General features: G+C 71.6%; 56 protein-coding genes and 1 pseudogene (1 of these 57 running past the window's edge). 32 read left to right on the top strand and 25 right to left on the bottom strand.

Annotated elements, in window-relative coordinates:
• A pseudogene (locus CJ226_RS13350) lies at window positions 1–472 on the top strand (1-pyrroline-5-carboxylate dehydrogenase); the annotation flags it as partial.
• An 84-nt stretch (window positions 473–556) separates the two neighbouring features.
• On the opposite strand, the gene CJ226_RS13345 reads toward CJ226_RS13350, so the two are convergent.
• The 5 genes from CJ226_RS13345 to CJ226_RS13325 all read right to left on the bottom strand — a co-directional run bounded on the left by CJ226_RS13345 (window position 557) and on the right by CJ226_RS13325 (window position 5,831).
• Window positions 557–1,684 carry an ABC transporter permease gene (locus tag CJ226_RS13345; protein WP_374754538.1) on the bottom strand — a complete coding sequence of 376 codons (1,128 nt, stop codon included), beginning with the start codon at window positions 1,682–1,684 and terminating at the stop codon, window positions 557–559.
• A complete protein-coding gene (locus CJ226_RS13340) occupies window positions 1,681–2,565 on the bottom strand; it encodes an ABC transporter ATP-binding protein (RefSeq protein WP_102209524.1) in 885 nt (294 codons plus the stop codon). Before CJ226_RS13340 ends, CJ226_RS13345 begins: the two co-directional genes overlap by 4 nt.
• 106 nt (window positions 2,566–2,671) lie before the next feature.
• Window positions 2,672–3,853 (bottom strand): benzoate/H(+) symporter BenE family transporter, encoded by a 1,182-nt coding sequence (locus tag CJ226_RS13335; RefSeq protein ID WP_102209467.1) that lies wholly within the window; start codon window positions 3,851–3,853, stop codon window positions 2,672–2,674.
• Between the two features lie 38 nt (window positions 3,854–3,891).
• Entirely contained in the window at window positions 3,892–4,581 is a 690-nt protein-coding gene (locus CJ226_RS13330; protein ID WP_062637199.1) for a response regulator transcription factor, read from the bottom strand.
• Window positions 4,578–5,831 carry a sensor histidine kinase gene (locus CJ226_RS13325; protein ID WP_102209466.1) on the bottom strand — a complete coding sequence of 418 codons (1,254 nt, stop codon included), beginning with the start codon at window positions 5,829–5,831 and terminating at the stop codon, window positions 4,578–4,580. The genes CJ226_RS13330 and CJ226_RS13325 overlap by 4 nt, the downstream gene beginning before the upstream one ends.
• 191 nt (window positions 5,832–6,022) lie before the next feature.
• Between CJ226_RS13325 and CJ226_RS13320 the strand changes: the two genes are divergently transcribed.
• Together CJ226_RS13320 and CJ226_RS13315 are read left to right on the top strand one after the other, a co-directional pair.
• Complete coding sequence (locus tag CJ226_RS13320; RefSeq protein WP_180964600.1) at window positions 6,023–8,047, top strand: carboxypeptidase-like regulatory domain-containing protein; 2,025 nt, start codon at window positions 6,023–6,025, stop codon at window positions 8,045–8,047.
• A 35-nt stretch (window positions 8,048–8,082) separates the two neighbouring features.
• Window positions 8,083–9,270: an MFS transporter gene (locus CJ226_RS13315; protein WP_257996658.1), complete on the top strand. Its 1,188-nt coding sequence runs from the start codon at window positions 8,083–8,085 to the stop codon at window positions 9,268–9,270.
• A gap of 15 nt (window positions 9,271–9,285) precedes the next feature.
• On the opposite strand, the gene CJ226_RS13310 is transcribed toward CJ226_RS13315, so the two are convergent.
• A complete protein-coding gene (locus tag CJ226_RS13310) occupies window positions 9,286–10,158 on the bottom strand; it encodes an HAD family hydrolase (RefSeq protein ID WP_257996657.1) in 873 nt (290 codons plus the stop codon).
• A 28-nt stretch (window positions 10,159–10,186) separates the two neighbouring features.
• Window positions 10,187–11,032 (bottom strand): exodeoxyribonuclease III, encoded by an 846-nt coding sequence (locus CJ226_RS13305; protein ID WP_102209462.1) that lies wholly within the window; start codon window positions 11,030–11,032, stop codon window positions 10,187–10,189.
• A gap of 37 nt (window positions 11,033–11,069) precedes the next feature.
• Here CJ226_RS13305 and pyrE point away from each other — a divergent pair, with 37 nt between their 5' ends.
• Entirely contained in the window at window positions 11,070–11,630 is a 561-nt protein-coding gene (pyrE, locus tag CJ226_RS13300; RefSeq protein ID WP_102209461.1) for an orotate phosphoribosyltransferase, read from the top strand.
• The gene (locus CJ226_RS13295) at window positions 11,627–12,529 is read left to right on the top strand and encodes an ROK family protein (RefSeq protein ID WP_102209460.1); all 903 of its coding nucleotides are present in this window, start codon (window positions 11,627–11,629) and stop codon (window positions 12,527–12,529) included. The genes pyrE and CJ226_RS13295 overlap by 4 nt, the downstream gene beginning before the upstream one ends.
• An 8-nt stretch (window positions 12,530–12,537) precedes the next feature.
• On the opposite strand, the gene CJ226_RS18150 is transcribed toward CJ226_RS13295, so the two are convergent.
• On the bottom strand, window positions 12,538–13,005 hold the full coding sequence (locus tag CJ226_RS18150) for an apolipoprotein A1/A4/E family protein (RefSeq protein ID WP_180964607.1): 468 nt from the start codon (window positions 13,003–13,005) through the stop codon (window positions 12,538–12,540).
• Window positions 13,006–13,207: 202 nt separating this feature from the next.
• On the opposite strand from CJ226_RS18150, the gene CJ226_RS13285 reads away from it, so the two are divergent.
• Window positions 13,208–14,401, top strand: coding sequence for an anhydro-N-acetylmuramic acid kinase (locus CJ226_RS13285; protein WP_102209459.1), 1,194 nt, complete (start codon window positions 13,208–13,210; stop codon window positions 14,399–14,401).
• 21 nt (window positions 14,402–14,422) lie between these two features.
• Here CJ226_RS13285 and CJ226_RS18145 read toward each other — a convergent pair whose 3' ends face one another.
• The 6 genes from CJ226_RS18145 to CJ226_RS13260 form a co-directional block, all read right to left on the bottom strand.
• Window positions 14,423–14,587, bottom strand: coding sequence for a hypothetical protein (locus CJ226_RS18145; RefSeq protein ID WP_168429049.1), 165 nt, complete (start codon window positions 14,585–14,587; stop codon window positions 14,423–14,425).
• Entirely contained in the window at window positions 14,584–15,153 is a 570-nt protein-coding gene (locus tag CJ226_RS13280; RefSeq protein ID WP_102209458.1) for a YdeI family protein, read from the bottom strand. The genes CJ226_RS18145 and CJ226_RS13280 overlap by 4 nt, the downstream gene beginning before the upstream one ends.
• 1 nt (window position 15,154) lies before the next feature.
• Window positions 15,155–15,964, bottom strand: a complete 810-nt coding sequence (locus CJ226_RS13275; protein ID WP_025104898.1) for an HAD-IIA family hydrolase — start codon at window positions 15,962–15,964, stop codon at window positions 15,155–15,157.
• A gap of 96 nt (window positions 15,965–16,060) precedes the next feature.
• Window positions 16,061–16,693 (bottom strand): metal-dependent transcriptional regulator, encoded by a 633-nt coding sequence (locus CJ226_RS13270; RefSeq protein WP_062637184.1) that lies wholly within the window; start codon window positions 16,691–16,693, stop codon window positions 16,061–16,063.
• 43 nt (window positions 16,694–16,736) lie between these two features.
• Window positions 16,737–17,036, bottom strand: a complete 300-nt coding sequence (locus CJ226_RS13265; protein ID WP_025104896.1) for a hypothetical protein — start codon at window positions 17,034–17,036, stop codon at window positions 16,737–16,739.
• Window positions 17,037–17,056: 20 nt separating this feature from the next.
• Entirely contained in the window at window positions 17,057–18,358 is a 1,302-nt protein-coding gene (locus CJ226_RS13260) for an Nramp family divalent metal transporter (RefSeq protein WP_374754537.1), read from the bottom strand.
• A gap of 84 nt (window positions 18,359–18,442) precedes the next feature.
• On the opposite strand from CJ226_RS13260, the gene CJ226_RS13255 reads away from it, so the two are divergent.
• Window positions 18,443–19,108: a TrmH family RNA methyltransferase gene (locus CJ226_RS13255; protein WP_219719925.1), complete on the top strand. Its 666-nt coding sequence runs from the start codon at window positions 18,443–18,445 to the stop codon at window positions 19,106–19,108.
• A 72-nt stretch (window positions 19,109–19,180) separates the two neighbouring features.
• On the opposite strand, the gene CJ226_RS13250 is transcribed toward CJ226_RS13255, so the two are convergent.
• On the bottom strand, window positions 19,181–20,503 hold the full coding sequence (locus tag CJ226_RS13250) for an MATE family efflux transporter (protein WP_102209457.1): 1,323 nt from the start codon (window positions 20,501–20,503) through the stop codon (window positions 19,181–19,183).
• A 93-nt stretch (window positions 20,504–20,596) separates the two neighbouring features.
• Between CJ226_RS13250 and CJ226_RS13245 the strand changes: the two genes are divergently transcribed.
• Complete coding sequence (locus CJ226_RS13245; protein ID WP_102209456.1) at window positions 20,597–21,145, top strand: DUF1992 domain-containing protein; 549 nt, start codon at window positions 20,597–20,599, stop codon at window positions 21,143–21,145.
• A gap of 1 nt (window position 21,146) precedes the next feature.
• Here CJ226_RS13245 and CJ226_RS13240 read toward each other — a convergent pair whose 3' ends face one another.
• Both CJ226_RS13240 and CJ226_RS13235 read right to left on the bottom strand, forming a co-directional pair.
• Window positions 21,147–21,626 carry a DoxX family membrane protein gene (locus CJ226_RS13240; RefSeq protein ID WP_062637176.1) on the bottom strand — a complete coding sequence of 160 codons (480 nt, stop codon included), beginning with the start codon at window positions 21,624–21,626 and terminating at the stop codon, window positions 21,147–21,149.
• A complete protein-coding gene (locus CJ226_RS13235; RefSeq protein WP_062637174.1) occupies window positions 21,623–22,075 on the bottom strand; it encodes a DM13 domain-containing protein in 453 nt (150 codons plus the stop codon). Before CJ226_RS13235 ends, CJ226_RS13240 begins: the two co-directional genes overlap by 4 nt.
• Before the next feature lie 158 nt (window positions 22,076–22,233).
• On the opposite strand from CJ226_RS13235, the gene CJ226_RS13230 reads away from it, so the two are divergent.
• The 5 genes from CJ226_RS13230 to CJ226_RS13210 all read left to right on the top strand — a co-directional run bounded on the left by CJ226_RS13230 (window position 22,234) and on the right by CJ226_RS13210 (window position 27,966).
• Window positions 22,234–22,932 (top strand): response regulator transcription factor, encoded by a 699-nt coding sequence (locus tag CJ226_RS13230; protein ID WP_102209455.1) that lies wholly within the window; start codon window positions 22,234–22,236, stop codon window positions 22,930–22,932.
• Window positions 22,929–24,086 (top strand): sensor histidine kinase KdpD, encoded by a 1,158-nt coding sequence (locus tag CJ226_RS13225; protein ID WP_062637170.1) that lies wholly within the window; start codon window positions 22,929–22,931, stop codon window positions 24,084–24,086. The genes CJ226_RS13230 and CJ226_RS13225 overlap by 4 nt, the downstream gene beginning before the upstream one ends.
• A gap of 45 nt (window positions 24,087–24,131) precedes the next feature.
• Window positions 24,132–26,117: a M13 family metallopeptidase gene (locus tag CJ226_RS13220; RefSeq protein ID WP_102209454.1), complete on the top strand. Its 1,986-nt coding sequence runs from the start codon at window positions 24,132–24,134 to the stop codon at window positions 26,115–26,117.
• 112 nt (window positions 26,118–26,229) lie between these two features.
• The gene (locus tag CJ226_RS13215; RefSeq protein ID WP_102209453.1) at window positions 26,230–27,195 is read left to right on the top strand and encodes a serine hydrolase; all 966 of its coding nucleotides are present in this window, start codon (window positions 26,230–26,232) and stop codon (window positions 27,193–27,195) included.
• Between the two features lie 372 nt (window positions 27,196–27,567).
• Entirely contained in the window at window positions 27,568–27,966 is a 399-nt protein-coding gene (locus CJ226_RS13210; protein WP_102209452.1) for a hypothetical protein, read from the top strand.
• Between the two features lie 90 nt (window positions 27,967–28,056).
• On the opposite strand, the gene CJ226_RS13205 is transcribed toward CJ226_RS13210, so the two are convergent.
• Window positions 28,057–29,496 carry an MFS transporter gene (locus tag CJ226_RS13205; RefSeq protein WP_102209451.1) on the bottom strand — a complete coding sequence of 480 codons (1,440 nt, stop codon included), beginning with the start codon at window positions 29,494–29,496 and terminating at the stop codon, window positions 28,057–28,059.
• Window positions 29,497–29,552: 56 nt separating this feature from the next.
• Here CJ226_RS13205 and CJ226_RS13200 point away from each other — a divergent pair, with 56 nt between their 5' ends.
• Together CJ226_RS13200 and CJ226_RS13195 are read left to right on the top strand one after the other, a co-directional pair.
• Window positions 29,553–30,173 (top strand): hypothetical protein, encoded by a 621-nt coding sequence (locus tag CJ226_RS13200; protein ID WP_102209450.1) that lies wholly within the window; start codon window positions 29,553–29,555, stop codon window positions 30,171–30,173.
• A gap of 48 nt (window positions 30,174–30,221) precedes the next feature.
• Window positions 30,222–30,911, top strand: a complete 690-nt coding sequence (locus CJ226_RS13195) for a GNAT family N-acetyltransferase (protein ID WP_025104885.1) — start codon at window positions 30,222–30,224, stop codon at window positions 30,909–30,911.
• A 12-nt stretch (window positions 30,912–30,923) separates the two neighbouring features.
• Here the strand turns inward: CJ226_RS13195 and CJ226_RS13190 are convergent, their stop codons facing one another.
• Entirely contained in the window at window positions 30,924–32,393 is a 1,470-nt protein-coding gene (locus tag CJ226_RS13190) for a peptide MFS transporter (RefSeq protein ID WP_102209449.1), read from the bottom strand.
• Between the two features lie 116 nt (window positions 32,394–32,509).
• Between CJ226_RS13190 and CJ226_RS13185 the strand changes: the two genes are divergently transcribed.
• The 3 genes from CJ226_RS13185 (at window position 32,510) to CJ226_RS13175 (ending at window position 36,583) form a co-directional block, all read left to right on the top strand.
• A complete protein-coding gene (locus CJ226_RS13185) occupies window positions 32,510–33,895 on the top strand; it encodes a glycine--tRNA ligase (protein ID WP_025104883.1) in 1,386 nt (461 codons plus the stop codon).
• A 46-nt stretch (window positions 33,896–33,941) separates the two neighbouring features.
• On the top strand, window positions 33,942–34,625 hold the full coding sequence (locus tag CJ226_RS13180) for a hypothetical protein (protein WP_102209448.1): 684 nt from the start codon (window positions 33,942–33,944) through the stop codon (window positions 34,623–34,625).
• A gap of 278 nt (window positions 34,626–34,903) precedes the next feature.
• Window positions 34,904–36,583 (top strand): ABC-F family ATP-binding cassette domain-containing protein, encoded by a 1,680-nt coding sequence (locus CJ226_RS13175; protein WP_102209447.1) that lies wholly within the window; start codon window positions 34,904–34,906, stop codon window positions 36,581–36,583.
• Between the two features lie 90 nt (window positions 36,584–36,673).
• On the opposite strand, the gene CJ226_RS13170 is transcribed toward CJ226_RS13175, so the two are convergent.
• Genes CJ226_RS13170 through CJ226_RS13160 form a run of 3 tightly spaced genes read right to left on the bottom strand, consistent with a single transcriptional unit; the run spans window position 36,674 to window position 39,049 of the window.
• Complete coding sequence (locus CJ226_RS13170) at window positions 36,674–37,099, bottom strand: DUF1801 domain-containing protein (protein WP_102209446.1); 426 nt, start codon at window positions 37,097–37,099, stop codon at window positions 36,674–36,676.
• Window positions 37,099–37,707 carry an HhH-GPD-type base excision DNA repair protein gene (locus CJ226_RS13165; protein ID WP_102209445.1) on the bottom strand — a complete coding sequence of 203 codons (609 nt, stop codon included), beginning with the start codon at window positions 37,705–37,707 and terminating at the stop codon, window positions 37,099–37,101. Before CJ226_RS13165 ends, CJ226_RS13170 begins: the two co-directional genes overlap by 1 nt.
• Before the next feature lie 25 nt (window positions 37,708–37,732).
• On the bottom strand, window positions 37,733–39,049 hold the full coding sequence (locus CJ226_RS13160; RefSeq protein ID WP_102209521.1) for a glutamyl-tRNA reductase: 1,317 nt from the start codon (window positions 39,047–39,049) through the stop codon (window positions 37,733–37,735).
• 72 nt (window positions 39,050–39,121) lie between these two features.
• Here CJ226_RS13160 and hemE point away from each other — a divergent pair, with 72 nt between their 5' ends.
• The 11 genes from hemE (at window position 39,122) to CJ226_RS13105 (ending at window position 48,821) form a co-directional block, all read left to right on the top strand.
• The gene (gene hemE, locus CJ226_RS13155) at window positions 39,122–40,144 is read left to right on the top strand and encodes a uroporphyrinogen decarboxylase (protein ID WP_062637146.1); all 1,023 of its coding nucleotides are present in this window, start codon (window positions 39,122–39,124) and stop codon (window positions 40,142–40,144) included.
• 206 nt (window positions 40,145–40,350) lie between these two features.
• Window positions 40,351–41,859: an NAD(P)/FAD-dependent oxidoreductase gene (locus CJ226_RS13150; RefSeq protein ID WP_102209444.1), complete on the top strand. Its 1,509-nt coding sequence runs from the start codon at window positions 40,351–40,353 to the stop codon at window positions 41,857–41,859.
• Between the two features lie 169 nt (window positions 41,860–42,028).
• Window positions 42,029–42,457, top strand: a complete 429-nt coding sequence (locus tag CJ226_RS13145) for a hypothetical protein (RefSeq protein WP_062637142.1) — start codon at window positions 42,029–42,031, stop codon at window positions 42,455–42,457.
• Between the two features lies 1 nt (window position 42,458).
• Window positions 42,459–42,866 (top strand): phage holin family protein, encoded by a 408-nt coding sequence (locus CJ226_RS13140; protein WP_025104873.1) that lies wholly within the window; start codon window positions 42,459–42,461, stop codon window positions 42,864–42,866.
• Entirely contained in the window at window positions 42,853–43,125 is a 273-nt protein-coding gene (locus tag CJ226_RS13135; protein ID WP_062637140.1) for a hypothetical protein, read from the top strand. The genes CJ226_RS13140 and CJ226_RS13135 overlap by 14 nt, the downstream gene beginning before the upstream one ends.
• 79 nt (window positions 43,126–43,204) lie before the next feature.
• The gene (gene hemQ, locus CJ226_RS13130; protein WP_174235391.1) at window positions 43,205–43,882 is read left to right on the top strand and encodes a hydrogen peroxide-dependent heme synthase; all 678 of its coding nucleotides are present in this window, start codon (window positions 43,205–43,207) and stop codon (window positions 43,880–43,882) included.
• Window positions 43,883–43,887: 5 nt separating this feature from the next.
• Window positions 43,888–44,889: a hydroxymethylbilane synthase gene (gene hemC / locus CJ226_RS13125; protein ID WP_025104870.1), complete on the top strand. Its 1,002-nt coding sequence runs from the start codon at window positions 43,888–43,890 to the stop codon at window positions 44,887–44,889.
• Window positions 44,886–45,683, top strand: coding sequence for a uroporphyrinogen-III synthase (locus CJ226_RS13120; RefSeq protein ID WP_025104869.1), 798 nt, complete (start codon window positions 44,886–44,888; stop codon window positions 45,681–45,683). Before hemC ends, CJ226_RS13120 begins: the two co-directional genes overlap by 4 nt.
• Window positions 45,680–46,657, top strand: a complete 978-nt coding sequence (hemB, locus tag CJ226_RS13115) for a porphobilinogen synthase (protein ID WP_062637133.1) — start codon at window positions 45,680–45,682, stop codon at window positions 46,655–46,657. The genes CJ226_RS13120 and hemB overlap by 4 nt, the downstream gene beginning before the upstream one ends.
• Before the next feature lie 90 nt (window positions 46,658–46,747).
• Entirely contained in the window at window positions 46,748–48,070 is a 1,323-nt protein-coding gene (locus tag CJ226_RS13110; RefSeq protein WP_102209443.1) for a glutamate-1-semialdehyde 2,1-aminomutase, read from the top strand.
• 301 nt (window positions 48,071–48,371) lie between these two features.
• Window positions 48,372–48,821 carry a hypothetical protein gene (locus CJ226_RS13105; protein WP_025104866.1) on the top strand — a complete coding sequence of 150 codons (450 nt, stop codon included), beginning with the start codon at window positions 48,372–48,374 and terminating at the stop codon, window positions 48,819–48,821.
• A 55-nt stretch (window positions 48,822–48,876) separates the two neighbouring features.
• On the opposite strand, the gene CJ226_RS13100 is transcribed toward CJ226_RS13105, so the two are convergent.
• Complete coding sequence (locus CJ226_RS13100; RefSeq protein WP_102209442.1) at window positions 48,877–50,808, bottom strand: ATP-binding cassette domain-containing protein; 1,932 nt, start codon at window positions 50,806–50,808, stop codon at window positions 48,877–48,879.
• A 110-nt stretch (window positions 50,809–50,918) separates the two neighbouring features.
• On the opposite strand from CJ226_RS13100, the gene CJ226_RS13095 reads away from it, so the two are divergent.
• On the top strand, window positions 50,919–51,980 hold the full coding sequence (locus CJ226_RS13095) for an enoyl-CoA hydratase/isomerase family protein (RefSeq protein WP_102209441.1): 1,062 nt from the start codon (window positions 50,919–50,921) through the stop codon (window positions 51,978–51,980).
• Between the two features lie 8 nt (window positions 51,981–51,988).
• Here CJ226_RS13095 and CJ226_RS13090 read toward each other — a convergent pair whose 3' ends face one another.
• Both CJ226_RS13090 and CJ226_RS13085 read right to left on the bottom strand, forming a co-directional pair.
• On the bottom strand, window positions 51,989–52,384 hold the full coding sequence (locus CJ226_RS13090; protein ID WP_062637122.1) for a GntR family transcriptional regulator: 396 nt from the start codon (window positions 52,382–52,384) through the stop codon (window positions 51,989–51,991).
• A complete protein-coding gene (locus CJ226_RS13085) occupies window positions 52,381–53,400 on the bottom strand; it encodes a hypothetical protein (protein WP_102209440.1) in 1,020 nt (339 codons plus the stop codon). Before CJ226_RS13085 ends, CJ226_RS13090 begins: the two co-directional genes overlap by 4 nt.
• A gap of 203 nt (window positions 53,401–53,603) precedes the next feature.
• Between CJ226_RS13085 and CJ226_RS13080 the strand changes: the two genes are divergently transcribed.
• Both CJ226_RS13080 and CJ226_RS13070 read left to right on the top strand, forming a co-directional pair.
• Window positions 53,604–55,331, top strand: a complete 1,728-nt coding sequence (locus CJ226_RS13080; RefSeq protein ID WP_102209439.1) for an ABC transporter ATP-binding protein — start codon at window positions 53,604–53,606, stop codon at window positions 55,329–55,331.
• Window positions 55,328–55,369, top strand: partial view of an ABC transporter transmembrane domain-containing protein gene (locus CJ226_RS13070; protein ID WP_257996653.1) — the 5' end (the start) only. The gene runs 2,343 nt beyond the window's last position; only the first 42 of its 2,385 coding nucleotides appear in the window; it begins with the start codon at window positions 55,328–55,330; the stop codon falls past the right edge of the window. Before CJ226_RS13080 ends, CJ226_RS13070 begins: the two co-directional genes overlap by 4 nt.

Raw genomic sequence — 55,369 nt, 5'->3', positions numbered from 1 at the left:
CGGCGCTGTGAGCGACAAGTCCGGACTCGGGGTCGAGCGCAACGTGTTCCGGTACCGTCCGGTGGCGGTCGACGTGCGCATCGCCGAGGACGCGCCGCTGGCCGAGGGAGTCCGCGTGCTCGCCGCTGCCCTGCGCAGCGGCAGCCCGTTCACCGTGTCGGCGGCGTCGCTGCCGTCCCGCGTGGAGAAGGCGCTCAAGACCCAGGGCGTGGCCGTGAAGACCGAGTCGGATGCCGCGTGGACCAAGCGCTACGCGAAGGGCGCCCGGTCGTGGCAGCGGGTGCGGCTCGTCGGTGGCGATGCCGCCGCGCTGCACACGGCCCTCGACGGCAGCCCCGACGTCGCGGTGTGGTCGCACGCCGTGACCGGAGCGGGCCGGGTCGAGATGCTCCCGTTCCTGCACGAGCAGGCCGTGTCGATCACCAACCACCGCTTCGGCAACCCCACCACCCTCTCGGACGGCCTCCTCTGACGCCGAGACCCCGGGTACACGTCGAGACCCCCTGCTGCACGCGCGTGCAGCAGGGGGTCTCGACGCGAAAGCGGGGTCTCGGGATCAGCCGCGCAGAGCCTCGGCGAGCTTCACGCGCGAGCCCATCCGCAGCAGGGAGTTCTCGTAGATCTTCGCGCCGACGACGATCGCCGCGACGCAGCTCGCCAGGAGGATCGCGAGGCTCAGGAGGGGCTCCCACCACTGCGCCTCGCCGACGAACAAGCGCATGGGCATGCCGACCGGAGCCGAGAACGGCACGTACGACATGATCGTCAGCACCAGCGGGTTGTCGTTGAACACGATCACCAGCACGTACGGCGCCATGATGAGCATCGTGATGGGGGTCGTCGTCGAGCCGATGTCCTCCTGGCGGGACACCATGGAGGCCGCCGCCGCGAACATCGCCGCGAGCAGGATGAACCCGAACAGGAAGAACACCGCGAACCAGATGATGGGGGCGCCGAGGGTGGTCAGCACCTCCCGCTGACCCGTCACGATGAGGCCGATCGTGGCGACGGCCGCGAGGGCGAGGATCTGTCCCATCGCGAGCACCGTGTTGCCGATCACCTTGCCGGCGAGCAGCGTGCGCGCCGGGATCGCCGACAGCAGCACCTCCACGACCCTGGTCTGCTTCTCCTCGACCACGCTCTGCGCGATGGTGCCGCCGAACGTGGCCGCGGCCATCATGAAGACGAGCCCGAACGCGATCGCGATGAAGTAGCGCAGCAGCGGGTTGGTGGTGACCGGCTCGAGGATCACGACCTCGGGCGAGAGCGACAGCGCGGACACGAGCGATCCGGGCGCATCTTCCAGCGCGATGATCGTGTATCCGGCGGGGTTGTCGCCCGGGAGCACCGCCGCGTCGACGTCGCCGTCGCGGACCAGCTCCTCGGCCTCGGCGCGGGAGGCGACCTCGGTCACCTCGACGTCGGGCAGTGCGGACACGGCGCCCGCCGTCTCCGAGGTCACGGCCACCGGCATGGCGTCGGTGTTCTGACTTACGAAGCCGCCGAACAGCACGCCGGCGAGGGCGATGAGCAGCAGGATGCCGGTCGAGATCAGGAACGCCTTGCTGCGGAGCTTGGAGCCGATCTCCCGCTCGGCGACCAGCCAGATCCCGTTCCGTGCGGGGTTCCCCGATCCTGCGGAGTGCTGGGTCCCTGAGCCTGTCGAAGGGGTCGAGGCGTTCACTGGATGACCTCCTTGAAGATCTGGGCGAGGGAGGGGTGCTTGGGCGCGAAGCTCGCGACGTCGCCGCGCGCGACCGCCGACTGCAGCACGCGCTGCGCGGTGTCGGGGCCGTCCGCGTCGAAGAGCGCGTAGCCGCCCTCGAAGTCGACGACCGTGACCCCGGGTTCGGTGCGCAGCCACCCGGCGTCGCCCGCGGAGATGAGCTCGTACCGGTCGCGGGCGTGCTCGGCGCGAAGCCCGTCCCGGGACCCGGCGGCACGGATGGTGCCCCCGGCGAGGATGACGAGGTCGTCGCAGAGACGCTCGACCACGTCGAGCTGGTGGGAGGAGAAGAGGATCGAGGCGCCGCGGGCCGCGCTGGCCTGCAGGACCCCGGCGACGACGTCCACCGCGAGGGGGTCCAGGCCGGAGAAGGGCTCGTCGAGGATCAGCACCTCGGGGTCGTGCACGAGCGACGCGGCGATCTGCGCCCGCTGCTGGTTGCCCAGCGACAGCGACTCGATCGTGTCGTCGAGGCGCTCGCCGAGTCCGAGCTCCGTGAGCAGCGCGGTCGCCCGCTCCGTCGCGTCCGGCTTGCCGAACCCGTGGAGGCGCGCGAGGTAGACGATCTGCTCCAGGACCTTCATCTTCGGGTACAGGCCTCGCTCCTCGGGCATGTAGCCGAAGCGACGGCGGTCGGCGGTGGTGAGGGGCGCCCCGTCGAGGTCGACTCGTCCGCCGTCCGACGACAGCAGCCCGAGGATGATGCGCATGGTCGTGGTCTTGCCGGCGCCGTTGCCGCCGACGAAGCCGGTGAGGCGGCCCGGCGCGACCGTGAACGACACGTCGTCCAGCACCCGGCGGCTGCCGTAGCTCTTGGTGATGCCGGAGAGTTCCAGCAGTCCGGTGGTCATGTCGTGGTGCTCCGTCCGATGGTGATCCGCATGACCTTCACGCTATTGAGCACGGGCGGGGCGGGGCATCCCCCGCAGGGGGGACTGCCACGGATCAGCCGCGGGGCGGACGGCCGGCGTGCAGCACCGTGCGCACGAGCAGGCCGGCGACCAGCGCCCAGAATGCCGCGCTCACCCCGAGCACGGCGATGCCCGAGGCGGCGACGAGGAACGTGACGACCGCGGGGAGGCGCTCGCCGGGGTCGTCGATCGCCTGCTGGACGGCCGCGCCGAAGGCGCCGAACAGCGCCAGCCCCGCGACCGCAGGGATCACCGCCGTCGGGGCGAGCACGACGAGGGTCGCGAAGGCGGCGGAGAACGCCCCCAGCACGAGATAGGACGCCCCCGTGGAGACCCCGGCGAGCCAGCGCCGGTCGGGGTCGGGGTCGGCGTCGGGGGACGCGGCGAGGGCCGCGCTGATGGCGGCGAGGTTGATCGCGTGCCCGCCGGCCGGAGCGCCGAGGGCCGTGCCGAGACCGGTCACGAGCATCGCCGGACGCCACGGGACCTCGTAGCCGAAGCTGCGCATGATCGCGATACCCGGCACGTTCTGCGACGCCATGGTCACGATGAACAGCGGCAGGGCGATGCCGACCAGGGCCCCGACCGTGAAGGCCGGCATCGTCAGCTCGAACCGTGGCAGGAGGACCGCCGGGTCGACGGCGGTCCCCGCGGAGACCAGGGACACGGCGACGACCGCGGCCGCGGCGACGAACGCCAGCGGCACGGCCCACCGGGGAGCCAGTCGGGCGAAGACCAGCCAGGTCAGCACCACCGGGACCACGCCCCACGGGTTTGCGACGACCCCCGTGATCGGCGCGAGGCAGAGCGGCAGCAGCACTCCCGCCAGCATGGCCTGCGCGATCGACGGAGGGATCCGGGCGATCAAAGCTCCGAGCGCGGGCCAGAGCGCCGTGAGGAGGATGAGGGCCGCGGTCACGAGGAAGGCCCCGACCGCGGCGGGCCAGCCGCCCTCGGCGCTGCCGGTCGCCACGAGCAGGGCGGCACCGGGAGTGGACCACGCGGCCGTGATCGGCATCCGGTAGCGCCAGGCCAGCACGATGCAGGCGAGCCCCATCGCGAGGCTTACGGCGAGGAGTCCGCTGGCCGCCTGCGCCGCCGACGCGCCGAGGGCATCGAGGCCCGTGAGCACCACCGCGAACGAGCTCGTGAACCCCACGAGCGCCGTGACGATCCCGGCGACGATCGGACGGGACACGGGGGCGGCGGCGGGCATGGCTCCGAGAGTATCGCGGGGGAGCGGTCCGCCTCCGGTCAGGCCAGCCCCATCCGATGCGCGAGCACGACGGCCTGCACGCGGTCCCTGGCGCCGAGCTTCTGCAGGATGCGGGAGACGTGGGTCTTCACGGTGGCCTCCCCGATGAACAGGGCGCGGGCGATCTCGGCGTTGCTGCGGGCGTCGGCGAGCAGGGTCAGCACCTCGGCCTCCCGCTCGGTCAGCGGTTCCGCGAGGACGGGGGTCGTGGTCGTCTTCGTCACCGCGCGGGCGGGAGCGGCGCCGGTCTCCGGAGTCGCTCCGGCGAAGCGGCTGAGGACGCGGCGCGTCACCTCGGGTGCCAGCATGCCGTCCCCGGCCGCGAGAGCCCGCACCGCGGAGATGAGATCCTCGGCACCCGCGTTCTTGAGGAGGAACCCGCTCGCGCCGACCTCGAGCGCCTGATAGAGGTAGTCGTCGCGATCGAACGTCGTCACGATCGCGATCGCGGCGCTCACCGAGGGGTCGGCCACGAGGCGGCGCGTCGCCTCGATCCCGTCCATGTCGGGCATCTGCACGTCCATCGTGATCACGTCAGGGCGCAGGTCGGCGGCCTGCGCGATGGCCTCCGCCCCGGTCGAGGCCTCGCCGACGACGGTGATGTCGGGCTGGGTGTCGAGGATCGTGCGGAAGCCGGCGCGGAGGAGAGCGTGGTCGTCGACGAGGAGCACCCGGATCGGCGCGGTCACCGTGCGGCCTCCGTCACGGGTGCGCCGAGCGGCACCCGCGCTCGCACCCGCACCCCGCCGGGCGCGCGCGGAGCGATCTCGAACGTGCCGCCGGAGGCCGCCGCGCGCTCCCGCATCCCGAGCTGGCCGAGGCCGGGACGCAGCTGGGCGATGGCACGGCCGGTGTTCACGACCTCGACCTCCACGCCGTCGGCGTCGTAGCGCACGCGCACGTCCGCAGTCGCCCCTGGCCCGGCGTGCCGACGGGCGTTGGTCAGCGATTCCTGCGCGATCCGGTAGAGGTTCACGGCGACGAGCGAGGGCACCGGCACCGGATCGCCGATCACGGTGTACGCGGTGGGGAGGCCCGCCTCCGTCGATGCCTCCGCGAGGGCGGCGATGTCGTCGAGGGAGACGGTCGACGCCGACTCGGTCGTGTCGCCGCCGGGAGTGCGCAGGGTCTCCAGCAGCTGGCGCAGCTCCTGGATCGCGTCCCGCGCGGAGGACTCGATCCCGGAGAGGATGCGCGCCGACTGCGCCGGATCGCTCTCGAGCACGAGGCGCGCGGCGCCCGCCTGCACGCCCATGACCGATACATGGTGGGCGACGACGTCGTGCAGCTCTCGGGCGATCCGCACCCGGTCGAGGGCCACCGCCTGCGCCGCGGTGACCTCGCGCTCGCGCTCCAGCTCGCGGGTGCGCTCCTCCAGCACGGTGCGCTGCTCCGCCGCCGCCCAGGAGCGCTCGCCGAAGTAGTAGGCGCCGCCGAAGTACAGGACGTTGAGGAGGATCTGGATGAGCATGAAGGCCACATAGGGCGACATGGCACCGGCGACGACGTCCGCCTTGTCCGCCTCGCTGATCGCGTCGCGGTACATGGTGATGAGGAGCCACACGAACATGCCGACGATGATCGCGACACGGACGATGAGGGCCTTGCGGCGGTCGTTCATCCAGGCGCCGACCGTGTAGAGCGCGATGAACATCGCGATGTTGCCGACGTAGATCTCCGGTACCCGGATCGTCACCGCGGTGAAGTAGGCGAGCGACACCACGACGGCCACGGTGCCGGGCCAGCGCCGGCGGAAACCGAGCGGCGCCGCCACCACGACGGCGTAGACGAGGGCGGTCCACAGCGGAGCCTGCTCGTCGCCGTTGACCTGGGCGATGGAGGAGAGCGCCGCGCTGAGGATCGCGCCGACGAAGAGGACGAGCGCGAGGAGGAGGTCGCCGCGCTGGTCGCGCAGGGTCGGCGTCCGGGTGAAGGCCATCCCTCCACCGTAGGGCGGGGGCCGTCGCGCGGCATCCCCCGCGCGACGGAGACGGCCGTCTGTGATCTGCCTATTCCTTTCCGATGCGTCGATCGTCTACCTTCGGAGAAGGCGTTGCCGCGGGATCGGCAGAGCTCGAGGTCGACCGCGACAGCACCGGGCTGCGCCGGCCTCCTCCGGAGGGTGGGGACATGGCGCGACGACGCGCGTTCTTTCGGTCGATCATGGGCGGGGCCGCGGCCCTCGCACTCGCACTGGGCGGCGCGACCGCAGCCGGTGCCGCGTCAGGGGGATCCCTGGCGGGGACGGTGACGGCGGAGGCGGACGGTTCCCCTCTCGCGGGCGTCACCGTCTCGGTGTCGACCGACGACGCGTCGGTCTTCGAACTCACGACGACCGATGCCACGGGTGCGTACCTCGTGCCGGACCTTCCGGCGGGGGAGTATGTCGTGGCGTTCGATGCCTCCGGGACGGACTTCATCTCCGAGTTCTGGGACGATGCGTCGTCGCGTGCGGCCGCGCAGCGTCTCATCGTCGCCGAGGGAGAACCCGTCGACGGTGTCGATGCCGCCCTCACGCTCGGTGGGGCGATCAGCGGCTCCGTGATGCGGCAGGCCGACGGCTCGCCGCTCGAAGGCGTGACCGTGCGCGTGGACTCCGCCGACTTCTCCCGGTCGGGTGTCGCGCAGACGGGCGCCGACGGGACCTATCGGATCGACGGTCTCCCTGCCGGCGATTATCACGTCCGTTTCGATCCCGCGGAGCCGGCGCTGGCCGCCGAGTTCTGGGACGACGCCTACGGAGACCGCAAGGCGACGGCCGTTCGCGTGACCGCGGGAGAGGACCGTGGGGGAGTGGATGCCTTCCTCGCCGAGCTCGGCGTGATCCAGGGGTCGATGACGTTGGCGATCGACGGCTCGCCCGTGGCCGGGTGGGTCACCGCCACCGACGACGCGACGGGTGCCTGGGCGCAGGCCGACGTCGCGTCGGACGGGTCGTACACCCTCTCCGTGCCGCCGGGGGAGTACGCGGTGGCGTTCGTTCCCAACGGCGGACGCGGCATCCCCGAGTACTGGAAGGATGCGCGGCAGGAGAAGGACGCGGCCAGGATCGCCGTGGCCCCGGGGCAGGCCATCGCGGACATCGATGCGACTCTCGACGCGACCGGGATGATCACCGGCGTGGTGCGCACGTCCGGCGCGCTGTCCGGCGACGCGATCGTGGAGGCGTACAGCGGGGACACCCTCGTCAGCATGGCCTACACGCAGCCCGACGGCTCGTACCGCCTGGCCGTCCCCGCCGGGACTTACATCGTGCGAGCCACGGCGAACGTGTACGACATGATCTTCGCCCCGCAGTTCTTCGACGGCGTCGCGACCCGGACCGAGGCGACCCCTGTCGTGCTCGCCGCGGGCGGCGATCGCGCGGGAGTGGACTTCGACCTGGCGCCGGGCGGCGCGATCGACGGGACGGTGTCGACCGCGGGCGGTGCCGCGGTCTCCGGGGCGACGGTCACGGCCCTCCTCTGGACGGCGTCCGGCTGGCGGGACGTGGCGACGCTCGACACGGAGGGGCGATTCACTCTGGGGGGGAGAGCGGATCCCGAGGCTCCCGGTGGGTCGCTGCCCGCGGGGGTCTATACGCTGCGGGTGGAGATGCCCGGTTTCTGCACCGGGTACTTCGGCGGCGCACAGTCGCTCCTCGGGGCCGACACCTTCCGGGTGGAGCCCGGCGCCACCGTGTCGGGACGGGACGTCATGCTGTCCGCGGAGTGCACGGCGCCGTCAGCGTCGCCCACGCTCACCCTCTCGCAGGCCTCGATCCTCGCCGGAGAAGTGCTGACGATCTCGGGATCGGGCTTCGCGCCCGGTGAGGCGGTCACGCTGGAGATCCGGTCGGAGCCGGCCGAACTCGGTCGGGCCGTGGCGGGGATCGACGGGGCGTTCTCGAACGACTTCCGCATTCCCGCGGGGTTCCCGGCCGGAACGCACACCGTGGTCGCGCTGGACGCGCAGCGGAATGTGGTGGCGAGCGTGCGGCTCGACATCGTCCCCGGCGCCTCGGGAGGCACGTCGGGAGAAGCCGTGGCACCGCCGCGGAACGAGGAGAACCTCGCCGCGACCGGCGGCGAGTTCCCGTCCTTCGCGCTGCTGGTGGCGGTCGTGCTCCTCCTCGGCGGAGGAGCACTGCTCCGACGCCGTCGTCGGCACGGCTGAGGGGGATGCCGGGCGGGGACCTGCCAGGATCGAGTGTGACCGACTCGACGCGCCCGCGGCTGGCACCGCTCTATCTCGCCGGGTTCACCACCGCGTTCGGCGCGCACGGCATCGCTGCCGCCCTGGGCGCCGAGACCGAGGACATCGGCTGGACGCTGCTGGCCTTCGGCTTCACGCTCGCGCTGTACGACCTCGCCGAGGTACTGCTCAAACCGCTCTTCGGGGCGCTCAGCGACCGGGTCGGGGTGCGTCCCGTGATCCTCGGCGGTCTGTTGGCCTTCGCCGCGTTCTCGGTGGTCGGAGCGCTGGCCCCCGGCATGATCGGCCTCGTGATCGCGCGCTTCGGCCAGGGGGCGGCGGCCTCGGCGTTCTCCCCGGCCTCCTCCGCCGCGGTGGCGCGGTTGACGGACGAGGCGTCGCGTGGCCGGTACTTCGGCCGCTACGGCTCCTGGAAGAGTCTCGGATATGCACTCGGCCCCCTGCTCGGTGCGGTGCTCGTGGTGGCGGGCGGGATCCCGGCGCTGTTCTGGGCACTCGCCGTGCTCGGGCTGGCCGCGGCCGGATGGGTGCTCGTCGCCGTCCCCGCCGTGCCGGTGCTGCCCCGGAAACGGGTGACCCTCGTCGACCTCGGCCGGGAGCTCCTCGCCCCGGGGTTCCTCGTGCCGACCCTGGTGTTGGCGGCCACGACCGGCGCGCTCGCCGTGGCCGTCGGCTTCCTCCCGCTGCTCGGCCGGGAGGCCGGACTCGGCACCGTGGGCAGCATGGCGATCGTCACGGTGCTGGCGGTCGTGTCGAGCATCGTGCAGCCCCTGGTCGGGGCGGCGCACGATCGCGGCCCGCTCTCGGTCCGCCTCGGCGCGGTCGGCGGGCTGCTTCTCATCGGCGTCGGCGTCGGACTCTCGGCCCTGTGGGTGACCCCGGTCGTCCTGGCCCTCACGGGCGTGCTGGTCGGTGCCGGGGTGGGGCTGGCGACGCCGGTGGCTTTCTCGCACCTCGCGGCGTCGACGCCCGCCGAACGGATGGGGCGCACGATGGGCAGCGCGGAGCTGGGTCGGGAACTGGGCGACGCGGGCGGTCCGCTCGTCGCCGGGGCCGTGGCGACGGCGACGGTGCCGGCGGTCGGGATCGGCGTCATCGCAGCGCTCACGGCGGGGGCGGGCGCCCTGGCCCTCCTCGGGCTGCGACCGCCGCGTGCCGACGCCCGTCCGACCGGGGCCGGCTGACCGCGGCGGCGCTGTTCAGTGACCGAGCAGGCGCTCGATTACGCGGGCCACGCCGTCGTCGTCGTTGGTCGCGGTGGTCTCGTCCGCGGCCTCCTGCACGACGGGTTCCGCGTGCGCCATGGCCACGCCGTGACCGGCCCAGCGGAGCATCTCGACGTCGTTGAGGGCATCTCCGAACGCCACGACGCCGGAGCGCTCGATGCCGAGGTGCGTGCAGAGGCGCGCGAGTCCCGTGGCCTTCGTGACGCCCTGCGCCATGACCTCGACGAACGGGGCGCCGGACAGCGTGGCCTCGAAGCCGGTGAGCCCGAGGGACCGCAGGGTCTCGAAGAGTGCGGCGGGCGCGAGCTCGGGGTGCCGGATCACGAGCTTGAGCGTCGGCGCGGCCAGCACCTCGTCCAGCGGCACGCCGCCCATCGTCGCGGGGTCACGCTTGTGATCGGACAGCTGCGCGATCGCCGCATAGCCGTGCTGTGCGACGAACGTCTCGCCGCCCTCCCGCACGCTCGCGAAGAGCAAGCCGGGGACGCTGGCGCGCAGTGCGTCGGCGAGAGTGCGCAGCGTCGCGGGCGGCAGCTCCTCGGCAAACAGCATGCGGCCCTCGGTGAGATGCGTCGCGTACGCGCCGTTGCCGCACAGGGCCCACCCGTCGAAGCCGGCGTCGGCGGCGATCACGCGCAGGCCGATCGGCTGGCGGGCGGTGACGGGCACCACCGCGACGCCCGCGTCTCGCGCGGCGTCGAGCGCGGCACGGGTGCGCGGCGACACCGCGGACGAGCTGTCGAGCAGCGTGCCGTCGAGGTCGGTCGCGATCAGCCGCACGGGATGGGTCCCTGAGCCTGTCATGCGATGGGTCCCTGAGCCTGTCGAAGGGCCTGAGCTTGCCATGCGATGGGTCCCTGAGCCTGTCGAAGGGTCAGGAGAAGATCATCGGCAGGTCGTCGTCGGCGTCGTCGCCGCCGAAGTCCAGATCGACCACCACGGGCACGTGGTCGCTGGGCTGCTCGCCCTTGCGCTCGTTGCGGTGGATCGACGCGCCGGTGACGGCATCGGCGAACGTCTTCGAGCCGAGGATGAAGTCGATCCGGATGCCCTCGTTGCGCGGGAACTTCAACCGCTGGTAGTCCCAGTAGGTGTAGCCCTCGGGGAGCAGCGGGCGCACGACGTCGGTCACGCCCGCGTCGGTCAGGGCGAAGAACGCGTCGCGCTCGGCGGGGGACACGTGGGTGGAGCGGCCGACCACGATGTCGGGATCGCCGTTGTCATGGTCGAACGGGATGATGTTGAAGTCGCCGACGAGGGCGAGCGGAAGGTCGCGGTTCGCCGACAGCTCCGCCGCCGTGGACTGCTTGAGCTGCTCGAGCCAGTGCAGCTTGTAGACGTAGTGCGGGTCGTCGAGCGAGCGGCCGTTGGGCACGTACAGGCTCCAGACGCGCACGCCGTCGACCATGACGCCCAGCGCGCGCGCCTCCTGTGGGGCATCGGGGCCCTCGTGGCCCTTCGCGAACCCGGGCATGCCGTCGAAGGCGGTGCGGACGTCGGTGATCGGCAGCCGGCTGGCGATGGCGACGCCGTTCCACTGATTCAGGCCGTGCACTTCGACGTGGTAGCCGGCCTCCTCGAACGGTGCATACGGGAACTGCTCCGGCTTGCACTTCACCTCCTGCATCGCGAGCACGTCGATGTCTTCACGGACGGCGAACTCGACGGTGCGGGTGACGCGGGTGCGGATGGAGTTGACGTTCCAGGTGGCCAAGCGCATGCGTCCAGCCTAGGGTGTGCCTCCTACACTGGATGCCGTGACCGCACTCGACGCAGACCGCCAGACCCTCCTCGCCCTCATCACGGACGAGGCGGTGTTCCACGGCGATTTCACCCTCTCGAGCGGCAAGAAGGCGACGTACTACGTCGACATGCGCAAGCTCACCCTCGACCACCGCGCCGCTCCGGCCATCGGCCGCATCATGCGCGACCTGATCGCCGACCTCGACGTCGTCGCCGTCGGCGGTCTGACGCTCGGCGCCGACCCGATCGCGAACGCCGTCCTGCATGCCTCGGTCGGTACCGACCGTCCGCTCGACGCGTTCGTCGTGCGGAAGGAGCCGAAGGACCACGGCCGCGGTCGCCAGATCGAGGGCGCCGACGTGAAGGGCAAGCGCGTGGTCGTGCTGGAGGACACCTCGACCACCGGGCAGTCCGCGCTCAAGGCGGTCGAGGCGCTGCGCAAGGAAGGCGCGGAGGTCGTCGCGGTCGCGGTGATCGTCGACCGCAAGACCGGTGCGCAGGCCGCCATCGAGGCCGAGGGCCTGGAGTGGCGCGCGGCCTTCGACCTCGAAGACCTCGGACTCGACCCGCAGTGACCCGCTACGCGCTGGCCGTCGACGTGGGCGGCACGAAGATGGAGGCCGCCCTCGTCACCGACGACGGCACGCTCGTCCCCGGCAGCCGCAGCCGGCAGCCCACCGGCCGTGAGGCGACGTCCGCGTCGTTGACGGCGGCGGTCGACGCGATCGTGCGGCATGCGCTCGCGGCCCTGCCCGCCGACGCGGAGCTCGTCGGCGCCGGGATCGGCAGCGCGGGTCCTGTGGATCGGACCCGCGGTGAGATCCTGCCGGTGAACATGCCCCTCGCGCGGGGGTTCGGCCTCGTCGATGCGGTCGCCCGTGCGGCCTCGACCGCGCTCGGCCGGGACGTCCCGGCGGTCCTGGGTCACGATGGCGGCGCGCTCGCGCTCGCGGAGTCGTGGCTGGGGGCGACGCAGCAGGCGGGAGCCTCCCTGTCGATCGTCGTGTCCACCGGCGTCGGCGGCGGTTTCGTCGTGGGCGGTGCGTATGTGCCCGGGGCGAGCGGCAACGCCGGGCACCTCGGGCAGGTGCGCCGCGAGGGCGGGCTCACTCTCGAGGAGATCGCCTCCGGACCCGCCAGTGCCGCCTGGGCGCGGGAGCAGGGCTGGTCCGGCGCGACCGGGGAGGACCTGGCCCGGGACGCCGCGGCCGGTGTCGCCGTCGCGCGCGCCGCGATCGAACGCTCCGCCCGCGCCGTCGGGGAGGCACTGGCCGATGCCGCCACCCTCGTCGACCTCGACGTCGTCGCCATCGGCGGCGGCTTCTCGCGGGTGTCGGCGGACTACATCGACCTCGTCCAGCAGGCTCTCACCGCCAGCGCCGTGCACGAGTACTCCCGTCGCACCCGCGTCGTCCGCTCGGGCCTGGGCGACGAGGGGCCGCTGATCGGCGCCGCCGCCCTCGTCCTGCGCTGACGGGAGTGTCAGCTCCCTGACACGAGCAGGTGTCGCGGGGGCCCTTCGAGCCGGGCGACGGCGATCTTCAGGTCCGTGACGTCCGCCGCCACCGCATCGATGCGGGCGCCGAGCTTCTCTTCGACGGTGTCGATGCGTGCGGTGAGCTTCTCTTCGACGGTGTCGATGCGGGCGCCGAGCTTCTCTTCGACGGTGTCGATGCGGGCGCCGAGCTTCTCTTCGACGGTGTCGATGCGTGCGCCGAGCTTCTCTTCGACGGTGTCGATGCGTGCGGTGAGCTTCTCTTCGACGGAGTCGATGCGGGCGCCGAGCTTCTCTTCGACGGAGCCGATGCCTGTGGAGAGCCGGTGGTCGACGGCGCCGAGACGCTCGTCGATGCGACGGATCATCCACGCCCCTGCCGCGAACAGACTCGCGCCGAGGGTGAGCACGACGCCGATCGCGCTGACGATGATCGTGAGGGTGTCCGCGGACACGGTGTTCCCTTCCTCGGTGCGGGTGTGGCTTCGACGATACGTGGTCGCCGTGCGGGCGCCGGTCGGAATTCTGGCATCTGTGAAGAGGTAACCAATACCGCTGAGGTGTGCAGGAGAAGGGGCGCAGCGATACTGGAACGCTGTTACAGCATGGACGCCTCTGATGTAGTTTTGATACATACCTCTCGTCGGAAGGAAATCGATGCGCGTCCTGGGACTGATCTCCGGCACCTCGCACGACGGGATCGACGCCGCCGTCGTCGAGTTCGCCACCAACGGGGGGTTCACAGCGCACGGCGTCGACCTCCGGGGCACGGTGCTCGCGTCCATCAGCGTCCCCTACGATCCCGAGCTGCGGGCACGCCTCATCGCCGCGCTCCCTCCGGCGCAGACCACCCTGGCCGAGGTGGCCGAGCTCGACACCCTCATCGGGCAGGCGTTCGCCGGCGTCGCGGCCGACATCGCGGCGGAGGTCGGCGGCGTGGATGCGGTGTGCTCGCACGGCCAGACCGTCTACCACTGGGTCGACGGCGCCCACGCGCTCGGCACCCTCCAGATCGGGCAGCCCGCCTGGATCGCCGAGAAGACCGGTGTGCCCGTCGTCTCCGACATCCGCATCCGCGACATCACCGCGGGCGGCCACGGCGCTCCGCTCGTGTCGTTCCTCGACGAGCTGCTGCTCCGTGGCCGCGCCGGCGTCTCGGCGGCGCTCAACCTCGGCGGCATCTCCAACATGACCGTCGTCCGCCCGGACGGCCTCGTCGCCTACGACATCGGCCCCGCGAACGCCCTGGTCGACGCCGTCATCGTCGCGCACGACCTCAACCCGCTCGGCTATGACGACGATGCGGCGATCGCCGGGACCGGACGGGTCGACCAGGCGCTGCTGGACGCCATGCTCGCGGACCCGTACTACGCCCTCACCCCGCCGAAGAGCACGGGCAAGGAGCACTTCCACCTCGCCTACGTGCAGGAGCACCTCGCGGCGCAGGGACGTGAGATCGCGGTCGCCGACGTCGTGCGCACGCTCACCGAGCTCACAGTCCGCACGGTCGCCCGCGACGTCGAGGCCGCCGGGATCGGCTTCCTCGCGGTGTCCGGCGGCGGCTGCCGCAACCCGCTGATCCTCGACGGGCTGCGGACCGCGCTGCCGCAGACCGAGGTCGTCCTGGCCGACGAGCTCGGCGCCCCCGCCGACAGCAAGGAGGCCATCCTCCTCGCGCTCATCGGCTGGTCGACCCTGCACGGCGTCCCCGCGATCGTCCCCGGCGGGACGGGGGCGCGCGAGCCGCGCATTCTCGGCACGATCACGCCCGGCGCCGGTCCGCTGCAGATGCCAGAGCCGGTCCCGGCCATCGACTCCCTCACCCTCACGGGGGCGGCGCCCGCTTCCTGAGACCTCCCGGTGACCGTCGGCTCAGCGCCGGCGGTCGTCGTCGTCCCAGGGGCCTTCCCACCAGCCGGCACGGCCGTCGTCCTCGCCGCCGCGGCGGCGGGAGCGCACGAACTGCACAACGAAGACCGTCAGCGAGGTGAGCGTGATGAGAATCAGGACGAGGAACAGCAGGTCGCTCTGGTTCATGGGCGCTTCCCCTCCGCGGCATCCGCCACGATCTTCGCGATGCGGGCGGCCTTGGTCTCCGCGCGCTTGGCCATCGCGATCTGCGTGAGGCCGAACTTCTTCACCGACTTCGGGAACGCGTCCCAGCTCGCCCTGGCCGCCGGCACCGCGTCGAGCGCGGCGGTGAGCTCGGGTGGCTCGATGCCGGCCTCCGGACCGTCCAGCACGGTCCAGGAGCCGTTCGCCTTCGCCGTCTCGCGCGCCCGGATCCCGGCGGGGGCGAGGAGACCCGCCGCGTCCAGCTCCGCGATGCGGGCCTTGTTCGTCGCGGCCCAGCCGCTCCCCGGTCGTCGCGGGGAGAACCACTGGCCGCCGGTCTCGTCGTCGAACGTGCGCACCGGGCCGTCGATCCACCCGAAGCACAGCGCCTGCCGCACGGCGTCCTCGTAGCCGACGCCGGTGGCGGCGCGGCCGCGCACGCTCAGCAGCCACACCCCGGTGGAGCGTTCGTGATTCGCCTCGAGCCAGGCGCGCCACTCCGCGGCGTCCGCCGCCGTGACCCGCTCGCCGTCGTCGAGGGCGCCCACGTCAGTCCTCGTCGAGGGTGGGGATCGAGTCGGTGATGGTCGGCAGGAGGTCGGCGACCGAATCGACGATCTCGTCCGGACGGAAGGGGTACTGCTCGATGATCCGCTGGTCGCTGATACCGGTGAGCACGAGCACCGTGTGCAGACCCGCCTCGATGCCGGCGACGATGTCCGTGTCCATCCGGTCGCCGATCATGCCGGTTTTCTTCGAGTGTGCGCCGATCTTGTTCAGGGCCGAACGGAACATCATCGGATTGGGCTTGCCGACGACGTAGGGCTCCTTGCCGGTGGCCTTGGTGATGAGGGCGGCGATCGCTCCCGTGGCCGGCAGCACCCCGTCGGCGCTCGGGCCGGTGGCGTCCGGGTTGGTGACGATGAAGCGCGAGCCGTTGATGATGTGGCGGATGGCCTTCGTGATGGCCTCGAACGAGTAGTTGCGGGTCTCGCCGACGACGACGAAGTCGGGGTTCGTCTCGGTCATGATGAAGCCGGCCTCGTGCAGCGCGGTGAGGATGCCGGCCTCGCCGATGACGAACGCGGAGCCGCCGGGGAGCTGCTGCGCGAGGAAGTCGGCGGTCGCGAGCGCCGAGGTCCAGATGCGCTCCTCCGGCACGATCAGGCCGCTCGCACGGAGGCGGGCCGAGAGGTCGCGGGCGGTGAAGATCGAGTTGTTCGTGAGCACGAGGTAGGGGATCTCATTGCGCTCCCATCCGGCGAGGAGTTCGGATGCTCCGGGGATGGCGTCGTTCTCATGGACGAGCACGCCGTCCATGTCGGTGAGCCAGCATTCGATGTCGTCACGGTGTGCCATGTGCTCAGCCTAGAGGCCCCACCTTTCCTTTCGAATCGCCTGATTGGCCCCATCCCCGGCCGATGTGGCGCAAAGTGCGCGATTCGAAGCCGGGGGTCAGGCCGACAACCACACCACGTCGCGGGCGGCGGGGGGCAGCGGCGGCTCGGTGCCGTCGAGGGTGAGGCCGGACGGGGTCACCGTCACGGTCGTCCCCACGACGACCCCGTGGGAGTCGAGGGTCCGCAGCAGCTCCGGGTCGCGGTCGTCGACGCGGAGCACACGGCCGGTGTGTCCGTCCGGGGCGTCGGCGAGCAGGACGAAGGGCTCCCGTTCGATGCGGCCCTCCGCGTCCGGGATGGCGTCCCCGTGCGGGTCGAAGCGCGGCCGCCCCAGGCGCTCGTCGATGCCCTCGAGCAGCCGGTCGCTGATGGTGTGCTCCAGCACCTCGGCCTCGTCGTGCACCTCATCCCATCCGTACCCGAACTCCTGCACGAGCCAGGTCTCGATGAGGCGATGACGGCGGACCATCGCGAGGGCCCGGGTGGTCCCCGCGTCCGTCAGCCGGACCGCTCCGTACGGCACGTGCGACACGAGCCCCGCCGCGGCGAGCTTCTTCACCATCTCCGTGACCGACGACGGGGCGATGCCGAGCTTGGCCGCCAGGACCGAGGGGGTGATCGGCGCATCCTGCCACTCGGTGTGTGCGTAGACGGTCTTCAGATAGTCGTCAGCTGCCGGGGATGCCACCCCACCACTCTACGTGTCCGGTCGGCCGGACCCGCGGCCGGAGTCAGGCGCTCGCGGAGCCGAGCAGGATCACGGCCGCCTGCCCCGCGAAGAAGAGCACGAGGAACCCCAGGAGGGCGGCGGCGAGCGAGAGGCGCCCGTCGAAGCCCTCCACCTCGGCGATGCCCACCTTGCGGGCACGGAAGGCGAAGATCAGGGTCGCGACGCCGAGCGCGAGCTGCACCCACGGGCTGGCGGGGCCGATGACCTTCGGGAACGCGATGAGCAGACCGCCGATGACCCCGGTCGCGAAGCCGCTCCAGGTGAGGAGGCGGACGGTGCGACGGGCGGAGTCTGCAGACATGATGTCGAGCCTATCCGGCGTCATGCCCCCGTCAGCACCAGCCAGAGCAGGGCGCCGTTCAGAGCGATGAGGAGCACGGAGGCCACGACGCCGGCGACCGTCGTCCACACCCGGTTGACCCAGGCGCCGAGCGTGCGGCGCTGCGCGGTGAGGGCGACGAGCGGGATCAGCGCGAACGGGATGCCGAACGACAGCACGACCTGGCTGAGGACGAGGGCGAGCGTGGGGTCCACCCCGATGCCGAGGATCACCAGCGCGGGGATGAGCGTCACCAGCCGGCGGGTCAGCAGGGGGATGCGCACGTGCAGGAGGCCGTGCATGATCTCGGCGCCCGCGTACGCGCCGACGGAGGTCGAGGCGAGACCCGAGGCGAGCAGTCCCACGGCGAAGAAGGTCGCCACGATCGGGCCGAGGCCTGCGGCGAGGGCGGCGTGCGCCCCCTCCAGCGAGTCGGTGCCCGCGACGCCCGCGAGGTTCGCCGCCGCGAGCAGGAGGATGCCGAGGTTCACGGAGCCCGCGATGACCATCGCGATCGTCACATCCCAGCGCGTCGCCGTGAGCAGGCGGCGGATCCGCGAGGTCTCGATCCGGGCCGCCTCCTCGGTCGTCTCGGCACTCGTCGCACCGAACCGGTCGCGCGCCAGGGAGGAGTGCGCGTAGATCGCGTGCGGCATGATCGTCGCGCCGAGGATCGAGGCGGCGAGGAGCACGGACCCCGTGTCCTCGAAGCGCGGCACGAGGCCGCTCACGACGCCGGCCGGGTCGGGTGGCGCGAGGAACAGGCCGGCCATGAAGCCGATCGTGATCACGAACATGAGGCCGATGATCACGAACTCGAACGGTCGGGCGCCGCGACGGTTCTGCACCGCGAGCAGGACCATGGACACGGCCCCGGTGATGAGGCCGCCCCACAGCAGCGGCACGCCGAAGAGCAGGTTCAGGGCGACGGCGCCGCCGATGACCTCGGCGAGGTCCGTCGCCATCGCGACCAGCTCGGCCTGCAGCCAGTAGGCGCGGCGGGCCCAGGGGAGGCGCAGCCGCTGGCCCAGCACCTCCGGGAGGCTCTGGCCGGTGACGACGCCGAGCTTCGCGGACAGGTACTGGATCAGCCAGGCCATGACGTTGCCGGCGACGACCACCCACACGAGCAGATAGCCGTACTGCGCCCCCGCTGTCATGTTGCTGGCGACGTTGCCCGGGTCGAGATAGGCCACACCCGCCACCAGCGCCGGTCCCAGCAGCCACAGCAGGCGCGGCGAAGCGGTGCGGGCGGGGATCACGGAGGCGGTGAGATTTTTAGGCACACCGAAACCGTAGCGCATTTTTCGGTGTGCCTAAAGGACTCCGGGAAGGCTCTCGGCGAGGTCGCGGCGGGAGGCCGTCCGCCACGGCGATAGCCTGGCGGGATGGATGCGCAGCACCCCGAGAGCACGGACCTGACGGCACCCTCCGGGTCGCTGGCGCAGCCCGGGTACGGAGTCGGGCCGTGGCCGGGCGGCCCCGCGTCCTGGCCCGAGGGAGAGCAGTACGATCCCGAGCTCCTCGCGCACGGCGACACGCGAAACGTCATCGACCGCTATCGCTACTGGCGCATGGAGGCGATCGTCGCTGATCTCGATACGCGGCGTCATCCGTTCCACGTCGCGATCGAGAACTGGCAGCACGACATGAACATCGGTTCCATCGTGCGCAGCGCCAACGCGTTCCTCGCCGATACGGTGCACATCATCGGCCGGCGTCGCTGGAACAAGCGCGGCGCCATGGTGACCGACCGCTACCAGCACGTCGTGCACCACGAGGACATCGCGACCTTCGCCGCCTGGGCGGCCGCAGAGGGTCTGCCCGTCATCGCGATCGACAACGTCGACGGTGCCGTGCCGGTCGACCGCGCCGAGCTGCCGCGCTCCTGCGTCCTCCTCTTCGGTCAGGAAGGGCCGGGGCTGTCGCCGGAGGCATTGGCCGCCGCCTCCGGTCACATCGAGATCACGCAGTACGGCTCGACCCGCTCGATCAACGCGAGCGCGGCCGCCGCGGTCATCATGTACGAATGGTGTCGCCGCCACGCGTCGTGACCGGGGCGGCGGTCGTGCGCGCTCAGGCCGGCGTCCGGGAGGAGTGGCGCCGTTCTGTCGGCTCTGGAAGAGTCACGCCGAGGCGGTGAGCCACCGTCCGGACCGCACCCGCCAGCCCAGTGTCGCGAGCCGCGCGAGCAGGTACACGCCGAAGAAGGCGACGGCCAGCCACACGAGCCCCGCGGTGCCATCGACGCCCGTGGCGGCGATGATCCCGAGCGCGGGCAGGAAGGGGGCGAGATTGAGGCCACCCGCGATCGCCAGGTAGCGGGCGTCGTTCGCCCCCATGAGCACCCCGTCGAGAACGAACACCACGCCGGCGATCGGCTGCGCCACCGCGAGGACGAGGAGGGCGGGCTGCACCACGTCCGCGACGGCCCGGTCGCCCGTGAAGACGAGGCCGAGCACCCCGGACGATGCCGCGATGAGCGCCCCGACCACGACGCCGAACCAGGCTCCCCACGCGACCGTCCGCGCCAGCACGCGCCGCACCTGCTGCTCGTCTCCGGCGCCCAGCTCCTTGCCGATGAGCGCCTGTGCGGCGATCGCGAGCGCGTCCAGCGCGAAGGCCGCCGCCGAGAAGATGGTGAACACGATCTGCCAGCCGGCGAGCTCCTCCGTGCCGATCCCGGTTGCGACGGCCACCGTGGCGAGCAGCGCGACGCGGAGGCTCACCGTGCGCAGGAACAGCCACCCGCCCGACGTCGCCGTCTGGCGCAGGCCGTCACGCTGGGCGCGCAGCGACGCGCTGTGCCGGGACGCGAGGCGCCGGACGACCAGCGCGTACGCGGCGACCATGCCCCACTGGGCCGTCACCGTCCCGGCGGCGGAACCCGCGATGCCCCAACCGAGCCCATAGATGAAAAGAGCGTTGAGCAGCGCGTTCGCGCCGAAGCCGATGCCTGCGATCCACAGCGGGGTCATGGTGTCCTGCATCCCGCGCAGGAGCCCGGTGGCGGCGAACACGATCAGCATCGCCGGCAGACCCCACATCGAGATCACGAGGTACTCGGTGGCCTGTGCCGCGACCTCGGTGCTCGCCCCGAACAGGGAGACCAGCCAGGGGGAGGACACGGCGCCGACGACTGCGAGCACGGCGCCGAGGCCGAGCGCGAGCCACATGCCGTTGATCCCCACCGAGACCGCCTCTCCCGGTCGGCCGGCTCCGAACCGCCGCGCCACGGCGGGCGTGGTGGAGTACGCGAGGAACACCATGAGCCCGACGATCGTCTGCAGCACGGCACCGGCGATGCCGAGGCCGGCGAGCGGCACGGTGCCGAGGTGTCCGACGAGGGCGGCGTCGACGATGAGGAAGGCCGGTTCCGCGATGAGCGCGCCGAGGGCGGGGACCGCCAGACGCAGGATCTCGCGGTTCAAGGAGGTGCGGGCGGCCATCCTCCGAGCCTAGGACGTGCTGCCGGCCCCCGAGACCGCTGTCCGGACCCGACGTACAGTGGAGGAGGAGCTCCGAGCGGACGGAGGCGCATCATGACGGATCCCCGCGAAGCCGCTGCGCGCTATCGGGCGCGGCAGCAACAGGGCGGCAGCGACGCGGACGACGCTGAGACGGGTACGCCGCCGGGCGCCGCGGCGGCGGTGGATCGGGCCGCGTTCGTCGAGTCCGCCATCCAGGTCGCCATTCGTCGCGGCGACTTCGACGATCTGCCGGGGGCGGGGAAGCCGCTCGAAGGGCTCGGGGACCACCACGACCCGGACTGGTGGATCCGCCGCAAGATCGAGACCGAGGGGTTGACCGGGCTCGGGCCTCCGGCCATCCTGCTGCGGACCGAGGACCGCGAGCTGGACGGCCAGCTCGATCTCCTGGGCCGGGAGTCCGACGTGCGCGACGTCCTCGAGGACTTCAACCGCCGCGTGCGGGAGGCCAGGCGGCAGCTGCAGGGCGGGCCTCCCGTCGTGACGCCCCTGCGCGATGTCGAGGCGGAGGTCGCCGCGTGGCGGGAGCGCAGGGCGGTGCGGCCGTCTCTTCCCGAGAGCCCTCCCCGGCGCCGACGGTTCGGGCGCCGGCGCCGGGGGTGACTCAGACGCCCGGTCCCTCCACCGGACGCCTCGCCCGCCGCGCCCGTATCGCGCCGTCCACCCCGAACCGCCCGGAGGCGACGACCAGCAGCACCATCGCGGACAGCACCACCATCAGGGGGTACTGCGTGATCAGCTGATCCGCGCTCCAGTAGAGCGCCAGGGTCCCGACCGACACGAACGCGGCCATCCGGGTAAGCAGCCCCGACACGAGGAGGACGCCCAACCCGACCTCCAGTGCCGGGACCGCGGCCCCGAAGAATGCCGACGCCGAGGACATCGCCGCCCCGATCGGGGCGAAGAAGTCCGGCACCCTCGTGTTCCCCTGCGCGCTCTGCGCCACGAGCTCGATGTCGGCCGCGCCGAACCCCGCGCGGTACTTCAGCGTCCCCTCGACGAGCCACAGGACGCCGACCGCCACCCGGGCGGCTGCTCCTAGCAGCGAGCAGACCAGGAGGCGGGCGGATCGTGGCGCGGTCATGACAGTTCGGCTGCTCCGAAGACCGCCTTCGCCTTGTCGCAGTAGATCACGACGTGCGAGTACTCCCCGGTCTTCACCCCGTCCAGTGCGAAGGACTGCGAGGCGGTGTCGTACGAGACCGCATCGACGAGCATCCCGGCGGCGATCGCGGCCTCGTCCGTCCCGGTGGTGAGGTAGACGTGCAGGTCGGGTCCCTCGTCCGAGGAGAACTCCGAGAGCATGACCTCGGCATCGGACACCGAGACCGTCCCGGCCACCTTCTTGCCGTTGAGCCCGGTGAACTCCCCGGTCTTGGCGGTCGTGTCTTCGGCAGCCGCCTTGTCGTCCGCCATGCTCTGCGATGCGGAGGAGGACGGCGCGGACGAGGTGCCGGAGTCCTGGGGGCTGCAGGCGGCGAGGGAGAGGGCGAGCCCGACCGCAGCGGTCGTGGTGAGAAGGATCTTACGCATGAGGATCTCCTGTTCGGTGAGAGACGAGCCCGCAGAGGCCGGTGCCGGTCGGGCGTGCTGCAGAGCACGCTACGAAGCGGTCGAGAGCGGTGGGGAAGTCCTTTCAGAACCGTAAGAATGGCGGAAGGCCTCCCGCCGCGCGGGCTACTCTCGTCCGCATGGAGAGCGAGGTCAGCGTCGCGGTCGTGGAGGACGACCCCACGGTCCGCGAGGCCGTCGGAGAGTACCTGCGGGCGCAGGGCTATGCGGTGTGGAGCTTCGGCGACGGCGTCTCGGCGCGCAGAGCCCTGCGAGAGGCCGTGCCCGACGTCGTGATCGTGGACCGCATGCTCCCCGGGATCAGCGGTGACGAGCTCTGCCGCGAGCTGCGCGCCGCGTCCGCCGTTCCGATCATGATGCTCACTGCACTCGGCGAGGTGGAGGACCGCATCGATGGCTTCGCGTTCGGCGTCGACGACTATCTCGCCAAGCCGTTCTCGATGCGGGAGCTGTCGATGCGGGTCGCGGCGCTCGTCCGTCGAGCGAGGGCCGCGCAGGCGTCGTCAGGGGAGCTCCGGAGCGGCGCGTTCGTGATCGACCTGCTGCGTCGGCGCGCCTGGGTGCGGGGACAGGAGATCGCGCTCACGGGAAGGGAGTACGACCTGCTCCTCTTCCTCGTGCGCAATGACGACCGGGCGCTGGGCCGCGAGGAGATCCTGCGCGAGGTCTGGGGGTGGAGCGTCGGGGAGCGCTCGACCGTGACCGTGCACGTGCGGCGTCTCCGCGAGAAGATCGAGGACGACCCGCAGGATCCTCGCCACCTGCTCACAGAGTGGGGCATCGGCTATCGCTTCCGCGCGATGGAGGAGAGCCGATGACGGTGCTGTCCGGTGCGGTCATCCTGCAGATCATCGGGACGAGTCTGCTGGTCGCGATCGGCGTCGCCGCCGTCGCCCTGCTGCTGCTGAGAGCCCTGCGCGGCCGCGGGCTGCGCGCGCAGTTGATGGTCGTGGCGAGCGCCGGCACGGTCGCGATGGCGGGCGCCGTGGTCGCGATCGCGCTCCAGATGTACCTCTCGTCGCATGACCTGACGATCCTGCTCACCGTGATCGTGGTGTCGCTGGTGCTCGGCCTGGGGATGGCCTGGTGCATGGCACGGACGGTGCGGGCATGGATCGCGCACTTCTCGGCGTCGCTCGGGAGGATCGGCCGGACGGACGCCCCCGTGGGTGGAGCCGCTGCCTCCCGGGAACTCGCCGATCTCTCGGCGCAGCTGACAGCGGTCTCGGCCGAGGTGGACGCGGCCAGGGCCGAGCTCGTGCGGCTGGACTCCGCTCGCCGGCGATTCTTCGCCTGGATCTCCCACGATCTGCGCACCCCCCTCACGGCCCTGCGCGTGCTCGCCGAGGGCATGGAGGAGGGGGCCGCGGTCGCACCGGAGCGCTTCGCCGGCCAGGTGCGGGGGCAGGTGGAGACGATGAGCCGGATGGTCGACGACCTCTTCGAGCTCTCGCGCCTCACGTCCGGCGCGGTGCAACTCCAGACGGAACAGGTGATCCTGCGGGACGTCGTGTCCGACGCGGTCGCGGATGTCGCTGCCGCAGCGGCGAAGCGTGACGTCCGGATCGTGGAGCGGGGCATCGCGGGACCGGTGCTGTGGGCCGATCCCCACCAGCTCGGCAGGATCGTGGTGAACCTGCTCACGAACGCCGTCCGGCACGCGCCGCCGGGGACGGAGATCGTCGTGTCCGCCTCGATGATCGACCGGGATCGTCTCGTGCTGGGCGTGCTGGACCAGGGGGCCGGGGTGGCGGTCGAAGACCTGGATCGGATGTTCGACGTCGGCTGGCGTGAGGACACGGCGCGCGCGACGGCGGGCGACGACGGGGTCGCCTCGGGGGCGGGGCTCGGGCTGTCCATCGCCAGGGGACTGGCGCGAGCGCACGGCGGCGATGTCTTCGCCGAACACACCGCCGCGGGCTTCCGCATGAACGTGTCCCTCCCGGTGGGTGTTCCCGGACGCGCGGAGTGAGGTCTTCTGGACACCGTGGGGGACCCCGGCCATAGGCTGGAGCGCATGACCGACGTGCTTCCCGCGGGCCTCGCGCTCGACGACCTCAGCCCCGACATCCGCCCGCAGGACGATCTGTATCGCCACGTGAACGGCGCGTGGATCGCTCGCACCGAGATCCCCGGCGACAAGGCCCGTTGGGGCTCCTTCCACCTGCTGGCCGAGCAGGCGGAGAAGGACGTGCGCGCGATCGTCGAGGAGTCGCAGGAGGCGGAGGAGGGGACCCTCGCCCGCAAGATCGGCGACCTGTTCGCGAGCTTCATGGATACCGAGCGCATCGCCGCGGCCGGCGTGACCCCGCTGGCCCAGACCTTCGCCGAGATCGACGCGATCGACGGCGTCCCCGCGTTCCTGCGCACCGTGGGCGCGTACGACCGGGAGGGCCGCGCGGCGGTGATCGGTCTGTACGTCGACGGCGACCCCGGAAACCCGGAGCGCTACCTCCCGGTCCTGGTGCAGGCGGGACTCTCGCTGCCGGACGAGAGCTACTTCCGTCTCGACACGTTCGCCGAGACGCGGGCGGCGTACCGCGAGCACCTGGAACGCCTGCTCGACCTGGCCGGGGTCCCCGACGCGGCGGCGCAGGCCGAGCGGTCCATCGCGCTGGAGACCGAGCTCGCCGGGCACCACTGGGACAACGTGCGCAGCCGCGACGCCGTCGCCACCTACAACCTCAAGACCTGGGACGAGCTCCAGACCCTCGCCGGCGTCGACCTCACCCCGTGGCGCGAGGCCGTGACGCCGACCAATCCGCGGGCGTTCGACGAGGTCGTCGTCGCGCAGCCGAGCTTCTTCGAAGGACTCGGCGGTCTCCTCACGGCCGAGCGCCTGGACGACTGGAAGGCCTGGCTGCGCGCGAAGGTCGTGCACGCCGCGGCGCCGTACCTGACCGACGACCTCGTGCAGGAGAACTTCTCGTTCTACGGCACCCAGCTCACCGGCGTGCCCACGATCCGCGAGCGCTGGAAGCGGGGCGTCTCGGTCACCGAGGGCGCGCTGGGTGAGGCGATCGGCAAGGTCTACGTCGAGCGGCACTACCCGCCGACGGCGAAGGCGGCGATGGACGAGCTCGTCGCCAACCTCGTCGAGGCCTACCGGCAGAGCATCGAGACGCTGGAGTGGATGACCGCCGAGACCCGGGAGCGGGCGCTCGCGAAGCTCGACGCCTTCACCCCGAAGATCGGGCACCCCGAGGTGTGGCGCGACTACTCGGCGCTCGAGATCGATCGCACCGACCTTCTCGGCAACGTCCGCCGCGCGGCGATCTTCGAGCATGACCGCAACATCGACAAGGTCGGCACGCCGATCGACCGCACCGAGTGGCACATGCCGCCGCAGATGGTGAACGCGTACTACAACCCCTCGATGAACGAGATCGTGTTCCCCGCGGCGATCCTCCAGTACCCGTTCTTCGACGCGGGGCGCGACGCCGCAGCGAACTACGGCGGGATCGGCGCGGTCATCGGGCACGAGATCGGGCACGGCTTCGACGATCAGGGCAGCCGATACGACGGTGAGGGCCGCCTGCAGGACTGGTGGACCGACGCCGACCGCGCCGCCTTCGAGGAGCGCACCAAGGAGCTGATCGCGCAGTACGACGCCCTCGTGCCGGAGGGTCTCGACGCCGAGCATCACGTGAACGGCGCCCTCACCATCGGCGAGAACATCGGCGACCTGGGCGGACTGGGCATTGCGTTGAAGGCGTATGAGCTGTCGCTGCGTACGGATCCCGCCGTCCCCGAGCCTGTCGAGGGCCCGGTCATCGACGGCTACACCGGTGTGCAGCGGCTGCTGCTGTCGTGGGCGCAGGTCTGGCAGCAGAAGAGCCGGGACGCCGAGACGCTGCGGCTGCTGACCATCGACCCGCACTCGCCCAACGAGTTCCGGTGCAACCAGATCGTCCGCAACATCGACGCGTTCTACGAGGCCTTCGGCGTCACGGAGAAGGACGCGCTGTGGCTCCCGGAGTCCTCCCGGGTGACCATCTGGTGACCAACCGTCGGACTCTGTGAGGCGCATCCCGGCGGTGGGGTTACGATAGCCCTGCCGCCGGGGAGCTCCTTCCCGGATGTGCTGCCTCTCTCCCCCTCCTGAAGGACCACGCGTGGGTGCGATCGACCCTGGTGACGCGTTCCGGAACCCCGCGGTTCCCGGAGCGTCCGGGGGTGCGCCCGAGTCGTCGAGCGGACGCCGATCGCAGCGTCCCGGAGCCCGCCGTCTGCCCCGTCGCGTCGCGGTGGGACGCCGGTCATTCACGTCGACGCTGAAGGCCCTCGAAGGGCTCGCGAACGCGGGGGCGCAGGTCTCGGTGCACGTGGTCGACCTCGACTCCCACGTGCATGTCCTGGCGGGGGACGACCACGTGACCATGCCCGTCGCCGGCCTCGGCGTGGTCCCGCTGCTCATCGAGGTGGCGGCGGCGTTCGAGTCCGGCGCCCTCGACCCGCTGGAGATCGTGGAGCGCACGAGCGTCGAGGCCGTGGAGAGCTCCGGGCTGTGGCGGCACCTGCGGGCCCCGGCACTGCCCTTGGAAGACCTCGCCGTGCTGGCCGCGACCGCGGGCGACCCGATCGCCGTGAACGTACTGCTGCAGAAGGTGGGACACGACCGGGTGCGCGAGCGCATCGAGGGACTGGGCTTGCGGCGCACCGCCCTGCTCGACCGGTTCCGTGATCGCCGCGGTCCCGACGACGCCCCGCAGGTCGCGGTGGGGTCGGCGCGCGAGCTCGCGGGTCTGTTCTCCGCCCTCGTCAACTCCCAGGTCGTGGACGCCGCCGTCAGCGCGCAGGTGTCGGAGTGGCTCAGCCTCAACCAGGACCTCAGCCTCGTGGCCGCCTCGACCGGACTCGACCCCTTCGCGCACGAGCACGACGCGCACGGCCTGCTGTTCGTGAACAAGACCGGCCGCGACCGGGGAGTGCGCGCTGAGGCGGGGGTGCTCGCGGGGCCGCGGGCCGGTGTCGCCTACTCCCTGATCGTGTGCTTCGACGACCTGTCGATCAGCCACCGTCTCCGCGCGCACGACGCCTTCCGCGTGCTCGGCGTCGAGCTCATGGAATACACGCACTGACTCCGCCTGACCGCGTGCAGGCATCCGCGTGGCATCAGGCTTCCAGGGTGGCAATGAGCCTGACCTCCCGCGGTCGCCTGCCCTCGCGTGTTCCCCTGTTTCCACGCGCCCGGGATCCCGCACGCGAACTCAGGCATCGGCGTGGCATCAGGCTTCCTGCATGGAACGTGCCTGACCTCCCGCGGTCGCCTGACCTCGCGTGTTCTCCTGTTCCCACGTCCCCGGAATTCCGCGCGCGAACGCAGGCACCCGCGTGGCATCAGGCGTCGGGGGTGCACCCGGCCTGATGTCGCGCGAGCGCCTGCTGCCGCGCGAGCGCCTGATGTCGCGCGCTCGCCTGATGTCGCGCGACGCACGGGCTAGCATCGGGGCATGCCTCATGCCTGGACCCCGCACCGCCGCGACGACGGCGAGCTGCTCGGCTGGATCCATCCGGAAGGCGAGGACTGGATCGCCGTCGATGTCCTCGGGCGCAGAGTCTCCGGCCCGGGCGAGTGGCTCGACGCGGAGGCCGCGCTGGAGGACCACGGCATCGCCTGGCTCGCCGACCCGTGGATGCTCGAGGGAGAGGGTGACCGCCCGCTGCGGGTGCGCATCCTCGAGGTGACGCCGGACGAAGAGGGCACGCCGGGGCGCATCATCGTGAAGGTCGACGACTTCGGGGACATGACCCGACCCGCGACCGCACAGTTCACCCTGCCGTGGCCGCTTCCTGCCCGGCTGCGGCCACCGCGTGCCGACGACCCGGATCCGCGCACGATCTCCCGCTGACCCTCCGCCGTAGGTCGCAGATCCGCCGTAGGTCGCACGTTCTACGGGAATCTCTGCGACCTCGATGCGAATCAACGACCGCCGAACGGGTCAGCGCAGCGAAGGGTGCGGCTCCTCGGCGCGCCGTCGCGGAATGAACAGCGACAGGACCACGGCCACGATGCCGGCGGCGATCGCGAGCCAGAAGCACACCTCGAACGCGGCCCGCGTCGGCACGGCCACCCCGCCGATGTCCACGCTCATCGCCGCGAGCACCCCGCCCATCACGGCCGAAGCGGTCGAGGTGCCGACGGAGCGGAACAGCGCGTTCAGCCCGTTCGAGGCGCCGGTCTCGTTCGCCGGCACGGAGCGCATGATGATCATGGGCATCGCGGCGAAGGTGAACCCGATGCCGACGCCGATGAAGATGTTGGCGACGAAGATGTGCCACACCTCGGTCGACCACAGCAGCACGAAGACGTAGGCGAGCACGATCGCGATGGCCCCGACGGTGAAGAGCGGGCGCGGCCCCACGGTGCGCTCCAGCCACCCGGACAGCGGCGAGATCACCATCATGACCAGACCCGCCGGCATGATCACGAGCGACGCGGCCACCATGTCGAGCCCGAAGCCGGCGCCGCCCACCGCCGGCATCTCCAGCATCTGCGGGAACGTGACGTTCGAGGCGAACAGGGCGAAGCCCATGCCGATGGCGGCGATGTTCGTGAAGAGCACGGCGGGCCGGGCCGCGACCCGCAGGTCGAGCAGCGGATCGTCCGTGCGCAGCTGGTACCAGCCCCACAGCAGCAGCACCGCCACGCCGCCGATCACGCAGACGAGGGTGAGCGGCGCCGTCCAGCCCCACTCGGCGCCGCGCGACACGAACAGGAGCAGACCGGTGAGGCCGATGGCGAGTCCGATGGCGCCGAGCACGTCGAGGCGCCCGGGGGAGCGGAGCACGTCCTCCGGCACCACGGCGAGCACGAGCAGCAGCCCGAGGACTCCGAGGGCGGCGGCGAGCCAGAACAGCATGTGCCAGTCGGCGTTCTCGGCGAGCAGCGCGGCGACGGGCATGCCGATCGCCCCGCCGACGCCCATGGTGGCGCTCATCAGGGCCACCGCGGTGCCGAGGCGCTCGGGCGGCAGCACGTCGCGCATGATGGCGATGCCGAGGGGGACGACGCCGGTCACGGCCCCCTGGAGGGCGCGGCCGATGATGACGCCGACGATCGATTCGGAGAGCGCGGCGATGACCGACCCCACGATGAGGATCGCGAGGAGCGCGACGACCACCCGCCGCTTGCCGTACATGTCGCCGAGACGGCCGGAGATCGGGGTCGCGACGGCGGCCACGAGCAGGGTGATCGTGACCACCCAGGTGGTGTCCTCGCGGGAGGAGTTCAGCAGCTGCGGCAGCTCGGCCTGCAGCGGCACGACGAGGGTGAACATGAACGAGGAGCACAGGCCCGCGAACGCCAGCACCGCGATGATCGCCCACCGCGGAGGGGTACGGGAGAGGCGTTTCCTGGCTCTGTCGTCGTTCGCACCCACCGGCTCAGGCTATCGGCGTTCCCGGAGGGGAGGGGCCGATGTGGTTGCATGGCCGGATGACCGACGACACCGCGCCCGCGCAGCACCCCGCCGACTCCGCGTACCACCGCCGGCTCCCGATCGGCGAGGTGCTCGACGCCTCGGCGCTCGCGGAGGGTCTGCCGTGGGCGTTCGAGAGCGTCACGATGCGGTCGCTCGAGCCGATGCTCGTGCCGGAGAAGCCCCGCGCCGGCGAGCACGATCCCGCCGCGTGCGGCCACTGCGGTCCGAGCGTGCACACCATCTGGCACGACGACCTCTGGCAGGTGCGTGCCGGGTGGGACGTCGGCGGGCTGCCCTTCATCGGCGGGGTCGCGCCGCGCGAGCACTGGCTCCTGGAGAACGCGCCGCAGGACGTGCTCGCCGCCCTCGGGCCGCTGATGCAGCGCGTGTCCGAGGCGGTCAAGAGCATCCCCGGCGTCGCCCGCTGTCACTTCGGGCGCTGGAACGACGGCTCCGCGCACATGCACATGTGGGCGCTGGCCCGACCGGCCGGGATGATGCAGGGCCGCGGCGCGGTGCTCGCGCTCTGGGACGGGATCCTGCCGCCGCTGCCGGCGGGCATGGCCGAGGACCACCTCCGCATCGTCGCGGAGGCGCTCGTCGCGGGCGGGGGCGAGGCCTTCCCGTACCGGTGAGCCGGAGTCGGTTTCCGCGAACGGGCGGAGGAGGGGCAGACTGGGATCGTGCGAACCATCCGCGATCTCGACACCGTTGAACTCATCCTCGACGCCCAGAGCCTGCTCGACTCCATCCGGGGCCCGCAGCGCGTGGTGGACGCCGGCACCCTGCGCGCCCTGCAGCAGTCGGGCAACTACGTCGTCGGCTTCTTCGACGGCGAGGGCGACGAGGAGCGCATGGTCGGCGCCTCGATCGCCTTCTTCGGCGAACCGGCCCGTCGCGCCATGCACTCGCACATCACGGCTCTGCTGCCCGAGTACCGGGGGCGCGGATGGGGCCGTGAGCTCAAGGAGCACCAGCGGCAGTGGGCGTTCTCCCGCGACGTCGGTCGCATCACCTGGACCTTCGACCCGCTGGTCGCCCGGAACGCGCACTTCTTCCTCACCGTCCTCGGTGCCCGCGCCACGGGGTACTCGGTGAACCGGTACGGCATCTTCGGCGGCGGCGACGCGGGCGACGAGAGCGACCGCCTCGACGTCGAGTGGGCGCTCGCGGACATCGCCAAGCCCCCGGCGGAGGACGCCGTCGTCGAGACGCTGGAGATCCCGGACGACATCGAGGGCATGCGGGAGTCCGACCCCGCGGCCGCGCACGAGTGGCGACTGCGCCTGCGCGCGCAGATGGAGGGCCTGCTCGGCAGCGGCCTCCACATCGCGGGCTTCGAGACCGGCCGGGGCTACCTCTTCACCGCGTGATCGCCGGGGCCGTCACCGCACGCCCCGCATGAGCCGCAGCACCGGCTTCACACTCAGCAGCAGCCCGATGCCGACGACGATCGCGATGCCGCCGAGGATCGAGAAGAACGGCACCTCGTTCTCGGGGTCGTAGAACCGCACCAGCTCTCCCGAGATCGCGGTTCCGAGCGCGATGGAGAGGAAAAACAGCGCGACCATCTGAGTCCGGAAGACGGACGGCGCCAGCTTGGTCGCCGCTGACAGACCCACCGGCGAGATCAGCAGCTCCGCGACGGTGAACACGAAGAGGATGCCGACGATCGCGAGCAGCGGCGTCGAGTTCGCCCCGCCGCCGGAGAACGGCAGGAACAGCAGGAATGCGGAGCCCATGATGATCGCGGCCAGCCCGAACTTCACGGGGGTGGACGGCTGGCGCGTCCCCAGCTTCGTCCAGATCGCCGCGAAGACCCCGGACAGGATGATGATGAACACCGGGTTGATCGACTGCACCCACGACACCGGCATCTCCCACCCGAACAGGTCGCGGTCGAGCCGCTTGTCGGAGTAGATCGTCAGCACGGTGAACTGCTGCTGGTACAGCGACCAGAACGCGACGCTGGTGATGAAGAGCGGGACGAAGGCCCAGACGCGGGACCGTTCGGTGCTGTCGATCCGGCGGCTGCTGAGGATCACCGAGAAGTAGACGACCGTGGCGACGACGGTGACCCCGATCACCAGCGCCGCCAGGTTGTCGGCGCGGATGACGCCGGTGAGCACCAGCACGGCGATGAGCACGATCGCGGCACCCGCGAGGATTCCGACCAGAGCGTAGCGGGCGCGAGGAAGCGGGTTCGGCACCTCGCGGGCTGTGGCGGGCAGTGCCTTGCGGCCGAACGCGTACTGGATGAGGCCGAGGGTCATGCCGAGCGCCGCGAGCCCGAAGCCCCAGTGGAAGCCGAGCGTCGACTGCAGCAGGCCGGTCAGGAGCGGGCCGAGGAACGCTCCCAGGTTGATGCCCAGGTAGAAGAGCGAGAAGCCGGCGTCGCGCCGGGGATCATCGGCGCGGTAGAGGCTGCCCACCACCGAGGTGGCGTTCGCCTTGAGGCCGCCCGACCCGAGCGCCACGAGGACGAGGCCGACGCCGACGCCGACCGCACCGGGCACGAGGGCGAGCGCGAGGTGTCCCGCGACGATCACCATGGCGCTGACGAAGAGGACCCGTTCCGCGCCGAACAGGCGATCGGCGATCCAGGCCCCGAGGATGGTGGACAGATAGACCGAGCCGCCGTACGCGCCGACGATCCCGCCCGCGACCGCCTCCGGGATGCCGAGGCCGCCCTGGGTCGCCGAGAAGTACAGGTAGATGAGCAGGATGCCCTGCATGCCGTAGAAGCTGAAGCGCTCCCACATCTCCACGCCGAAGATGTGCACGAGCGACCACGGCTGTCCGAAGAAGCGGGTGTCCTCGTCGCGGGAGGCGGGCGGCTGCGCGGTGGTGCTCATGCGTGGGACGGTACTCCTCCCGCGGGTCCCGCGGCCAGGGGTTGCGCTCCGGCCCCGGATAGAATGGGGGTGCCCGTGCTCACGGGCATTCTCCGCATCCGACCATTGGAGCCACCGTGGCCGAACAGTCCCGCCTCGACAAGGTCATCGCCCTCGCCCGCCACCGCGGTTTCGTGTTCCAGGCGGGTGAGATCTACGGCGGTTCCCGGTCGGCCTGGGACTACGGACCCCTCGGCACCGAGCTGAAGGAGAACATCCGGCGGCAGTGGTGGCAGACCTTCGTGCGCGGCCGCGGCGACATGGTCGGTCTCGACTCCAGCATCATCCTGCCGAAGCGCGTGTGGGAGGCCTCGGGCCACGTCGCGACCTTCACCGACCCGCTCGTCGAGTGCCTGCAGTGCCACAAGCGCTTCCGCGCCGACAACCTCATCGAGGACTTCGAGGCGCGCAAGGGCCGCAAGGCCGAGAACGGTCTCGCCGACATCCCCTGCCCGAACTGCGGCACCAAGGGCCAGTACACCGAGCCGAAGGCCTTCTCCGGTCTGGTGAAGACCTACCTCGGCGTCGTTGACGACGAGTCCGGCCTCTACTACCTGCGCCCCGAGACCGCGCAGGGCATCTTCGTGAACTTCTCGAACGTGCTCACCGCGAGCCGCAAGAAGCCGCCGTTCGGCATCGGCCAGGTCGGCAAGGCGTTCCGCAACGAGATCACCCCCGGCAACTTCATCTTCCGCACCCGCGAGTTCGAGCAGATGGAGATCGAGTTCTTCACGCCGCCCGCCGAGGCGCCGCAGTGGTTCGACCACTGGGTCGAGGCGTGCTGGAACTGGTTCATCGACCTCGGCATCGACCCGGAGAACATGCGGCAGTTCGACGTGCCGGAGGAGGACCGCGCGCACTACTCGGCCGGTACCATCGACGTCGAGTACCGCTTCGGCTTCGCAGGCAAGGAGTGGGGCGAGCTCATGGGCGTCGCCAACCGCACCGACTACGACCTCTCCAGCCACAGCGAGGCCTCCGGCCAGAGCCTGACGTACTTCGACCAGGCCACGGGCGAGCGCTACACGCCGTACGTGATCGAGCCGTCGTTCGGTCTCACCCGCGCGATGATGGCCTTCCTCGTCGACGCGTACGTCGAGGAGCAGGTGCCCAACGCCAAGGGCGGCACCGACACCCGCACCGTGCTCAAGCTCGACCCGCGCCTGGCTCCGGTCAAGGCGGCGGTGCTCCCGCTGTCGCGCAACGAGAACCTGTCGCCGCTCGCCCGCGAGGTGGCCGACACACTCCGCGGCTCGTGGGCCGTCGACTTCGACGACGCCGGTGCGATCGGTCGTCGCTACCGCCGCCAGGACGAGATCGGCACGCCGTTCTGCGTCACGGTCGACTTCGACTCGCTCGACGACCGTGCCGTGACCGTGCGCGACCGCGACACGATGGCGCAGGAGCGCGTCCCGATCGACGAGCTGCACGCCTACCTGGCGGAGCGCCTCCGCGGCGCCTGACGTGACGGCACCGGGGGGAGCCGGCGCACGGGGAGAAGCCTCGCCCGTGCGTCCGGTCGCGGCCATCGTGCTCGGCGCGCTCGCCGTGTCGTGGATGATCCTCACGGTGCTCGACCTGCGGGAGAACGACGGCGCCGGGCCCATCATCGCGATGTTCGGCCTCCCAGCACTCGCCGCCGCGGTCATCATCCAGATCGTGATGACGCGGCTGGGGGACCGGAAACGCGTGCCGAAGGCCGTGTTCTGGTGGGTGCTCGCGGTGCTCCCGCTGGGGACCCTGGCGGGCTTCGTCGTCGCGATCCTCCGCGACCCGGACTACTTCGTCGCCGACGAAGGCCCCTGGATGCTCCTCTGGGTGCCGGTCTTCATCGTCGTGGGGCTGCTACTCGGCGCCCTCGTGTGGTTCTTCTTCGTGTTCCCGCTCGTATCGCTCGTGACGGTGATCCGCCTGATCGCGCGCGGGGAGGCGAAGCCCGGCGCCCTCATCATGCCGATCGTGCTGCTGAGCCTCGGCGTGCTCTCCATCGTCGGCGGACTCTCGATCGACACGGACAGCAGCGGTCGCGCGTCGTGGGGGTCGATCATCGCCGCGTTCCTCGGTCTCCCCGGGAACTACGAGGTGATCTGGGAGCCCGGCCTCTGGATCGTCCGGGGCATCGTCCTCGCGATCGTCCTCCTCTTCGCCGTCCCCGCCGCCCACTCCCGCCTCTCCTCCCGCCCTCGCCGCTGACGCCGAGACCCCGGGTTCTCGCCGAGACCCCGGGGCGCGTGCGGGGGTACGTCGGGGTCTCGCCGGGAAGGCGGGGTCTGGCGGACGCTGAGCGGCCCTGCTATGGTCGCTCCTCGTGGGTACTCTGATTCGCTAGATCGGGACGCCGCGTCGAGAGCTCTTCTCCGCGGTGGGTCCTGAGCGAACGCGCCCGGCTCCGGGTGCGGTCGAGGTTCCTGTTCCCCGCGTCATCGACGCAGATCCCGGCGGTGCGCGTGCGCCGCGGGAGAGGACCCCTCATGTTCCCTGTACCCTCGACCCCTTCCGACTCCTCGGCCCGCACTCATCGCGAGTGCGCGCGGCGGGCCGCCTCCGTCCGGTTCGCCGACCGACTCGTCCTGGACCGGATCGACCTCGTCGTCGGCCCCGCCGACCGCCTCGCCGTCATCGGCGACAACGGCGCCGGGAAGTCGACTCTGCTCGATCTGCTCGCCGGTGTTCTCGCGCCGACGTCCGGGGAGGTGCGGCTCGACCTCCCCGGCGGGATCGCGCATGCCCGGCAGAACCCGGTGTTCGCGGACGGAGCGAAGGTGGCTGACGCCATCGACGAGTTCCTCGGCGACCTCCGCGCGCTGGAGCACGCCCTCGCCCGTGCGTACGATCTCCTCGCCGCGGCGACCCCTTCCGAGCGTGCGCAGCAGATGGCCGCCGTGGCCCTGTTGCAGGACCGTTTCGAGTCCCGCGGCGGATACGAGGTCGACCGTCGCATCGACACCGCCCTCGAACAGCTCGGGCTGGGCGGGCTGGACCGCGGGCGAACGGTGGCCGCGCTGTCGGGCGGAGAGCGCGCGCGGCTCGCTCTCGCGGTCGCCCTCTCTTCCGGAGCCGAGCTGCTGCTCCTCGACGAGCCCACGAACGACCTCGACGACCGGGCGCTGACCTGGCTCGAGGACCGTCTCGCGGCGCATCGGGGAGCGCTGGTGGTCGTGACGCACGACCGCGACTTCCTGGACCGTTTCGCGACGGCTGTCGTGCAGGTGGAGGACGGTCGGATCCGTCGCTACGGCGATGGTTACGTGGGGTTCCTGCGGGCGCGCGAGGCCGAACGCCGGGCGGCTGTCGCGCGCCACGAGGAGTGGAAGGCCGAGGTCGCCCGCACCGAGGCCCTGCTCGCCGCCAACGCGTTCCGGCTGCAGGCGATCCCGCGCAAGCTCGAGCTCGACGGCTTCGGTCATGGTGCGTTCCGGGCGCGGAGCCGCGACCACGGTGCCGTCGGGCGCATCCGCATGGCGAAGGAGAGGCTGTCGCGGCTCCGGGACAACCCGTGCCCGGCGCCGCCCGAGCCCCTGCGGTTCGTGGTCGCGGCAGAGGATCGCGCACCGCTCGACGACCCGCTCCTGACGCTCGAGGCCGTGTCCCTCCGCGAACCCGGACGACGGCTCGCCGTGTCGCCGTGGACGATCGAGGCCGGTTCGCGGTGGCTCGTGACCGGGCCGAACGGAGCCGGGAAGACGACACTCCTCCGTCTCCTCGCCGGCGAGCTTCTCCCCGCATCCGGGACGCTCGTCCGCGGGGACGGGCTGCGGATCGCGTTCCTCCGGCAGGAGGTCGATACGCGCCAGCGGGGTTCCGCCGTCGAAGTCTTCGCGGCTCGGACCGGGACGCCGCCGGCGGATGCGCACGACGCTCTCCTGGCTCATGGACTCTTCCGCGGGTCGGAGGTGAACCGCGACGTGCGGGTTCTCTCCGTCGGGCAGCGTCGGCGGCTGGATCTCGCGGTCGCCTTGTCGTCGCCGTTCGATCTGCTGCTGCTCGATGAGCCGACGAACCACCTGGATCCCGAGCTCGTGGAACAGCTCGAGCCCGCTCTCGCGGACCACCCCGCCGCCGTCGTCACGGTGACGCACGATCGGCGGTGGCGTCGTCACGCGGCGGACGCACAGCGCGTGCAGGTTGACGAGGGGGTGGCCACCACCTGAGACCCCGCCTCCCCGCCGAGACCCCGGACTCCGCGCGTCCGCACGCCGGGGTCTCGGCGGGAACCCGGGGTCTCGGCAACAGGGCGAGAGCTACGACGTGACCGACAGCTGCATGCGCGCGTCGCCGCCGGACTCGACCCAGGCGAGCGAACGCTCGAGGATCCCGCGGAGCACATCGAGGTCGACCTCGTCGAGGTCCTTGAGGTAGAGGCAGCCCACCCCCGTCGTGTGCGGGCCGAGCGCGCCGAGAGCCTCCGCGTGGGCGTCCACCCCATCGAGGAGGTAGATCGTGGTCGCGGCCTTCCGGGGGGCGAAGCTCAGTATGCCGCTGTCGCCCTCCGTCCCGGTGGGATAGCGGTAATGGCAGGAGCCGAAGCCGATGATCGACCCCCAGGTCTGCGGCTCTCGCCCGGTGATGTCCTGCAGGAGAGCGGTCAGCGTCTCGGCATCACGGCGACGCACGGCCGGGGAGGAGCGGGCGATCAGCCCCGCGACGTCGTCCCCGGTCGGCTGCACTACTTCGCCGCCTTCGCCGCGGCCTTCATCGCCTTCTTGTACTCGCGCACCTTCGTCAGCGAGTCCGGCGACACGATGTCGGCGACGCTGCGGTACGACCCGTCCTCGCCGTAGGGCGCCGAAGCCTCCCGCCAGCCCTCGCCAGTGAACCCGTACTGCTTGCCGAGGAGGGCGAGGAAGATCTTCGCCTTCTGCTCACCGAAGCCGGGAAGGGCCTTGAGTCGTCTGAGTACCTCGGCACCGCTCGGCTGGGTCCCCGAGCCTGTCGAAGGGCTCGAGCCTGTCGACGGGCGCGTCCACAGGGAGGCGGCATCCCCGTCCCAGTCGTCGACGAGCGCCTGGCACAGCGTCTGCACCCGCGTCGCCATGGAGCCAGGGAACCGGTGCACCGCAGGCGTCTGCCGGAAGGCCTCGAGGAACTCCTCGGGTGCCATGCCCGCGATCGCCGCAGCATCCGCCGCCCCCGTCCGCTGCTCGATCTTGAGCGGTCCGGTGAACGCGGTCTCCATGGGGATCTGCTGGTCCAGCAGCATGCCGATCAGCAGAGCCGTCGGGTTCTCGGTCAGCAGGGCGTCGGCGGCGGTGTCTCCGGTGATGTGAAGGGCCATGAGTCCAGTCTCCCACCCCGCCGAATCAGGCTGTGGCGGCGTCCTCGACCGCGTCCGCGGCAGGGGTGATCCCGTACAGCGTCGCGAGCGCGGCGGCGAACTCGTCCGCGCGGCCGGCGGCGGCGAGCTCATGAGCCCGCACGGTCGGCGTGTGCAGCAGCACGCCCGAGAGGTGCCGCAGCGCCTGCTCGACCTTGCCATCCTCGTCACCACGGGCGCGGGCGCGGTCGATCTCGCGCTCCAGCAGCTCGAAGATGTGCGAGCGGAAGGCCACGACCGACGGGGTCACGCTCTGGCGGGCGCCGACCACGTGGAAGGTCTCCGCGGCTTCGCGGACGACGCTCCGGGCGGCGTCCGTCGCCTGCAGCTCCTCCAGCGGGGCGTGCAGGCGGATGGTCTCCAGGTCGAGCAGCGCGACGCCCTCCAGCGCAGCCACGGCCGGGTCGACGTTCCGCGGCATGCCGAGGTCGACCACCAGTCGGCTCGGGACACCGGTGGTGCCGCTGGTCGCGACGACGGGGCAGCCCGCGGCGGCGAGGCCGACCGGCAACTGCAGGTGCTCCGGGCCGAGCACGGGCTCGGTCGCGGTGGTGCAGGTGATCAGCAACGTGGAGTGCGCCGCCGTGCGCGCGTACTCCTCGGCCGGCACCGGGCGGATGTCGTGCTTCGCCGCGAAGATCTCGGCGCGGCCGGAGGGAGAGTAGACCGAGATGTCGACGGCGCCGCGCTCGCGCAGGGTCGCGAGGGTGACGGCCGCGTAGGCGCCCGTGCCGACCAGCAGCACGCGCTCGGCGGACCAGTCGGCGATGCGGCTGTCGGCGAGCTCCAGCGCGAGACGCACGAGCGAGCGACCGGCGCGGCCGAGGGCGGTGACGTTCTTGACCTTGCGCTGCGCCTGGCTCGCGCGCTGGAACAGCCGCTCGAGCTCGGGAGAGGTGGTGCCGTCCTCGCGGGCCGACTTCAGCGCCCGACGGACCTGGCCGGCGATCTCGCCCTCACCGGAGACGACGGACTCCAGGCCGGAGGCGACGGAGAAGAGGTGCTCGGCGACGCGGCGACCGGAGTGTACGGCGTAGGCGCCGTCGAGGTCGGCAGCGGGGATTCCGGTGGCGGACTCGACCGCCTCGATGACGGCTTCCACGCCGATGGCGCCGGCCGCGGTCACCGGCTCGTCCATCTCCACGTACGCCTCGAAGCGGTTGCACGTCGCCAGGACCACGGCACCCTGCACGCACGGCGCCATGCCCACGATGGTGGGAGCGACGTCGTCGGGGGTGCGGCTCAGGCGTTCGAGCAGTTCGAAGGAGGCGGTCTTGTGACTCGCCGTCACACACAGCAGCACCCTCCGATTGTACCCGAGCATCCGAAGCCGGGACTCGGCTGCTCCCTATACGCCGGATGGGAGGATGGGGGCATGGCACTCTCCGACGCCCCGCTGCTGCGCGCCCTCACCGGCGACCGCCCCGCCACCGCTCCGGTCTGGTTCATGCGCCAGGCCGGCCGCTCCCTGCCCGAGTACCGGGAGCTGCGGGTCGGCACGAGGATGCTCGACGCCTGCCTCACCCCCGACCTCGCCGCCGAGATCACCCTCCAGCCGGTGCGACGGCACGGCGTCGACGCGGCGGTGTTCTTCAGCGACATCGTCATCCCGCTGCGTCTCGCCGGCGTGGAGGTCGAGATCGAGCCCGGCCGCGGCCCCGTGTTCGCGAACCCCGTGCGGACGGTCGCGGACGTCGACCGCATCACGGCGATCGACCCGGAGAGCTTGGACGGCAGCGCCATCGCGGAGGCGGTCGGCATCGTCGTCGCGGAGCTCGGCGACACTCCGGTCATCGGCTTCGCGGGGGCGCCCTTCACCCTCGCCGCGTACCTCGTCGAGGGCGGTCCGTCCAAGGAGCACCTGCGCGCCCGCGGCATGATGCACGCGGAGCCCGAGGCCTGGCACCGTCTCGCGGGCTGGCTGGCGCAGATCTCGCGGCGGTTCCTGGAGACGCAGCGCGATGCCGGCGCCGCGGTCGTGCAGCTCTTCGACAGTTGGGCGGGCTCCCTCAGCCCCGCCGACTACCGCGCCTTCGTGGCGCCGCACTCCCGCACGGCTCTGGACGGCATCGGCATCCCGACGATCCACTTCGGCGTCGGCACCGGGCCCTTCCTCGGCGACATGCGGCTCGACGGCATCGCGGACGGTGTGGGGGTCGACTGGCGGCTGCCCCTCGACGAGGCCGCCGCGATCCTCGGCCCCGACGTGTCGGTGCAGGGCAACATCGACCCCGCGTTCCTCGGCGCGCCGTGGCCGGTGCTCGAGGCGCATGTCCGCGACGTGCTCGAGCGCGGTCGCGCGGCCCGCGGGCACATCCTCAACCTCGGCCACGGCGTGCCCCCGGAGACCGACCCCGACCAGCTCACGCGCATCGTGGAGCTCGTGCACGCCGGCTGACCTCCGTTCGAATCGCCTGCTTTGCGGCATCTGCGGCCCGAATGCAGCCACTCACGCGATTCGAAGCGCGCGCGCCAGCCGCAGATCCGACAGGCCGAAGCCCCCCCGGCCTGACCTCCGTTCGAATCGCGCACCTGGCTGCATCTGCGGCGATTATCCGGCCAATCGGGCGATTCGAAGCACAGGGGCGGTGAAAGGATGGACGCATGAGCCCTGAGCGCCCCGCACCCGCCGAACCGGCCGACCTTGCCGCCCGCGCCGCACAGAAGCACGTCGTCGTGGTGGGAGGCGGCGTCGGCGGACTGGTGGCCGCCCGTGAGTGCGCGAAGGTCGGCATGCGGGTGACGCTGCTCGAGGGGTCCGAGGCCTTGGGCGGCGTGATCCGCAGGGTCGCCCTGGACGGGGTCGTCGTCGACGCCGGGGCGGAGAGCTACGCGACGAAGGGCGGGCATGTCCGCGCCCTCGTGGACGACCTCGGCCTTTCCGACCGCGTCGTGACGCCGCAGGCGGGAGGGGCGTGGCTCGCCGGAATCCCCGGCGGCGGCGCGGCACCACTCCCGGCCGGCGGCATCCTCGGCATCCCCGGCAATCCGTTCCAGGACGACGTCCGCCGCATCATCGGCTGGTCGGGCGCCTGGCGGGCCTATCTCGACCGGGTGCGACCGCCGCTCACGATCGGGCACCAGCTGAGCCTCGGCCGCCTCGTCGCCTCGCGCATGGGGGAGAAGGTGCGCGACCGCCTCGTCGCCCCCGTCACCACGGGCGTCTACTCGGCATCCCCGGACGACGTGGACATCGATGTCGCCGCCCCCGGGCTCAACGCCGCCCTCACCCGCGTCGGATCGCTGTCCGGAGCGGTGCTGGCCCTCCGCGGAGAGGGTGCGTCGCGCGGCACGAAGACCCCCGGTGCTGCCGTCGAGGGGCTCGTCGGCGGCATGAGCGTGCTCGTCGACGCCCTCGCGGCCGACCTCGACGAACTCGGTGCGACCGTCCGTACTCGCGTCCGGGCCCGTCGCCTCACCACCGACGGCACCACCTGGCGCGTCGTGGTCGAGGAGCCCGCCGCGGAGGGGCCGACCGAGGGGGAGGAAGTGACCCAGGAGGCGGAACTCGTCGCCGACGCCGTGATCGTCGCGACCTCCGAGCACGGCGCGCGGGAGCTGCTCGCGGGCGCCGTACCCGCCCTCGCGGCCGCCGACGCCGCCCCCGCCCCCGAGATCGAGATCATCAGTCTGCTGCTCGACGCGCCGGCGTTGCGCACCCCGCCCCGCGGCACCGGCGTGCTCACCGTTCCGCACAGCCACACGGCGAAGGCGCTCACACACTCCACGGCGAAGTGGTCGTGGGTGCGGGAGGCCGCGGGCGACCGTGAAGTGGTCCGCGTCTCCTTCGGTGCGCAGGGGGAACCGGCGGCCACCGCGGCGCTGGATGACGAGGCCGCGATCGACCTCGCCCGTCGGGAGGCCTCGGCGCTCCTGGGCATCCCGCTGTCGCCCGACCAGGTCGTGGCGGGTCATCGTGGGCGCTTCGTGCAGGCGCAGCCCGCGTCGATCATCGGCTCGGGGGAGCGGCGTGCCGCAGCCCGTCAGGCCGTGCAGGCCGTTCCGGGACTGGCCGCTGTGGGCGCCTGGCTCGCGGGCACGGGGCTCGCGCAGGTCGTGCCGGACGCTGCGGAGGAGGCGGACCGCCTGCGCCGCGCTCTCCTCTGGGACTGAGCGTCCGACGAGCACGCGCGAGTGCGCTCGACGCCTCCGTGTCAACCCTCTGATCGATTGATGCCGAAATCGGCATACGGCGTTACGCTGGGTACCTGATCGCGGTGGAGACGCGGGCGATCGGCGTCCCCCGGGACGGACCACAGCCGGAACAACGTGAGGAGACCCCATGAAGGGGAAGATCGGACTCGTCGTCGGACTCGGCGTCGGCTATGTGCTCGGCACCCGCGCAGGACGCGAGCGCTACGAGCAGATCAAGACGCAGTGGCTGAAGGTCTGGAACACCGACCCGGTGCAGGAGCGCGTCGACAAGGTCAAGGGCTTCGTCGGCGACAAGGCCGCCGCGGTCCCCGGTGCCGTCTGGACCGGTGCCGTGAAGATCGTCAAGTCCGTCACCGGCGACGGCACGCCCGGGCAGAAGCTCGATGCCGTCATCGCCTCCGGCAAGGACGCTGCGGAGGAGATCTCGGACGCCGCGGAGGACGCGGTCGACGAGGTCAAGGAGCGCGCCGCCGAGGCCCAGAAGCCCGCCGCGGCGAAGCCGGCCGCGACGAAGCCGGCCGCGACGAAGCCCGCCCCGCGGAAGTCCGACGACTGACATGCCCCGCGGATATCGGGATCGCGCCGACGACAGTCTGCTGACGCTGCTCGGCGACCTGCCGGAGCTCGTCACCAATCTCGTCAAGGCCGAGATCGACGCGGCCAAGGCGTGGGTGTCGCGCACCGCGAAGGACGCGGGGGTCGGCTCCGTCTGGTTCCTCGTCGCGCTGTTCTTCCTGTTCTGGGCCGTGCCCGTCATCCTCGTCTTCGCGATCGCGGGACTGTCGTCGTGGTGGCCGGTGTGGCTGTCCGCGCTGGCGGTGTTCGGCATCCTCATCATCGCCGTGCTGCTGTTCGCACTGCTCGGCATCCTGAAGTTCCGCAAGGTGCTCCGTCGCCAGAACCCGGCACAGGCCGTGGCCGAAGACATCCGAATCGTGAAGGAGGCCGGCGATGAGCACCCCTGAGTCGCTGCCGCGCACCGCGGTCCCCGCGGGAATCGTCGACCCCGTCGCCTCCGCGCGCGCCGAGCTGAAGGCGGCCCTCGCCGCCATCGAGATCAAGGGGAACATCCCGCGGCGCGTCGAGAAGGCGTCGGCGCGCGCCGCCGTCAAGGCGCGTGCTTTCGCGGACCGCAATCCGGCTGCCGCGATCGCCGCGACGGTCGGGATCGCTGCCGCCGTCGGCGGGGCCGTGTGGGCCATCGCCCGCGCCATCGCGCGCTGAGCCACCCCCGCACCGCCCTCGGGCGGGGGCAGTATTCCCCTGATTAGCGGCGCCTCCGCAAAGGGGGCAGACTGGGATCATGTCCGACCTGCGCGAAGAGAACCCGTCCGGTTACACCCTCTGGGCCGTCTGGCGACGCAACCCCGACGCCCCCGTCACCGAGAACGATGCGACCGAGCTCGAGTCGATCGTCTCGCACGTCGAGGACTCCGGCGTCACCGTCCGCGGCTTCTACGACGTCTCCGGCCTCAAGGCCGACGCCGACCTCATGGTGTGGCTGCACGGCGCCACCGCCGAGGAGCTGCAGAAGGCCCTCCGCCGCCTGCGCCGCACCGAGATGCTGCGCTCGCTCCTCCCGGTGTGGAACGTCATGGGCGTCCACCGTGACGCGGAGTTCAACCGGGCGCACGTCCCCGGCTTCCTCCGCGGCATCGAGCCCAAGGACTGGCTCTGCCTCTACCCGTTCGTCCGCACGCCGGAGTGGTACCTCGCGCCGGAGAGCGAGCGTCGCGCGATGCTCGCCGATCACGGACGCAAGGGTGCGGCGTTCACCGGCGTCATCGCGAACACGGTGGCCTCCTTCGCCCTCGGCGACTACGAGTGGCTGCTGCCGCTGGAAGCCGACGAGCTGACCGACCTCGTCGACATGATGCGGGACCTCCGCTACACCGACGCCCGCATGTTCGTGAAGGAGGAGGTGCCCTTCTACACGGGGCGCCGCCTGCGCTTCGACGAGATCGCGGACGTGCTGCAGTAAGCGCCATGAGCACCCCCATCCGTCTCGGCACCCGTCGCAGCGCGCTCGCGCAGGCGCAGTCCGGTCACGTCGCCGCCGCGCTCGAGAAGGTCACCGGTCGCCGCGTCGAACTCGTCCCGATCACGAGCGAGGGCGACACCAATCGCGCCTCGCTGTCGGAGATCGGCGGCCTCGGCATCTTCGCCACCCGTCTCCGCGAAGCCCTCCTCGCCGGCGAGTGCGACTTCCTCGTGCACTCCCTCAAGGACCTCCCCACCGCGGTGCCGGAGTCGCTCGTCATCGCCGCGACGCCCCGACGGGAGGACGCCCGCGACGTGGTGCTCACCCGACACGGCATCCCGCTGCACGAGCTCCCGGCGGGGAGCGCCGTGGGTACCGGGTCGCCGCGACGTATCGCCCAGGTCCACCGCCGTGCGCCTCGCGCCCACGTCGTGGACATCCGCGGCAACGTCGACTCCCGCCTCGCGCGCGTCACCTCCGGAGAGCTGGACGCCGTGATCCTCGCCGCCGCCGGCCTCTCGCGACTCGGCACGGATTCCCCGTTGCAGCGCGAGGAGCTCGGCCTCGCGGAATGGCCGACCGCTCCCGGCCAGGGGTCCCTGGCGGTCGAGACACGGGCGGACGCGCCGGAGGAGCTGCGCACGGCGCTGTCGGCGCTGGATCATCGGGAGACGCGGCTCGCGATCACCGTCGAGCGCGCCATCCTGGAGGGACTGGACGCCGGTTGTCAAGCCCCCATGGCGGCGCACGCCGTCGTCCAGGACTCCGAGATCCGCGTCAGGACGGTCGTCTATGCCCCGGACGGCGGTCGGCGGATCGGTCTGGACGTCACGGAAGCCCTGAACGGGGAGTATATTCATCGGAACGGCAGTGGCAATGGTGCGGATGCTGCCGATGGTGCAGACCCGATGCACGCAGCGCGTGAGTTCGGGCTCGCTGTTGCCCGTCGGCTGCTCGATCAAGGGGCGGCCGACCTCGTCCCTCAAGAGCAATCCGAATTGTCATGACCACTTCTGAAAGCAAGCAGGACCGACCGCTGGACGGCTGGCGCATCCTCGTGCCCCGTGGCGGCCCCTGGGGCGACAGCGTCGCCGCGAGCCTCCGCGCTCTCGGCGCCGTCCCCGTCGTCGCCCCGCTCATCAACTTCGCTCCGACCACGGATCAGGCGACCCTCGACCGTGCGCTGGAGCAGCTCGCGGCCGGCGAGTTCGACTGGCTGACCGTCACGAGCGCGACCACGGTGGACGTGCTGTTCGCCCACCGCGCCGTCGTGCCGAAGACCACGAAGATCGCGGCCGTGGGGGAGACGACGGCCGCGGCGCTGCAGGCCGTTGGCTACGAGGTGGCCCTGGTCCCCGAACAGGACAACTCCGCGCAGGGGATGGCGCAGCAGCTCATCGCTCTGGAGCACGAGCCGCGCCGCATCCTGGCGCTGCGCAGCGAGATCGCCAAGCCCGTCCTGAGCATCCTGCTGTCCGAGGCGGGACACGACGTGCACGGCGTCGTCGCCTATCGCACGGTCGGGGTGCCGGTGACGGAGCGCATCCGGCGCGACGTCGAGAACGGCCGGATCAACGCGATCCTCATCACCAGCGGTTCGGTGGCCGAGCAGGTGCGGGAGCAGTTCCCCGAGATCCCGGACGAGACGCTGCTCGCGGCGATCGGCCCGCGGACAGCCAAGGACGCCGAGCGCGCCGGCCTGCCCGTCTCGGTGGTCGCCGACCGGCAGACCATCGATGCGCTGATCGAGGCCGTGTCACAATTCACCCTTCCGCACGCGGCAGACGAGTTCGCGCCGTGAGCTTCCCCGACATCCGCCTGCGCCGACTGCGTCAGTCGCGCGCCGTCCGCGACCTCGTGCGCGAGACCTCTCTCGAGCCGCGTCAGCTCGTGCTCCCGCTCTTCGTCCGCGAAGGCATCAGCGAGCCGGTCGCCATCGGATCGATGCCCGGCGTCGCTCAGCACTCGATCGACTCGCTGCGTTCCGCGGCCGTGGAGGCTGCGGAGGCCGGGGTCGGCGGGGTCATGCTGTTCGGCGTTCCCGCGGTGCGCGACGCCCGGGGCTCCGGCGCGGACGACCCGCAGGGCATCCTGAACGTCGCCACCGAGGCGCTGGCGGCCGAGGTCGGCGACGCGCTCGTCGTGCAGACCGACCTCTGCCTCGACGAGTTCACCGATCACGGGCACTGCGGCGTCCTCGCCGCCGACGGCTCGGTGGACAACGACGCGACCCTGGAGCGATACGCCTCGATGGCCCTCGCCCAGGCGCGGGCGGGATCGCAGCTGCTGGGGCTGTCCGGGATGATGGACGGCCAGGTCGCCGTGATCCGTCAGGCGCTCGACGCCGAGGGCTTCACTGACACCCTGATCCTGGCGTATGCCGCGAAGTACGCGAGTGCGTTCTACGGCCCGTTCCGCGAAGCGGTGGACTCGCAGCTTCAGGGCGACCGCCGCACGTATCAGCTCGACCCCGGCAACCGTCGCGAGGGCGTGCGGGAGGCGCTGGTCGACGAGGACGAGGGCGCGGACATCGTCATGGTGAAGCCGGCGATGGCCTTCCTCGACGTGCTCCGCGAGGTCCGCGACGCCGTGACCGTCCCGGTCTGGGCATACCAGGTGTCGGGCGAGTACGCGATGATCGAGGCCGCCGCCGCGAACGGCTGGATCGATCGGCGCGCCGCGGTCCTCGAGTCGCTGCTGTCGATCCGCCGGGCGGGCGCTGACGCGGTGCTGACGTACTGGGCCACCGAAGCGGCCCGCTGGCTGCGCGGCTGAGCCTTCGTCGGCCGCGGCCTCGGAAGGGCAGGCGGCGGGTTAGCCTGGAAGGGATGCCGGGAGAGCGCCGTGCATCACGGAGGAGCCTCGATGACCGACCGCAATGACGACCTTTTCTCTGCCGCCCGTGCGGTGATCCCCGGCGGGGTGAACTCTCCGGTGCGGGCCTACGGGTCGGTCGGCGGGACGCCGCGGTTCCTCGCCTCGGCGCGCGGCGCCACCGTGACCGACGCCGCGGGTCGCGAGTACGTCGACCTCGTCGCCTCCTGGGGTCCCGCACTGCTCGGACACGCGCAGCCCGAGGTCGTCGCCGCCGTGCAGGAGGCCGCCACCCGCGGGCTCTCCTTCGGCGCGCCGACCGAGGGGGAGGTCGAGCTCGCCGCGCTCATCGCCGACCGCGTCCGCTTCGGCGAGATCCGTCCCGTGGAGCGCGTCCGTCTCGTCTCGACGGGCACCGAGGCGACCATGACCGCGATCCGCCTCGCCCGCGGCGCGACCGGCCGTGATCTGCTCGTGAAGTTCGCCGGCCACTATCACGGCCACTCCGACGGCCTGCTCGCCGAGGCGGGCTCCGGGGTCGCCACGCTCGCGCTGCCCGGTTCGGCCGGCGTGCCCGCGCCGATCGCCGCGCAGACGCTCGTGATCCGCTACAACGACCCCGAGGCGCTCGCTGCCGTGTTCGCCGAGCACGGTCCCCGCATCGCGGCCGTCATCGTGGAGGCCTCGGCCGCGAACATGGGCGTGGTGCCCCCGCTCCCGGGCTTCAACCGCCTCATCGCGGGGACCGCCCACGCGCACGGTGCTCTGATGATCCTCGACGAGGTCCTCACCGGCTTCCGGGTGCACCCGGCAGGCTTCTGGGGACTCCAGGCGGAGGCGGGGGAGGACTACCTTCCCGACATCCTCACCTTCGGCAAGGTCGTGGGCGGCGGAATGCCGCTCGCGGCTCTCGGCGGTCGCGCCGAGGTCATGGACCTCCTGGCGCCTCTCGGTCCCGTCTACCAGGCGGGGACGCTCTCCGGGAACCCGCTGTCGGTGGCGGCGGGCCTGGCCACGCTCCGCCTCGCGACGCCGGAGGTCTACGCGACGGTCGACGCCGCAGCCGCTCGGGTCTCGTCGGCTCTCGACCGCGCGCTCGCCGAGGCCGGAGTGACCCACGCCCTCGCCTCCGCCGGCAACCTCTTCAGCGCCTCGTTCCGCGCCTCGGCCCCGCGTGACTACGCCGAGGCGCAGGCGCAGGAGTCGTTCCGGTACGCGGCGTTCTTCCACGCGATGCGCGAGCACGGCGTCGCGCTGCCGCCGAGCGTCTTCGAGGCCTGGTTCCTCACCGCCGCGCACGGCGAGGACGAGCTCCAGCGCATCGAGGCCGCCCTGCCGCACGCCGCCCAGGCCGCCCAGACCGCGCGCCCCTGACCGCTCCTCCCGCTGGTCGGTCGCGTGGCTCGTTCGCGTGAGAACAGGCAGCCGCGCGGGGATAGGAACCCTTGGACCCCGTTGCCTGATCTCCCGCGAACGCCTGCAGGCGCGAAGGCCGTCGGCAACAGGCCTTCGCGCGGAGCCCGGCTTCCGCCCGCGGCAGCGCCTGTTCGTGCGTGGGAGCCTGTCCTCGCGAAGGAGCCGTGAGGGCAGGACTGAGGGATACCGACAAGGGATCGTTGTGTTCCTGTGAGCAACTTCCAGCCAACCGGGAGGACCGCGCTGGCAGACTGGGGGCATGGTGACGTTGTTGCTGGACCAGACGCAACTCGAGGTCGTGCTCTCGCCCATCGAACGTGCCGCCACCTTCCACCGCGAGAACGTCCGCATCGTGCGCGACACGATCACCAAGGTCCAGCTGACCGACGACGCCTGGACCTGGCTCCGCGGCGTCCCGAATCCGGGTACCCACATCCCGGGCGTGCTGGCCGCCGGGAGCTGGAAGGCCGCGGGGAGCCTCGACTTCGTGCTGATCCGCCGTCGACGTCCGAGCGTGGTCGTCGATCTCGAGGGCGATCCGCAGTACAACCGCCTGATCCTGACCACCCGGCACGGCCTGGCGCTGACGCAGGCGCTGCGCCTCCCGGTGTCCGAGGAGCCCACGACGGTCGAGGAGATCGTCGCCACGGCTCCGACCCCGGTGTCGAAGGGCAGTCGGCGCCCGGTCATCCGACCACGTCCGGCCTGATCCCGGATGCAGAACGCCCTCCCGGTGGACCGGGAGGGCGTTCTGCTGCAGGGGCTCAGCCGCGGTGCTCGTCGTAGTGCTCGTCCCCATGGTCATCCGCGGGAGTGTGCTGTTCCGCCGGAGTCTCCGTGTCGTCTGCCGACTCGTCGCTCCCGATCTCGTCCTGCGGAGCCCCCTCGCCGGACGACGTCTCCTCCGCTGGAGCGAGCGGGTAGTCGCGCGGTTCGTCCTCGTAGTAAGCGCGTGCGGCGGCGGCCAGCATCGAGCTCACAGCGGCCGATCGCGGGTCGTCGTCGTCGGACGCAGGAGAGGCGTCCTCGCCTTGCGCTGCGGCCTCGGCGGTGTCCTCGGACGGCGCGGTCTCGTCGTCCGCCGACGAGGCGTCCAGGCCGGTGAAGAACTCCACGCCCGCGGGCTCCTCGTCACCAGAGGCGCTGTCGGGCGCGTCGGTGCTCGTGCTGTCGGCCGGTGCATCGGCAGCGGTGTCGACGTCCTCGACGGGGGTCTCGTCGGTCGTCGACGGCGACTCGGACTCGGACTCGGTCTCGGTCTCGCCCGGAACGTCCGTCGCCGCCGGCTGCGCGGGCGACTCGGTCTCCGCGTCTGCGGACGCGGCGGCGAACAGGGCGGCGAAGGACCGCCGCGGAGACTCGGCGACGGGCGCGGGCGCACCGAAGAGGATGTCGTCGAACGACGGCGAGCCCTCGGCCTCCGCGTCGGTCTCCGCATCCGCGGGCTGCGCGTCTGAGGTCGCGTCGACCACGGGCAGGATCCGGGTCGCGTCGTCATCGGCGGCGACGACGGGAAGGGCCCGGGTCGCATCCTCGTCCGCGGCGGCCTCCGCCTCGTCGCTCGGAGCGGTGTCATCGGCGATCGTCTCGGCGGTGACAGGGCCCGTGGCCTGAGGCGTCAGGTCGTCGGCGAGCGCGGCGGTGCCGCCGGCTGCGAGAGCCGCAGCCGCGGTCCCGGCGGCTTCATCCGTCGACGGGCCGTCCGTCGGAGACTCCCCTGCCGGGGCCTCGGCGGCGGTCGCGGAGTCGGGATCCTCCTCGGCGGGAGCTTCCGTCTGATCGAGCGCCGGGGCGGTGTCGAAGCGGCCGCCCCGCATGAGGTCGATGAAGACGTCCTCCAGCGTCGGGCCGCGCTGCACGAGCGTGCTGAGTGCGATACCGGCGTCCGCAGCGACGGCGCCGACGCGGCTGGCGTCGGTCCCGCGCACGGTCAGCCCGGAGCGCAGCACCTCGATATCGAAACCGGCGGCGACCAGCGCGGTCGTGAGGCCGGGGCGATCGACGGAGTCGACGACCACGGAGCCGCCGGCCGGATCGGCCAGCGTCTCGATGCCGCTCGACAGCACGAGGCGTCCCTTGGAGAGCACGAGCACGTGGTCGGCGACCTGCTCGATCTCGCTGAGCACGTGGGAGGAGACCAGCACCGTGCGCCCTTCGTCGGCGAGGCGACGCATCAGCAGCCGCATCCAGCGGATGCCCTCCGGGTCGAGGCCGTTCGCCGGCTCGTCGAAGACGAGGGCGCCGGGGTCGCCGAGGAGCGCGTGGGCGACGCTGAGGCGCTGGCGCATGCCGAGCGAGAATCCGCCGATGCGCGTGTCCGCCTCACCCTCCAGGCCGACGAGGGAGATCACCTCATCGACGCGGGCGAGGCGGATGCCGTTGGCCTTCGCGGCGATGGTGAGCTGACGGCTCGCCGTGCGGCGCGGCCGATAGGCCGTCTCCTCCAGCACGGCGCCGATGGTGCGCAGCGGCTGCCGCAGCTCGGCGTAGGCGGCCCCGCCGATCGTGGCGGTGCCGGACGTGGCGCGCACCTGGCCGAGCAGGATGCGCAGGGTCGTCGTCTTGCCGGCACCGTTGGGGCCGAGGAAGGCGGTGACGGCGCCGGGCTCGACACGGGCGGAGAAATCCGAGACGGCCGTCACCTCGTTGAAGCGCTTCGTCACATTCGTGAACTCGAGCACCTGTCCTTCGGGCATCCGGGACCTCTCGTTGCGATGAACAGTTCCTCCTATCCTGCCGGAAAACCGCCCCGGAACCCGCATTTCGTGCGGAATCCGGCCGCACGCGACGGGGTAGCCTGGCACCCGTGACCGATACCCCCGCCGCGCCCCGTGTCCTCATCCGCACCGAAGGAGCGCTCGGGCGGCTCACGCTCAACCGCCCCGAGGCGATCAATGCGCTCGACGAGGACATGATCGCCACCATCACGGAGGCCCTGGTGGCCTGGCGTGACGACTCCGACGTGCAGATCGTCCTCATCGATGGCGCCGGGGAGCGCGGTATGTGCGCGGGCGGCGACGTGCGTCGCCTGCACGGCCAGATCACGTCCGACCATCCGGAGCAGGCCGCGGAGTTCTTCCGAGGCGAGTACGCGATGAACGCCATGATCGCGGAGTACCCGAAGCCCGTGGTCGCGCTCGCCGACGGGATAACGATGGGCGGCGGTATCGGTCTGGCGGGGCATGCCGCGATCCGTGTGGTCACCGAACGCTCGAAGCTCGCCATGCCGGAGACCCGGATTGGCTTCACGCCCGACGTCGGCGGTACCTGGCTGCTGGGGCGCGCGCCCGGACGGCTCGGCGAGTACCTCGGCCTCACCGGGGCCACGATGAACGGTGCCGACGCCGTGTACGCGGGCTTCGCGGATCATTTCGTCCCCTCCGACCGCCTCGACGCGCTGCGCGAGGCGCTGGCCTACCGCGCCGACCCGACGAGTCCCAGCGAGATCGTCCTGCTCTTCGACGAGACGCCGGAGCCGTCTTCGCTTCCCGCCGCGCGGGAGTGGATCGACGAGGCGTTCGCCGCCCCGACCGTGCCCGAAATCCTCGAGCGGCTCCGCGCGCTCGGCACCGAGGAAGCGGCGGCCGTCGCCGACCTGCTCGACGATCTGGCTCCGACGGGCCTCGTCGTGACGCTCGACGCGGTGCGGGAGGCCCGGGAGATGATCGGGCTCCGCGCCGCGCTGGAGGGCGAGTACCGCCGGGTGCTCTGGTTCGTGAACGAACACCCCGACCTGGTGGAGGGCATCCGCGCGCAGCTCGTCGACAAGGATCGCAACCCGCGGTGGCAGCCGGCCTCCCTCGCCGAACTCGGCCCCGACGCCGGGGCGCCCGCCCGCGACTACGTGCCGCAGCCCGCGCTGTTCTGACGCGCGCCTCAGTTCTCTTCGGGGACGACGGCGGCGCGGCGACGGGACTCCCAGGTCGTCCGGAGCACATCGGTGACGTCGCCGGGTTCGAGACCGGCGTCCTGTGCGGCGTCGACCAGCTCGCGGATCCTCCGGATGACCGCCCCGGGGAGCACGGCGGCGGAGTCGGCGACGCGCGTGCCTGCCGCGGTGCGCGACACGACCAGACCGTCGGCTTCGAGCATCTTGTAGGCGCGCGCCGCCGTGCCTGGTGCGACCCCGAGGTCGCCGGCCGTCTGCCGGACCGACGGCAGGCGTTCGCCGGCACCGAGCTGCCCGGAGACGATGAGCCCGCGGAACTGCCGATAGATGTCCCGGGCCGGGAGCGCATCGTCGGGGCCGGACAGCGGGGAGCGCGGCGTCATCGCGCCCCCTCCGGCTGCCGCATCGCCGCCGTCGCGGGGTCTGCCGACCGGCGGGAGCCGCCCCGCAGAGCCAGCGCCGAGAGGACCAGAAGGGCCACGGCGACGACCTCCAGCACAGGGGCCGCGGCGCCGGCCGCGCGGGCGATGTCGGCGTAGCGCCAGACGATCTCGAACGTGCCCTCGCCCTCGATCGTGAGAGGGCCGATCCGTCCCGCGCTCCCGATGAACCGCCAGGCGGCGGCCAGCGCGAGCAGGAGGCCTCCGGTCGCGACCTGGGCGAGTCCCGCGGCGATCCGGCGGCGCTCGTGGTGCTCCGCGGGAACGGTCTCCGGCCGGAGGAACGGACGCGTGGCATTCGCCCACAGCGCCCATAACACCGCCCCGGCGAGGAGCGCGCAGCAGAGCAGCACCGCGACGCCGTACGCCCACCCGTAGAACCACAGCCGCACCGGGTCGACGTCGGTGTTCGGCGCGGAAATCTCCAGGAACACGAAGGGCCCGCCGTCGATGTTCGACGACGCACAGCCGGCGGCGATCGTCGTGAGGACGAGTCCGAGGAGCGCGAGGCCTGCCGCGGCGGTCCCCCCGCGAGGACTGAAGGAGAGCCAGGTCCGCCGGGTCCCGGTGGTCACCGGCTCTGTCGCATGGCGTGCACCTCCGACGCTGACCGCGAGTGCCAGGGCGGCGGCGACGGCGGCGGTGGCGAACACGGGGGCGGCGTAGCGCCACCAGGACACCTCACCGTTCAGCGATAGCACGTACCGCGCGAGCACCTCCACCGTCACCCCCGTCCCGAGGACCACCAGGGCGCCGACGGCGAGGAGGCGCCGCTCGGGGGAGTAGCGCGCGCTCACGGCGGCGGCCTCGTCGCGCGTCAGTCGGGTCGCCGTCGCCGCACGCGTGCGCCACCAGGGCGTGAGGGCGAGCAGCGCAGCGATGACGAGGCCGACGACGAGGAAGACGGCCGGCGAGGAGAGGACGGCGCCGATGATGTCCGGCGGGGTGGGGTTCGACATGGCGGACTCCGTTCTTTGTGCCATATGTCTATCACAACTTGTGTCAGTCAAGTGATACATACGGTGGTTCGCTGTGAGCGAAGGTCCTCCCGGAGGGGGATCCGAATGTCGCCGCTTCGTGGCACCCTGTCGTATGGCCGGTCATCGGTCGGCATCCGTCTGCCGGGAGACCCGCCACCTCCTCCTTCCGAGAAAGTCCGCCTGTGCTGGGAAAACTCCTCCTCCGATATCTGTCACGCTACAAGTGGCTCCTCGTCGCCGTGCTGGTCTTCCAGTTCGCCAGCGCGGCCGCCACCCTCTACCTGCCGCGCCTCAATGCCGACATCATCGACAACGGCGTCGCACAGGGCGACACCGCGTACATCTGGCGCACCGGCCTGTTCATGTTGGCCGTGTCGTTCGGCCAGATCGTGGCCTCGGTCATCGCGACCTTCTTCGCCGCCCGCGCCGCGATGGGCGCCGGCCGTGACATCCGCGCCGACGTGTTCGGCAAGGTCAGCGGCTTCTCCGAGCGCGAGGTCTCGCAGTTCGGCGCCGGATCCCTCATCACCCGCAACACGAACGACGTGCAGCAGGTGCAGATGCTGGCGATGATGGGCGCGACCATGCTCGTCACCGCGCCGTTGCTCGCGATCGGCGGCATCATCTTCGCCGTGCAGACCAACGCGGGACTGAGCTGGCTGATCGCCGTCTCCGTCCCGGTGCTGCTCCTTCTCGCGGCACTCGTCATCGGCCGGATGGTCCCGCTCTTCCGCAGCTACCAGGGCAAGCTCGACAACGTGAACCGCATCATGCGCGAGCAGCTCACGGGCGTGCGGGTCGTGCGGGCCTTCGTCCGGGAGCGCATCGAGGAGGAGCGCTTCCGCGGCGCGAACACCGACATCATGGTCGTCGGCCGCAAGGTCGGCTCCCTGTTCGTGCTGCTCTTCCCGCTGTTCATGCTCATCCTCAACGTGACCGTGGTCGCCGTCATCTGGTTCGGCGGCATCGAGGTCAACAACGGCACCGTGCAGGTGGGCACCCTGTTCGCCTTCATGCAGTACATCGGCCAGATCATGGGCGGCGTCATCATGGCGAGCTTCATGGCGATGATGATCCCGCGCGCCGCGGTTTCCGCCGAGCGCATCGGCGAAGTGCTGAACACGGAGTCCACCATGACCCGCCCGGTGGACGGCGTCACCGCTTTCCCGACCCCGGGCGCGGTCGCGTTCGATGACGTGGAGTTCACGTACCCCGGCGCCGACGCCCCCGTCCTCACCGGCGTCAGCTTCGCCGCGGAGCCGGGGGAGACCGTCGCGATCGTCGGCTCCACCGGGTCGGGCAAGACCACGCTCGTCTCGCTCATCCCGCGCCTGTTCGACGTGTCCGGCGGGTCCGTGCACGTCGGCGGCGTAGACGTCCGCGAGGCCGACGTCGAGGCGCTGTGGGACAGCATCGGTCTGGTGCCGCAGCGTCCCTTCCTCTTCACCGGCACCGTCGCGTCCAACCTGCGCTACGGCCGCGAGGACGCCACCGACGAGGAACTCTGGCACGCGCTGGAGATCGCCCAGGGTCGCGACTTCGTGGAGGAGATGCCGGACGGTCTCGACTCCCGCATCGCCCAGGGCGGCACGAACGTGTCCGGCGGTCAGCGCCAGCGCCTGGCGATCGCGCGGGCCATCGTGCACCGGCCGCAGGTGCTCGTGTTCGACGACTCCTTCTCCGCGCTCGACCTCACCACGGATGCCCGGCTGCGGCAGGCGCTGTGGCGCGAGCTCCCGCACGTGACGAAGATCGTGGTCGCGCAGCGCGTCTCCACGATCACCGACGCGGACCGCATCGTGGTCCTCGAGGGCGGCACCATGGTCGGCGTCGGAACCCATGAGGAGCTGCTGGAGACCAGCGAGACCTATCGCGAGATCGTCGAGTCGCAGCTGGGGGTGGACGCATGAGCGAGCAGGACCCTTCGACAGGCTCAGGGACCCAGGGC

The sequence above is a fragment of the Microbacterium sp. UMB0228 genome (assembly GCF_002871415.1).
GTDB lineage: Bacteria > Actinomycetota > Actinomycetes > Actinomycetales > Microbacteriaceae > Microbacterium.
The sequence above is the reverse complement of the archived record's forward strand: the minus strand, read 5'-3'. Positions and strand labels throughout refer to the sequence as shown.

Bases quoted from the DNA above. Each gene is read 5' to 3' on its own strand.
- CJ226_RS13245 (WP_102209456.1), top strand. From the start codon at position 20,597: ATGACGGATCCCCGCGAAGCCGCTGCGCGCTATCGGGCGCGGCAGCAA.
- CJ226_RS13235 (WP_062637174.1), bottom strand. From the start codon at position 22,075: ATGCGTAAGATCCTTCTCACCACGACCGCTGCGGTCGGGCTCGCCCTC.
- hemE (WP_062637146.1), top strand. From the start codon at position 39,122: ATGGCACTCTCCGACGCCCCGCTGCTGCGCGCCCTCACCGGCGACCGC.
- CJ226_RS13145 (WP_062637142.1), top strand. From the start codon at position 42,029: ATGAAGGGGAAGATCGGACTCGTCGTCGGACTCGGCGTCGGCTATGTG.
- CJ226_RS13320 (WP_180964600.1), top strand. From the start codon at position 6,023: ATGGCGCGACGACGCGCGTTCTTTCGGTCGATCATGGGCGGGGCCGCG.
- CJ226_RS13325 (WP_102209466.1), bottom strand. From the start codon at position 5,831: ATGGCCTTCACCCGGACGCCGACCCTGCGCGACCAGCGCGGCGACCTC.
- CJ226_RS13255 (WP_219719925.1), top strand. From the start codon at position 18,443: ATGGATGCGCAGCACCCCGAGAGCACGGACCTGACGGCACCCTCCGGG.
- CJ226_RS13230 (WP_102209455.1), top strand. From the start codon at position 22,234: ATGGAGAGCGAGGTCAGCGTCGCGGTCGTGGAGGACGACCCCACGGTC.
- hemQ (WP_174235391.1), top strand. From the start codon at position 43,205: ATGTCCGACCTGCGCGAAGAGAACCCGTCCGGTTACACCCTCTGGGCC.
- CJ226_RS13200 (WP_102209450.1), top strand. From the start codon at position 29,553: ATGACCGACGACACCGCGCCCGCGCAGCACCCCGCCGACTCCGCGTAC.
- CJ226_RS18145 (WP_168429049.1), bottom strand. From the start codon at position 14,587: ATGAACCAGAGCGACCTGCTGTTCCTCGTCCTGATTCTCATCACGCTC.
- CJ226_RS13260 (WP_374754537.1), bottom strand. From the start codon at position 18,358: ATGCGCTACGGTTTCGGTGTGCCTAAAAATCTCACCGCCTCCGTGATC.
- CJ226_RS13305 (WP_102209462.1), bottom strand. From the start codon at position 11,032: ATGCGCTTGGCCACCTGGAACGTCAACTCCATCCGCACCCGCGTCACC.
- CJ226_RS13220 (WP_102209454.1), top strand. From the start codon at position 24,132: ATGACCGACGTGCTTCCCGCGGGCCTCGCGCTCGACGACCTCAGCCCC.
- CJ226_RS13250 (WP_102209457.1), bottom strand. From the start codon at position 20,503: ATGGCCGCCCGCACCTCCTTGAACCGCGAGATCCTGCGTCTGGCGGTC.
- CJ226_RS13085 (WP_102209440.1), bottom strand. From the start codon at position 53,400: ATGTCGAACCCCACCCCGCCGGACATCATCGGCGCCGTCCTCTCCTCG.
- CJ226_RS13105 (WP_025104866.1), top strand. From the start codon at position 48,372: ATGGTGACGTTGTTGCTGGACCAGACGCAACTCGAGGTCGTGCTCTCG.
- CJ226_RS13140 (WP_025104873.1), top strand. From the start codon at position 42,459: ATGCCCCGCGGATATCGGGATCGCGCCGACGACAGTCTGCTGACGCTG.
- CJ226_RS13175 (WP_102209447.1), top strand. From the start codon at position 34,904: ATGTTCCCTGTACCCTCGACCCCTTCCGACTCCTCGGCCCGCACTCAT.
- CJ226_RS13335 (WP_102209467.1), bottom strand. From the start codon at position 3,853: ATGCCCGCCGCCGCCCCCGTGTCCCGTCCGATCGTCGCCGGGATCGTC.
- CJ226_RS13150 (WP_102209444.1), top strand. From the start codon at position 40,351: ATGAGCCCTGAGCGCCCCGCACCCGCCGAACCGGCCGACCTTGCCGCC.
- CJ226_RS13225 (WP_062637170.1), top strand. From the start codon at position 22,929: ATGACGGTGCTGTCCGGTGCGGTCATCCTGCAGATCATCGGGACGAGT.
- CJ226_RS13120 (WP_025104869.1), top strand. From the start codon at position 44,886: ATGACCACTTCTGAAAGCAAGCAGGACCGACCGCTGGACGGCTGGCGC.
- hemC (WP_025104870.1), top strand. From the start codon at position 43,888: ATGAGCACCCCCATCCGTCTCGGCACCCGTCGCAGCGCGCTCGCGCAG.
- CJ226_RS13285 (WP_102209459.1), top strand. From the start codon at position 13,208: ATGCGCGTCCTGGGACTGATCTCCGGCACCTCGCACGACGGGATCGAC.
- CJ226_RS13210 (WP_102209452.1), top strand. From the start codon at position 27,568: ATGCCTCATGCCTGGACCCCGCACCGCCGCGACGACGGCGAGCTGCTC.
- CJ226_RS13135 (WP_062637140.1), top strand. From the start codon at position 42,853: ATGAGCACCCCTGAGTCGCTGCCGCGCACCGCGGTCCCCGCGGGAATC.
- CJ226_RS13100 (WP_102209442.1), bottom strand. From the start codon at position 50,808: ATGCCCGAAGGACAGGTGCTCGAGTTCACGAATGTGACGAAGCGCTTC.
- CJ226_RS13190 (WP_102209449.1), bottom strand. From the start codon at position 32,393: ATGAGCACCACCGCGCAGCCGCCCGCCTCCCGCGACGAGGACACCCGC.
- CJ226_RS13275 (WP_025104898.1), bottom strand. From the start codon at position 15,964: ATGGCACACCGTGACGACATCGAATGCTGGCTCACCGACATGGACGGC.
- CJ226_RS13090 (WP_062637122.1), bottom strand. From the start codon at position 52,384: ATGACGCCGCGCTCCCCGCTGTCCGGCCCCGACGATGCGCTCCCGGCC.
- CJ226_RS13110 (WP_102209443.1), top strand. From the start codon at position 46,748: ATGACCGACCGCAATGACGACCTTTTCTCTGCCGCCCGTGCGGTGATC.
- CJ226_RS13310 (WP_257996657.1), bottom strand. From the start codon at position 10,158: ATGGCAAGCTCAGGCCCTTCGACAGGCTCAGGGACCCATCGCATGACA.
- CJ226_RS13265 (WP_025104896.1), bottom strand. From the start codon at position 17,036: ATGTCTGCAGACTCCGCCCGTCGCACCGTCCGCCTCCTCACCTGGAGC.
- CJ226_RS13240 (WP_062637176.1), bottom strand. From the start codon at position 21,626: ATGACCGCGCCACGATCCGCCCGCCTCCTGGTCTGCTCGCTGCTAGGA.
- CJ226_RS13165 (WP_102209445.1), bottom strand. From the start codon at position 37,707: ATGGCCCTTCACATCACCGGAGACACCGCCGCCGACGCCCTGCTGACC.